Annotated in this window: 43 protein-coding genes and 1 tRNA gene (1 of these 44 running past the window's edge); 27 read left to right on the top strand and 17 right to left on the bottom strand. The window is 64.3% G+C overall.

All coding sequences use genetic code 11. The features are described from left to right. The 6 genes from DOM45_RS19645 to DOM45_RS19670 form a co-directional block, all read right to left on the bottom strand. Positions 1–226, bottom strand: the start of a protein-coding gene (locus tag DOM45_RS19645; protein ID WP_110603360.1) for a DUF1365 domain-containing protein. Its footprint begins 545 nt before the window's first position; 226 of the gene's 771 nt are visible here — the first part of the coding sequence; it begins with the start codon at positions 224–226; its stop codon lies beyond the left edge, outside the window. Continuing rightward, positions 217–1,545: an NAD(P)/FAD-dependent oxidoreductase gene (locus tag DOM45_RS19650; protein WP_110603362.1), complete on the bottom strand. Its 1,329-nt coding sequence runs from the start codon at positions 1,543–1,545 to the stop codon at positions 217–219. The genes DOM45_RS19645 and DOM45_RS19650 overlap by 10 nt, the downstream gene beginning before the upstream one ends. Beyond that, complete coding sequence (locus tag DOM45_RS19655) at positions 1,542–2,330, bottom strand: SDR family NAD(P)-dependent oxidoreductase (protein ID WP_110603363.1); 789 nt, start codon at positions 2,328–2,330, stop codon at positions 1,542–1,544. Before DOM45_RS19655 ends, DOM45_RS19650 begins: the two co-directional genes overlap by 4 nt. Positions 2,331–2,384: 54 nt before the next feature. After that, positions 2,385–2,825 (bottom strand): nuclear transport factor 2 family protein, encoded by a 441-nt coding sequence (locus tag DOM45_RS19660; protein WP_110603365.1) that lies wholly within the window; start codon positions 2,823–2,825, stop codon positions 2,385–2,387. A gap of 38 nt (positions 2,826–2,863) precedes the next feature. Further along, positions 2,864–4,300: a deoxyribodipyrimidine photo-lyase gene (phrB, locus tag DOM45_RS19665; RefSeq protein ID WP_110603367.1), complete on the bottom strand. Its 1,437-nt coding sequence runs from the start codon at positions 4,298–4,300 to the stop codon at positions 2,864–2,866. A gap of 126 nt (positions 4,301–4,426) precedes the next feature. Then, positions 4,427–5,344 carry a MerR family transcriptional regulator gene (locus tag DOM45_RS19670; RefSeq protein WP_110603368.1) on the bottom strand — a complete coding sequence of 306 codons (918 nt, stop codon included), beginning with the start codon at positions 5,342–5,344 and terminating at the stop codon, positions 4,427–4,429. 811 nt (positions 5,345–6,155) lie between these two features. On the opposite strand from DOM45_RS19670, the gene DOM45_RS19675 reads away from it, so the two are divergent. After that, positions 6,156–7,061 carry a TIGR01777 family oxidoreductase gene (locus DOM45_RS19675; RefSeq protein WP_110603370.1) on the top strand — a complete coding sequence of 302 codons (906 nt, stop codon included), beginning with the start codon at positions 6,156–6,158 and terminating at the stop codon, positions 7,059–7,061. Positions 7,062–7,110: 49 nt separating this feature from the next. Here DOM45_RS19675 and rapA read toward each other — a convergent pair whose 3' ends face one another. Then, complete coding sequence (gene rapA / locus DOM45_RS19680) at positions 7,111–10,062, bottom strand: RNA polymerase-associated protein RapA (RefSeq protein ID WP_110603372.1); 2,952 nt, start codon at positions 10,060–10,062, stop codon at positions 7,111–7,113. Positions 10,063–10,216: 154 nt separating this feature from the next. Here rapA and DOM45_RS19685 point away from each other — a divergent pair, with 154 nt between their 5' ends. After that, complete coding sequence (locus DOM45_RS19685) at positions 10,217–10,444, top strand: hypothetical protein (RefSeq protein WP_110603374.1); 228 nt, start codon at positions 10,217–10,219, stop codon at positions 10,442–10,444. Between the two features lie 52 nt (positions 10,445–10,496). On the opposite strand, the gene DOM45_RS19690 is transcribed toward DOM45_RS19685, so the two are convergent. The 6 genes from DOM45_RS19690 to ispB all read right to left on the bottom strand — a co-directional run bounded on the left by DOM45_RS19690 (position 10,497) and on the right by ispB (position 15,094). After that, on the bottom strand, positions 10,497–11,315 hold the full coding sequence (locus DOM45_RS19690) for a metal ABC transporter permease (RefSeq protein WP_110603376.1): 819 nt from the start codon (positions 11,313–11,315) through the stop codon (positions 10,497–10,499). Between the two features lie 133 nt (positions 11,316–11,448). Next, positions 11,449–12,231 carry a molybdopterin-binding protein gene (locus DOM45_RS19695; protein WP_110603378.1) on the bottom strand — a complete coding sequence of 261 codons (783 nt, stop codon included), beginning with the start codon at positions 12,229–12,231 and terminating at the stop codon, positions 11,449–11,451. Then, positions 12,218–13,066 (bottom strand): cytochrome b/b6 domain-containing protein, encoded by an 849-nt coding sequence (locus DOM45_RS19700; protein ID WP_110603380.1) that lies wholly within the window; start codon positions 13,064–13,066, stop codon positions 12,218–12,220. The genes DOM45_RS19695 and DOM45_RS19700 overlap by 14 nt, the downstream gene beginning before the upstream one ends. A 168-nt stretch (positions 13,067–13,234) precedes the next feature. After that, positions 13,235–13,576: a hypothetical protein gene (locus DOM45_RS19705; RefSeq protein ID WP_110603381.1), complete on the bottom strand. Its 342-nt coding sequence runs from the start codon at positions 13,574–13,576 to the stop codon at positions 13,235–13,237. A 374-nt stretch (positions 13,577–13,950) separates the two neighbouring features. Beyond that, positions 13,951–14,027, bottom strand: a tRNA-Pro gene (locus DOM45_RS19710). Positions 14,028–14,119: 92 nt separating this feature from the next. Continuing rightward, positions 14,120–15,094, bottom strand: coding sequence for an octaprenyl diphosphate synthase (gene ispB, locus DOM45_RS19715; protein ID WP_110603383.1), 975 nt, complete (start codon positions 15,092–15,094; stop codon positions 14,120–14,122). A 333-nt stretch (positions 15,095–15,427) separates the two neighbouring features. Here ispB and rplU point away from each other — a divergent pair, with 333 nt between their 5' ends. The 16 genes from rplU (at position 15,428) to DOM45_RS19795 (ending at position 33,913) form a co-directional block, all read left to right on the top strand. After that, positions 15,428–15,739: a 50S ribosomal protein L21 gene (gene rplU, locus DOM45_RS19720; RefSeq protein WP_110603385.1), complete on the top strand. Its 312-nt coding sequence runs from the start codon at positions 15,428–15,430 to the stop codon at positions 15,737–15,739. Positions 15,740–15,771: 32 nt separating this feature from the next. Further along, positions 15,772–16,029 (top strand): 50S ribosomal protein L27, encoded by a 258-nt coding sequence (gene rpmA, locus DOM45_RS19725; RefSeq protein ID WP_110603387.1) that lies wholly within the window; start codon positions 15,772–15,774, stop codon positions 16,027–16,029. Between the two features lie 108 nt (positions 16,030–16,137). Then, a complete protein-coding gene (obgE, locus tag DOM45_RS19730; RefSeq protein WP_110603389.1) occupies positions 16,138–17,331 on the top strand; it encodes a GTPase ObgE in 1,194 nt (397 codons plus the stop codon). A gap of 33 nt (positions 17,332–17,364) precedes the next feature. Continuing rightward, the gene (gene proB / locus DOM45_RS19735) at positions 17,365–18,501 is read left to right on the top strand and encodes a glutamate 5-kinase (protein ID WP_110603391.1); all 1,137 of its coding nucleotides are present in this window, start codon (positions 17,365–17,367) and stop codon (positions 18,499–18,501) included. A gap of 238 nt (positions 18,502–18,739) precedes the next feature. Then, positions 18,740–19,006: a 30S ribosomal protein S20 gene (rpsT, locus tag DOM45_RS19740; RefSeq protein ID WP_110603393.1), complete on the top strand. Its 267-nt coding sequence runs from the start codon at positions 18,740–18,742 to the stop codon at positions 19,004–19,006. 365 nt (positions 19,007–19,371) lie between these two features. After that, positions 19,372–20,883, top strand: coding sequence for a murein biosynthesis integral membrane protein MurJ (murJ, locus tag DOM45_RS19745; RefSeq protein WP_240612479.1), 1,512 nt, complete (start codon positions 19,372–19,374; stop codon positions 20,881–20,883). A gap of 76 nt (positions 20,884–20,959) precedes the next feature. After that, positions 20,960–22,096: a bifunctional riboflavin kinase/FAD synthetase gene (gene ribF, locus DOM45_RS19750; protein ID WP_110603397.1), complete on the top strand. Its 1,137-nt coding sequence runs from the start codon at positions 20,960–20,962 to the stop codon at positions 22,094–22,096. 129 nt (positions 22,097–22,225) lie between these two features. Further along, complete coding sequence (gene ileS, locus DOM45_RS19755) at positions 22,226–25,075, top strand: isoleucine--tRNA ligase (protein WP_110603398.1); 2,850 nt, start codon at positions 22,226–22,228, stop codon at positions 25,073–25,075. Then, complete coding sequence (gene lspA / locus DOM45_RS19760; RefSeq protein ID WP_425353342.1) at positions 25,044–25,664, top strand: signal peptidase II; 621 nt, start codon at positions 25,044–25,046, stop codon at positions 25,662–25,664. The genes ileS and lspA overlap by 32 nt, the downstream gene beginning before the upstream one ends. Further along, the gene (fkpB, locus tag DOM45_RS19765; RefSeq protein ID WP_110603402.1) at positions 25,661–26,128 is read left to right on the top strand and encodes an FKBP-type peptidyl-prolyl cis-trans isomerase; all 468 of its coding nucleotides are present in this window, start codon (positions 25,661–25,663) and stop codon (positions 26,126–26,128) included. Before lspA ends, fkpB begins: the two co-directional genes overlap by 4 nt. A 50-nt stretch (positions 26,129–26,178) precedes the next feature. Next, the gene (gene ispH / locus DOM45_RS19770; RefSeq protein WP_110603404.1) at positions 26,179–27,135 is read left to right on the top strand and encodes a 4-hydroxy-3-methylbut-2-enyl diphosphate reductase; all 957 of its coding nucleotides are present in this window, start codon (positions 26,179–26,181) and stop codon (positions 27,133–27,135) included. 131 nt (positions 27,136–27,266) lie between these two features. Continuing rightward, complete coding sequence (locus DOM45_RS19775; protein WP_110603406.1) at positions 27,267–27,815, top strand: type IV pilus modification PilV family protein; 549 nt, start codon at positions 27,267–27,269, stop codon at positions 27,813–27,815. After that, positions 27,812–28,591 (top strand): PilW family protein, encoded by a 780-nt coding sequence (locus DOM45_RS19780; protein ID WP_157958480.1) that lies wholly within the window; start codon positions 27,812–27,814, stop codon positions 28,589–28,591. Before DOM45_RS19775 ends, DOM45_RS19780 begins: the two co-directional genes overlap by 4 nt. After that, positions 28,591–29,127, top strand: a complete 537-nt coding sequence (locus tag DOM45_RS19785) for a pilus assembly PilX family protein (protein ID WP_110603409.1) — start codon at positions 28,591–28,593, stop codon at positions 29,125–29,127. Before DOM45_RS19780 ends, DOM45_RS19785 begins: the two co-directional genes overlap by 1 nt. Positions 29,128–29,137: 10 nt before the next feature. After that, entirely contained in the window at positions 29,138–33,484 is a 4,347-nt protein-coding gene (locus tag DOM45_RS19790) for a pilus assembly protein (protein WP_157958481.1), read from the top strand. 3 nt (positions 33,485–33,487) lie between these two features. Continuing rightward, positions 33,488–33,913, top strand: a complete 426-nt coding sequence (locus DOM45_RS19795; protein WP_110603435.1) for a type IV pilin protein — start codon at positions 33,488–33,490, stop codon at positions 33,911–33,913. Positions 33,914–33,929: 16 nt separating this feature from the next. Here DOM45_RS19795 and DOM45_RS19800 read toward each other — a convergent pair whose 3' ends face one another. After that, the gene (locus DOM45_RS19800; RefSeq protein WP_110603413.1) at positions 33,930–34,511 is read right to left on the bottom strand and encodes a GspH/FimT family pseudopilin; all 582 of its coding nucleotides are present in this window, start codon (positions 34,509–34,511) and stop codon (positions 33,930–33,932) included. Positions 34,512–34,570: 59 nt separating this feature from the next. On the opposite strand from DOM45_RS19800, the gene thiO reads away from it, so the two are divergent. Both thiO and DOM45_RS19810 read left to right on the top strand, forming a co-directional pair. Next, the gene (thiO, locus tag DOM45_RS19805) at positions 34,571–35,653 is read left to right on the top strand and encodes a glycine oxidase ThiO (protein WP_110603415.1); all 1,083 of its coding nucleotides are present in this window, start codon (positions 34,571–34,573) and stop codon (positions 35,651–35,653) included. A 94-nt stretch (positions 35,654–35,747) separates the two neighbouring features. After that, entirely contained in the window at positions 35,748–37,388 is a 1,641-nt protein-coding gene (locus DOM45_RS19810; protein WP_110603417.1) for an NAD+ synthase, read from the top strand. A 160-nt stretch (positions 37,389–37,548) separates the two neighbouring features. On the opposite strand, the gene DOM45_RS19815 is transcribed toward DOM45_RS19810, so the two are convergent. After that, complete coding sequence (locus DOM45_RS19815; protein ID WP_110603437.1) at positions 37,549–38,361, bottom strand: outer membrane protein assembly factor BamD; 813 nt, start codon at positions 38,359–38,361, stop codon at positions 37,549–37,551. 146 nt (positions 38,362–38,507) lie between these two features. Between DOM45_RS19815 and rluD the strand changes: the two genes are divergently transcribed. From rluD to clpB, 3 genes are all read left to right on the top strand, one after another. Next, positions 38,508–39,464, top strand: a complete 957-nt coding sequence (gene rluD / locus DOM45_RS19820; RefSeq protein ID WP_110603418.1) for a 23S rRNA pseudouridine(1911/1915/1917) synthase RluD — start codon at positions 38,508–38,510, stop codon at positions 39,462–39,464. 50 nt (positions 39,465–39,514) lie between these two features. After that, positions 39,515–40,270 (top strand): peptidoglycan editing factor PgeF, encoded by a 756-nt coding sequence (pgeF, locus tag DOM45_RS19825; protein WP_110603438.1) that lies wholly within the window; start codon positions 39,515–39,517, stop codon positions 40,268–40,270. A gap of 183 nt (positions 40,271–40,453) precedes the next feature. Continuing rightward, positions 40,454–43,039 (top strand): ATP-dependent chaperone ClpB, encoded by a 2,586-nt coding sequence (clpB, locus tag DOM45_RS19830; RefSeq protein ID WP_110603421.1) that lies wholly within the window; start codon positions 40,454–40,456, stop codon positions 43,037–43,039. 106 nt (positions 43,040–43,145) lie between these two features. On the opposite strand, the gene DOM45_RS19835 is transcribed toward clpB, so the two are convergent. Beyond that, complete coding sequence (locus tag DOM45_RS19835) at positions 43,146–44,489, bottom strand: sugar porter family MFS transporter (RefSeq protein WP_110603423.1); 1,344 nt, start codon at positions 44,487–44,489, stop codon at positions 43,146–43,148. A gap of 609 nt (positions 44,490–45,098) precedes the next feature. On the opposite strand from DOM45_RS19835, the gene DOM45_RS19840 reads away from it, so the two are divergent. Together DOM45_RS19840 and ilvN are read left to right on the top strand one after the other, a co-directional pair. Then, the gene (locus DOM45_RS19840) at positions 45,099–46,823 is read left to right on the top strand and encodes an acetolactate synthase 3 large subunit (protein ID WP_110603424.1); all 1,725 of its coding nucleotides are present in this window, start codon (positions 45,099–45,101) and stop codon (positions 46,821–46,823) included. After that, positions 46,823–47,314 carry an acetolactate synthase small subunit gene (gene ilvN, locus DOM45_RS19845; protein WP_110603426.1) on the top strand — a complete coding sequence of 164 codons (492 nt, stop codon included), beginning with the start codon at positions 46,823–46,825 and terminating at the stop codon, positions 47,312–47,314. The genes DOM45_RS19840 and ilvN overlap by 1 nt, the downstream gene beginning before the upstream one ends. Before the next feature lie 79 nt (positions 47,315–47,393). Here ilvN and ilvY read toward each other — a convergent pair whose 3' ends face one another. After that, positions 47,394–48,278 carry an HTH-type transcriptional activator IlvY gene (ilvY, locus tag DOM45_RS19850; RefSeq protein WP_110603428.1) on the bottom strand — a complete coding sequence of 295 codons (885 nt, stop codon included), beginning with the start codon at positions 48,276–48,278 and terminating at the stop codon, positions 47,394–47,396. Between the two features lie 192 nt (positions 48,279–48,470). Here ilvY and ilvC point away from each other — a divergent pair, with 192 nt between their 5' ends. After that, the gene (gene ilvC / locus DOM45_RS19855; protein WP_110603430.1) at positions 48,471–49,487 is read left to right on the top strand and encodes a ketol-acid reductoisomerase; all 1,017 of its coding nucleotides are present in this window, start codon (positions 48,471–48,473) and stop codon (positions 49,485–49,487) included. A 163-nt stretch (positions 49,488–49,650) separates the two neighbouring features. Continuing rightward, positions 49,651–50,523, top strand: a complete 873-nt coding sequence (pssA, locus tag DOM45_RS19860; RefSeq protein ID WP_110603431.1) for a CDP-diacylglycerol--serine O-phosphatidyltransferase — start codon at positions 49,651–49,653, stop codon at positions 50,521–50,523. Positions 50,524–50,601 lie beyond the last annotated feature (78 nt).

The following is a 50,601-nucleotide window of genomic DNA, read 5'->3' on the forward strand; positions in this document are numbered from 1 at the left end:
GCGGCAGGTCATGCGGCGCCAGATAGTCCTCGCGACGAAAGCGGGCCAGCGCGCCACGCCGAGTGCCGAAACCTGGCGTTCGCGCCAGCAGCGCCGGCAGCTCATCGAGATCCAGCCACAGCATCCACACGCGATAATCGAAGGCGTGCCAGCGCGGCAGGAAGCGCCGGTGGCGCAGATGGCCCACGGCGAGACGACTGCGGGGACAGGCATCGTTCAATGGCATGGTGTCCCTTCCTGGTGATCTGCCGCGGGCGCTGTCGCTGCGGGTGACGGTCGGCTGCCGTCGATCGTTTCGACCACGCGCAGCGCGCTCCACACGCCATCTTCGTGGAAACCGTTGCGCCAGTAGGCGCCGCAGAAATGGGTGCGTCGGGAAGCGCCGGATATCTCGCCGTGGCGAGCCTGGGCCTGCTGCGCGGCGAGCGTGAACTGAGGATGGGCGTACTCGTAGCGGCCCAGCACGCGGGCCGGGTCGATGTTCTGCTCATCGTTGAGCGTCACGCAGAAGGTGGTGTCGCTTTTCAACCGCTGGAGAATGTTCATGTTGTAGGTGACGGGCACGCACGCCTCTGCATCGCGGCCGTCGAGGCGATAGTTCCAGCTCGCCCAGGCCCGGCGGCGGCGCGGCAACATGCCGGTGTCAGTGTGCAGCACGACACTGTTGCGACGGTAACCGATGGCTCCCAGCACCTCCCGCTCGGCGCGACTCGCCTGAGGGCCCAGGATGGATAGCGCCTGGTCGCTGTGGCAGGCGAGCACGACCTGGTCGAAATGCCGTTCACCGGCCGTCGTGTGGAGGCTGATGCCGTCATCGTCCCGGACCAGGCCGAGGATGGGGGTCGAGAGATGGATGCGTTCGCGATAGGGCTCGGTAAGCGGGGCGATGTAGGCCCGCGAGCCTCCCATGATGGTGTGCCACTGGGGGCGGTCGGTCAGCGACAGCAGACCGTGATGATGGAAGAAACGCACGAAGAAGCGGGCCGGGAAGTCGCGCATGCCGGCTTCGCTGGCGGACCAGATGGCGCCACCCATGGGCAAAAGGTAGCGACGCTGGAAATCTTCACCGTAATCCTCGCCGGCCAGATAGTCACCCAGGATCAGTGACGGCGACAGGCGGTCGGCCAGGAAATCGCCGGTCGCCCGGCGGTTGAAACGGACGATGTCGTTGAGCAGGCGGTAGAAGCGCGGGCGCAACAGGTTGCGGCGCTGGGCGAACAGGCTGGTCAGGGTGTGGCCGTTGTACTCGAAGTCGCGATCGCTCTCGTGGACCGAGAAGCTCATCTCCGTCGCCTGGCCCGGGACGCCCAGCGAGGCCATTAGCGCCTCGAAAAGCGGATAGGTGCGATCGTTGTAGACGATGAAGCCGGTATCGATCGCGTGGCGTTCGGTACCGGTATCGATATCGAAGGTCGCGGTATGGCCACCCAGTCGTGAGTCGGCCTCGAACAGAGAGACCTGATGGCGACGGGAGAGATAGTGGGCGGCGGTCATGCCGGCGATGCCGCTGCCGACCACGGCGATCCGCTGCGGGGGCTGGGTCATGCCGACTCTCCCCGGCGGCGGTTGGCGATGCGCAGGCCGAAGCGGCGCCGCAGTGCCGGCGGGAGGATGCCCAGCGCCTTGACCAGAAACGTGAAGCGACGTGGAAAGTGGATATCCAGCCGACCTCGCTCGAGACCGTCGATGATGTAGTCGGCGGCCTGTTCCACCTCGATCTGCATCGGCATCGAGAAGTCGTTGCGCTCGGTCAGCGGTGTCTTGACGAAACCCGGATGGATCACGCTGACGTCGATCGACTCGGCGTCGAGGTCGAGGCGCAGGGATTCGAGGAAATGGGATATCGCGGCCTTGGAGGCGCCGTAGGCTTCCGCTCGCGGCAGCGGCAGATAGGCGGCCGCGCTGGAAACGCCCGCCAGCAGCGGTCGTCGTTCGCCGCCCCTGGCTTGCCGCAGCAAGGGTAGCGCAGCATCGATGGCATGGAGTGTGCCGTGGAAGTTGGTCGCGAACACTCTACCGACCAGCTCGACATCGAAGCGGGCGACATCCAGGTATTCACAGGTGCCGGCATTGAGCAGGGCGATATCGAGACCCCCGAAAGCATCGTCGATGGCGTTGCCGGCGCGACGCGTGGCGTCACGGTCGGTGAGATCGGCCGGTACCACCAGCGCATTGTCATAGCCCTCCGCCAACTGTTGCAGCGCCTCTTTCCGGCGCGCGGTCAATGCGACGCGATGACCGTCGGCGAGCAGCCGCTTGGCCAGGGCTTCGCCGATGCCCGAAGTCGCCCCCGTCAGCCAGATCCGTCGGGTTCCCGAGAGACTCGCCATGCCCCTTCCTCTTTGGTTTGAAAAAACCGATCGCCTGTCGTGGTGGCCGATGCTTCAGAGCCGCTTCTTGACGCCCTTGACCATCCATCCCACCACGGGCAGGTGTTCGTAGAGCATGGCCCCGACGTCGAAGTAATCGCGATGACGGCAGACCCGTTGACCCTGCCACTGCAGGTGGGAGCAGCCAGCCACGCTGATGTTACGTCCGCCACGCAACCTTGGATGCGCCAACTCCATGGTCCAGGTCAAAAAACTGGTGGCACCGAGAAGCTGGCGGTCATGGAATTCGAAATGGCAGTGACGGACGCCTTCCATCAGATCGGCGTAATAGGCCATCAGGTTGTCGCGGCCGACGTGGCGATGCAGGGGGTCGGCGAAATCGACATCGTCGCTGTAGCACTCTTCGAGGGCGGGCAAGCCGCTGGACGTCAGGGGCTGGAAGAGGGTGCAGAAATGTGTCAACGATTCGATGGTGGGCGCGTCGGATGCTGTCATTGGAGGCTTCCTGAATCGTGATTGGCGTCGTGTCGGTATCAGCCTAGATTCTTGAACGCTTCGAGCGCCCGCTCTCTGGCGAACTTGTGGTCGACGATGGCCGGGGGATAGCCTGTCTTGTGGCGCTGTTCCGCGCTGGGTTCGTGGCGATTCTTGGCCGGCAGATCGGCCAGCTCCGGAAGCCATTGGGCGATGAATGTCGCCTCCGGATCGAAGCGCCGCGACTGCGTCGTCGGGTTGAAGATCCGGAAGTAGGGCGAAGCATCGGTACCGGTCGATGCGGCCCACTGCCAGCCGCCGTTGTTGGAAGCGAAGTCGCCATCCACCAGATGCTCCATGAAGAAGGCCTCGCCCCGCCGCCAGTCGAGCAGCAGGTGCTTGCTCAGGAACATCGCCGTCACCATGCGCAGCCGGTTGTGCATCCAGCCGGTGGCGACCAGTTGGCGCATCGCGGCATCGACCAGCGGAAAGCCGGTACGGCCTTCGCACCACGCTGCGAAATCCTTGTCGCTGTGGCGCCAGTTCAACTTGTCGGTCTCGAGCTTGAAGGGCCGGTGGCGACAGACGCGGGGAAAACCGACCGCGATATGCTGATAGAACTCGCGCCAGACCAGTTCATTGGTCCAGCTCGCCAGGCCGGCGTCCCCATCGGCCAGGTGGCCACCGTTGTTGGCCATCACCGCTTGCAGGCACTGGCGGTGAGAGATCATGCCGGTAGCGAGATAGGCGGAGAGCTCACTGGTACCGGCAATGGCGGGAAAATCGCGATCGTCGTTGTAGCGGCGCGCCCGCTGCCGCAAAAAATCGGCCAGACGATCGGCGGCCGCTTCCTGGCCAGCCGGCCAGGGCGCCTCCTGGATCTTCGACGGTTGAGGGGGGACGATGTCGGAGCGGTCCCGCTCGGCGAGCGCCGGAATCCGGTCACTGGCGATGTCCAGCCTGGCCTGACGCCGGGGCGTGTCGCGCAGCGCCAGTTGATCGGCACCGACGCGCTGATGCCAGGCCCTGGAGAACGGCGTGAAGACCTTGTAGTACTCATTTTGTCCGGTCAGCAGTTCGCCTGGCTCGAAGGCGATGTGATCGGTGTAGTCGAAGAGGGCCAGACCCGCCTGGGTGAACTCGTCGGTCACCCTTTCGTCACGGCGCTGCTCGTCGAGGGGGTACTCACGATTGAAATGAAGCGCCTGGGCGTCGATTCGACGAGCCGCCTCCAGCAGTGTCCCGGGGGCGGCATCGAAATCATCGATATCGCGATACAGCAGCGGAATGTTGAGCGCTTTCAACTTCTCCGCCAGCGCGATGACGCCACGATGCAGAAACGATATCTTGTTGGCGCCATGGCCATGGCTTCGCCACTGTTGCCTGCAGGCAAGATAGATGCCGACCACGGGTCCTTTCATGGCCGCCGCGCTCAACGCCGTGTGATCGAGAGTCCTGAGGTCATTGCGGAACCAGACCAGTTGCGTCGCTGACATGGGCACTTCCCTGTTACCGGTAAATGAACGGCGCATCCATGCGCCGTGTGCTGCCTGCCCGCGTGGCAATGGCACTGCCACCCCCGGTACCGGTCATGTCGGCGAGCTCTCGGCCGGCGCTACCAGTCAGGTGCGGGAGTCGATCATCGCTCGCATCCGACTCAACGCCTGGCTCATGTCTTCGCCGAGCACGGCGACGGCGGTGTTCTCGAGGTCGCTGGCGCGAATGCGGGCAACCGGGCCCACCAGGCACACCGGTGCCTCGCACTGTTCCGCCAGACGCGGCAGCTGGCGGCGGATGACGTCGCTGCGCTCGGCGTGGCCGCTGGCAAGCAGGAGCGCTTCGGTGTCGAGGCGTTCGACGGCGAGCGGGAACTCGCTCAACGGCATCTCCCCATCGATCAACTGAACGCGATAGCCCGAGGCCGACGCCGCCAGACCCATCAACAGTGACCAGAATCCGCTATCGTCATCCGGCAGCCGCGCTACCAATACCGTGCCTGCGTTGCTCAACTGGTTGGCATGGTAGATTCGCGTCCCGATGCGGGTACGCAGGAAGGACTCCAGCAGGCGGCGCTGCAGTGTGGCGCCGTACTGCTCTCCCCAGCGCTCCTCGAGCTGGGAAACGACGGGCTGCCACAGCTCGGCGATGCACAGGCCGACCGGGTAGAGCGACAGACTCTGATTGAACAGCACTTCCAGTCGGCCGGTGTCCAGCGCTTCGACGGCCTGAATCACATGCTGGCGCTGACTGGCCCAATCTCCCATCTGGGGAGCGGGCGTCTCCACGGTCTCCGGCTGGTCGAGCAGCTCGCGCACCTGACTGACCGGGACGCCCCGGTTGAGCCACTGCAGAATGCGCTCGACGCGCTCGATGTCGTTGCGTCCGTAGAGGCGGTGGCCCTTCGGCGTGCGCTGGGGACGGATCAAGCCGTAGCGCCGTTCCCAGGCGCGCAACGTGACGGAGTTGACTCCAGTGAGTCGCGATACTTCACGAATCGGGTAGAGCGGCGCGGCACTGGAATCCATTGCCTGATAAGTCATGCAAGTCCTCCCATGAGGTCTCTGCGTGCGCCGTCTCGTCGAATTGGTTGGTCCATATCAATATAGCGAGTCATCATCGCGGGCTAGAGCGGTCCAGAACATCGGCGCGGTCATCTATCGGGGCCGCACCTCATCAATCTGCAGTCGTTTCAACGTGCCATGATGCCCTGATGCCTTGTCACCGTCACCCTGGTTGGGCGCCGGGCGCCACGCAGCCGATGACTTCGACGAGTCGTGACGAGACGATGGATGTCGTCTCGATGCTCCAAGGATGGGTGAAGATGTTGTACGGTTCAAGTGTTTTGTACAACATCGATGCAATGCACAGCGGCTGACCGAAGCGATGCTCGCGATTCGGCGGTGGCGATGAACGCAGGTGGCTGGGCGACCGAGTCGGGTCATCCCAGACAAACCGGGTGTCGTCTCGCGACCTCCTCGATCTGACCCGGGGCCTAGCCCGCGGGTGCCCGCCAGCCGCGGTGAACGGTGGCAGGGATCAGGTCCGGGTGACGCCCTGGCCGGCCAGGGCGGCGGCTCTCGCTTCGGGGGCGTTTCGAGGCAGGACTCGCTCGTCTCCCTGGAGGCGAGCGCGATGAGGGGCGACCCATGCCTGGAGCTCCTGCCCTGGCGACTCGAAGGGCGCTCGTCAGTGGGTGTCGCTGGTACGGCGTGGCGGAAGCGTCGTGGCGGATGAGGTAGGGCCGCTTCCAGTCCGGTAGGGGAGCAGATCGGCGTCGACGAGCGCGTGTAGGCGTCCCGGCTGCTAACCTGTGAATATTGTACAACTTTGATATGACCGGGAGTAACGACCATGCGCTTGTTGATCACGGGTGGCACGGGGTTCGTCGGACGACGGTTGATCGAGCGGGCCCTGGTGGCCGGCCATGAGGTGATGGTGGTCTCCCGAGACCCCGAGCGGGCCCGCCAGCGGCTTCCCCATGACGTTTGCATAGGCGACGATGCCACGGATTTCGCATCTTCCTCGCCGGAGGCCATCGTCAATCTGGCCGGCGAACCGATCGCAGACCGGCGCTGGAGCGATCCTCAGAAGACGCGCCTGGTCGAATCGCGGCGACACGCCACGCGGGATGTCGTTGCGCTGTGCGAGCATCTGGCGCAGCAAGGACAGGCGCCGCGGGTGCTCGTTTCCGGTTCGGCCATGGGGTTCTACGGCGATCAGGGCGACCGCGAGGTGACCGAGGAAACCCCGCCCCACGACGAGTTCGCCCATCGCCTGTGTCGGGCCTGGGAAGCGGAAGCCGTCAAGGCCGAAGCGTTCGGGGTGAGAGTCGCCTGCCTGCGCACCGGGCTGGTGCTGGATGCCGGCGGCGGCACGCTGGCCAAGATGATGCCGGCGTTCAAGGCAGGGTTGGGCGGACGTCTCGGCAGCGGGCGGCAGTACATGCCGTGGATCCATCGGGAGGATCTGGTCGGCGCGATCGAATTCCTGCTCGAGGAATCCGCGTTGAGCGGGGCTTTCAACGGCTCGGCGCCCAACCCGGTGACCAATGCCGAATTCACCCGTGCCATGGGGCGCCATCTGCATCGCCCCGCAGCGCTATGCGTTCCCGCGCCGCTCCTGAAGCTCGGGCTGGGAGAGATGTCCCGACTGCTGCTGACCGGCGCCTGCATGCTGCCGCGACGGTTGCAGGAAGCCGGTTTCACCTTCCGCTATCCCACCCTGGACGAGGCGCTGGCGGCCATCGTTTCCCGCTGACCGGCGGGTGGCGATTGCCGCTTTCCTGGCAGGGCGTCGCGGGCGCCGACTAGCGCGCATCCTTGTCGACGGTGACGATCACGCGCACCGCATCGAGACGCAGCGTTGCGCTCTCGATGACGGTGTCGAGTGCGTGCCGCTCGTCGCTCATCGCCCGTAGCTCATCGTCGCGGATGGCGCCGTTGTGTCGCGCCAGTGCCTTGAGCCGCGAGAGTTCCAGGTCCAGCGTTTCCCGCATCTCCCGCTGGGCGCGCTCGACCAGCGTCGGCAACTCGCGTCGTGCTTCCCGCTCCCCCTCTGCCAGCAGTTCCCGGAGCTGATCGTGGCGCGACTTCAGCAGCTCCCTGGCAACGCCTTTCTTGACCCGCTGGAGGTTGCGGGAGAGTCCGCTGAACGTGACCTTGTCCGACAGGTTGGTACCGCTCTCGTCGAGCAGAACGCGGATCCCGGTATCCGGCAGGAAGCGTCCCAGCTGCAGTCTGCGCGGCGCCGGGCAGTGGGTGCGATAGATCAGCTCGAGCATCAGTCTGCCGCCGGGGATGCTGGGGTGCTTGAGCAGGGCGAGCGCGGTGTTGCCGAGGCTGGAGTCGAGCACGCGCTCCATCACGGTCATGACCAGCGGGTGTTCCCAGGAAAGACGCTGGATATCGTCGCGTGCCAGCGCTCTGGTCCGCGAGTAGGTGACGGTAAATCCCTCGTCGCCCTGGGCCAGACCGGGAAGGCTGTCGATCATGTGTGACCCCGGGGCGAGATGCATCAGCCCATTGCCGAGATCCCGCCCATCGACGCCGAATACATCCAGCGCCTGGTCGACGTAGCGCGGCAGGGCACTGTCGTTGTCCTGCTCCACGACCGTGCTGATCACCGCGTCGGCCCGCTCGGGGCGGCAGGCATTCCACTCCAGCAGGCGGTTGCGACCGGCTTCGCGCTCGGCGAGGCGGGCGTCGTTGAAGGCGCGAGTCTCCTCGATCAGGGAGTCCAGGCCGTTACTCTCTTCATGACCGTCGTCGAGGCTTTCGCGCAGGGCGTCGCCGAAGGCCTCGAGCACGTCACCGCCCGCGGCGTGCGGGGCCTCGAATGCAGCGAGTCCATCCCGGTACCAGCGCAGCAACACCTCGGAGGGGCTGCCGTCGATCACCGGAACATGGATATCGATGGGGTGCAGCTGGCCGATACGGTCGAGCCGTCCGATGCGCTGCTCGAGGAGATCGGGATGCCACGGCAGATCGAACATCACCAAGTGGTGGCAGAACTGGAAGTTACGCCCCTCCGAGCCGATCTCCGAGCAGATCAGCAGTTGGCAGCCGCTATCGTCGTCGGCGAAAGCGGCTGCCGCGCGGTCGCGCTCGACCAGACTCATCTCTTCATGGAAGACCGGCGCCTGGATGCCTGCTCGCACTCGCATCGCCTCGGCCAGATTCACCGCGGTCTGACGTCGATGGGCGATCACCAGGACTTTCTGCTGGCTGCCCAGTGTTTCGACCTGGTCGATCAGCCATTCGACCCTGGGGTCGAACTGCCACCATGGCGTGTCGGCGTGGATCGCGTCATCGTGCAGGGCGCGGTATGCCGCTTCGGGATAGAGGCGAGCGTCGTGGGTGTCCAGATCGGCAGCGGTCAGGCGGGCGGCAAAATGGTCATTGCCCTCGCGCAGCTCCTGAAACTGTTCACGGTAGGCCGCGGGCATCGGCAGCGACGCGACATGGAGGTGACGCTCGGGGAACCCTCCCACATGACGCCGACTGTTGCGGAACATGACGCGACCGGTGCCATGGCGATCCAGTAGCTGTTCGCGTAGCTGGCGTCGGGCGCTCTGCTGCTGATCGATATCGCTTTCGGGATTCAGCAACGTTTCGAGCAGCGCGCGGCTGTCGCCGTCGTCGATGATGGCACCGATGCGATCGCGTGCGGCGGCGTCTCCCGGTAGCTGCTCGAGGGCCTCGATCGCCGCCGCCACGGCCGTGTAACCAGCCTCCTCTTCACGGAAACGCTCCAGATCGTGATAGCGGTCCGGGTCGAGCAGACGCAGTCGGGCGAAATGGCTCTCCAGCCCCATCTGTTCCGGCGTCGCGGTCAGCAGCAGAAGGCCCGCGATACGCGCCGAGAGCCTCTCGATGCAGGCATACCCTGGCCCTTCCGCCTGCGGCGACCAGTCGAGGTGATGCGCCTCGTCGACGATCAGCAGGTCCCACTGGCACTCCTCGACCTGGCGTTGCCGGTGGGGGTTGGCGAACAGCCACTCCTGGCTGGCCAGGATGCACTGGCCGCTCTCGAACGGGTTCTCTTCGTCGAACGCCTCGCTCTGGGCTTCGTCGAGCAGGGTGACCGACAGCGAGAAGCGGCGCAGCAATTCGATCAACCACTGATGCGTCAGGCTGGAGGGCACCAGGATCAGGGCGCGATCGACGCGACCGGTCAACAACAGACGATGCAGGATCAAGCCCGCTTCGATGGTCTTGCCCAACCCGACCTCGTCGGCGAGCAACACCCGCGGCGCGTGACGCCGTGACACCTCGTCGGCGATATACAGCTGGTGGGGGATCAGATCGATACGGGGGCCCGCGAGCCCCAGCGCCGGACTGCGAGCGATGCGCTGGTGGTGATGCAGCGAGCGGTAGCGCAATTCGAACCAGTCGTTGCGATCGACCTGCCCGGTCAGCAGGCGGTCCTGGGCCTGGTGGAAACGCATGCTGTCGGAGAGCTTGGCTTCGCTGAGCGACACGGTCTCGCCGTCGTCGGTCTGGCCATGATAGATCACGCACCCATCGCGCTCCTCGACGTGCTCGACGGCCAGTTGTCCGCCGTCGGCGGTATCGATGCGATCGCCAGGCCCGAATACGACCCGGGTCAGGGGGGCTTGGCGGGCGCTGTAGGTGCGGGTTTCCTGACTGGCGGTGAATAGCACGGTAACGCTGCGTGCATCGACGGTGAGGATGGTGCCGAGTCCGAGCTCGGTTTCGCCGTCGCTGATCCAACGCTGGCCGGGAGAGAAGTCGCTCATGGTGCCTCGGTCGTGTGTACGCTGCGGGAACGGATCGAATGGGCGACGCATTCTAGCCTAAACCGGGGGCGGCCTTAAGCACTGAAGGATTCGGCATGCCAGGTCAACGGCGTTACACTGCGCCGGCGTCCATTCCGGGGCTTGAGGAGAAGGCATGGCGGGGACAAGTCAACGGGACGGCCTGCGGCGAATGGCCATCGCCAGCCAGGCGACGGGCTTCATCCTGATCATCACGCTGGAAACCGTGCTGGGGGATGAGGCGAGACCGTGGCAGGGCGTGACGCTTGCCGCCATGCTGGTGGCTGCCGGGTGGCTGGCGCTGGTGAGGCGCTATCGGCGCAACAGGGAACGTCGCCGGCAGGAGAGGCGCGACGACGTCTGAGCGAGTCTCGTCAGCGGCCAGGCGGGAAGGCGTGGCCGGCTGCGGCAGCGGTTTACATCGGAGGCACGGTACCATCGAGCCCGACGATGACCACTTTGGCCTCGATCGGATCCTGGGTGATGTCTCCGGCGACGAAGACCGCCGCATCCTGCTTGAGATCGTCCCTGGAGCCCTTGCTGACCTTCACGGTGGGAACATCGCTCGGCACGCGGATCTGCTTGCTGCCATCACCATAGTCGACGGTCAGCGTCATCATGCCGTCTTCGTCGGCGGCACGGTTCACGGTGCCATTGGTCATGGTCGAACTACTAGAGGCCCCGCCCATCTTGCCACCGCCGTCGGTGGCGCTGACGGTGCCGTTGGTCATGGTCGAGCCGCTGGAGGTTCCACCCATCTTGTCACCACCGTCGGTGGAACTGACGGTGCCATTGGTCATGGTCGAGCCACTGCCGCTGCCGCCCAGTTTTTCACCGCCGGATCCGCCCTCGGTGGCGCCACGTGGCATGTCCCAGGGGTAGTCGCCCTCGCCGGTGCCTTTCATCGATTCCGGGAAGATCACCATCTCCAGCGCTTTCGCCGGCTGCCCGTCCTCGCCGGGCATATTGGCGGTGCCGATGAACGTTCCCTCTTCTATTTCGTCGAGGCTACTCTTGCTGACGGCGGCGAGTCGGGTGTCGTCGCCGATTGTCACCCGATGGCTGCTGCCATCGGTGAGGGACTCGACGGTGATGCCGTCGTCGTCGACGGCCGTGATGGTGCCGCGCAGATGGTTGGGGGTGTCCTGCGCTGCGAGGGCACTGGCGGCGAAACAGCCGACGGTCAGGCCGAACAGCGCCAGGCGAAGCGCGCGAGTGGCGTGGATAGCTGGCATGAGAATCCTTCTCCTTGCGAATCGTGGGGCGGCCATCGGGCTAAGTTTTCTGAAAAAGCCGCTATCTCGAGTTCAGTCGATCGCGCGGGATTGTCAAGCATCGCCCCGGCGGGGCACGACGGTATCGCCGCCCTCAGATGCCGGCATACCAGGTATAGCCTCGGTCCTCCCAGTAGCCGCCCGCGCCTCCCGCGATGGACTCGAAGCTCTCGACCAACGTGATCGAGGAGAGATACTTCGCCATCTTGTACCCTAGCTGGCGCTCCGCGCGCAGTCGCAGCGGTGCGCCGTTGGCGATGGGTAGCGGCTCGTCGTTGAGCGAGTAGGCAAGTATCGTCTGCGGATGACGCGCCTCGCTCAGATCCAGGCTCTCGTAGTAATAGTCCTCGCCGCCCAACTGATCCATGCAGTGGAAGACCACGTAGCGGGCCCGAGGCCCGACGCCGGCGCGGTCGAGCAGGTCGGCCAGCACCGGGCCGCGCCACTGGCCGATGGCGCTCCAGCCCTCGACGCAGTCGTGGCGCGTGATCTGGGTCCTGGCCGGTAGCGCCTGCAGCGCATCCAGCGATAGCGACAGCGGGTTGTCTACCATGCCGCCGATCTCCAGGCGCCAGTCGCGAAACCGGTTGGCGGCAAGTTCCCGATAGCGTGGTGCCTGCGGGTCGGTGGAGCCGTTGGGGCGAAAGGTCTCGTCGATCATCGAGGCCGGGTACTCCGGCGCCAGGCCGCGCTCCCCGGCCAGGAAGCGTTGCACGCGCAGGTTCAGCCGCTCGGCCAGACCCAGGGTTTCCACCACGCGGTCGTTACCTGACAGTCGATCGCAGCCGGCCAGCCCCAGCGTGGCGGCGCCCAACGTCATCCGCTGCAGGAAGCGCCTTCGCGGCAGCCCGCGGGAGCCGGTATCACGGTGTTTCATGACGATCTCCTCGAACCGTGTCGGTGGCGCCGGATTGACGCCTGCCACCGGTGACCATGTCGCGGACCTGGCGAATCGGGCCGCTGAGTATCACCATCAGCAGGTGGATCGCCACGAACGCCACCAGCGAGCCGGCGACGATGAAGTGGATCGAGCGTGCGCTCTGGCGGCCACCGAAGAGATCGAGCAGCCAGGGAGCGGCAGCGTTGAGAGTGGGCGACATGCACAGGCCGGTCAGGATCATCAGCGGCAGGGCGACGAACAGCACGCCGAGATAGCTGAGTTTCTGCAGCCCGTTGTAGTGCCCGTGAGCCGTGTGGAAGCGCAGGCGGAGATGATCGAGGATATCGCGGCCCAGGCCGCGCCACTGCGCCGCCGGCAGCCAGAGATCCCGTTTCAGGTGGCCACTGAACAGGGCGTAGAGAGCGAAGATCGCGCCAGCGCCGGCGAACAGCCAGGCAAAGAAGAAATGCCAGAGTCGTCCCATGGTCAGGTACTGATAGCTCGGCAGGGTCAGCCAGGCGGGGAATCCACGCACGCTGGCCTGATCGCCGTGGCCGGAGTAGCCGAGCACGCCGGTGGTATCGAAGACCCAGGGACCGAGTGCGGTCTGGCCCTGGATCTCGCCGCCGGCGCCGCGGATGGCGTACATCTCCAGCCAGGGATCGGAGAAATCCGAAGCGCTGCCCCAGTAGAGGGCAGGGTGAGCGTTGAATATCTGCAAGCCGCTCATCAGCAGTACGATCAGGCACCAAAGGTTGAACCAGTGCCAGAGCCGGACGGGAAGCCGATGGCGCCGATCCCGGTGCGGCCGGCCTGCGGTATCGTGCGTCATGACATCGTGTCCTCGAGGTCGACGGTCGCTGGCGCCTGCCATGGCGTACCGACAGGCGGGGCGTTCCAAGATGGCCGCTGCGGTGGCGCGGCTCGCTGTGCTTACCTACTCACCCTCTCATCTTCAGGACAATCGCGTCGCGGCTGCGAGGCTTGGGCAGCCCGGCGGCTATTGGGATTCGAGAACCGGCGAGCACTGGTCGAGCGTCTTGTCCAGCTCGGGGGGGCGGCTGTCTTCGCCATCGCCTGGGTCGTAGTTGCGTTGCATCTTGCGGACCTCCGCCGCGGAAAAACGCGCCTGCAGCGCCTTGGTGGCGCATTCGCAGTAGCGCTCGACCTTGGGCCCCTCGATGCCACTGGCGGTGATGTTGGCGCGGCACTGCGCCTGGGACGCCTCGATGGCTTTCGCCGGCCAGGGGGGCGGTGCCTCGCTGTCCTGTGCGCTGACCTGCGCGGCGCCGGCCAAGGCCAGACAGAGCGCGATGGTGGTGGTGCGAAGCCATGTGAACATGAGGATTCTCCTGGCGGGTAGGCCGGTGGCGGACGGGCCCCTTGGCAAGCGCTGGTGGCGAGAGGTGAAGATTCTGCCCGATGCGCGGCGCCTCAAGGCGCCGGCTCTGTCGACTCTGCCCGTGCTACCCGAGCTGGAGTGCCTTGATTTGCTCCAGCCAGTTTCCGGCATCACTCTCCTGTATCACTTTAGGGAGTGTAGACGCGCTTGCCCATGCTTCTTAGGTGGGGCCGGCAGGCTTCGGTGAGCCCCTGGCGCGATCCAAGCCGCAAGGCACTAACGGTTCACTTGGAACCTATTTGGAACCTAGACGAGCGCGCAAAGAAAAACCGCCACGAAGGGATTTCCTAAGTGGCGGTTTTTACGGTGTTTTGTGGTCGGAATAGCAGGATTCGAACCTACGACCTCTGCCTCCCGAAGGCAGCGCTCTACCAAGCTGAGCTATATTCCGATCAAATCGTCGATTCGTGCCGGTTGGGGCTGTTCGACGGAGGTGAATTATACTCATCAAAGGGCGCGGTGCAACCCTGATCGTGCTGCCTTTTAGACGTCCCGCTCGACGGCCACCCGCGTCAGTGTTTCCATGCTGTCGCGATAAGGGCTCGGCGGCAGGATTTTCAGCTGTTCCCGGGCCTTCTCGGCCATCTCCTCGGCGCGACGCTGGGTATAGTCGAGAGCGCCGGTTTCGCGCACGATCGCCAGCACGTCCGCCAGTTGCTCCAGGCCGCCGTCGGTGATCGCCTGACGGATCAGTGCCGACTGCTCCGGCGTTCCTTCGCGCATGGCGTGAATCAGCGGTAGTGTCGGTTTGCCCTCGGCGAGATCGTCGCCCACATTCTTGCCCATGGTGTCGGCGTCGCCCTGATAGTCGAGCAGGTCGTCGATCAACTGGAACGCGAGCCCCAGGTAACGGCCGTAGAGCTTGAGCGCTTGCTCCTGCTCGGCGCTGGCGTCGGCGAGGATGGCGCCGCTGTGGGAAGCCGCCTCGAACAGCATCGCGGTCTTGCCCTGGATGGTATCGAAGTAATCCGACTCTTCGATGTCGGCATTGCCGATGTTGGTCAGTTGCTGGACTTCGCCCTCGGCGATCACGCAGGTGGCGCCGGAGAGTATCTGCATGATCCGCATCGACCCGACCTCGACCATCATCTGGAACGAGCGCGAATAGAGAAAGTCGCCGACCAGCACCGAGGGCGCATTGCCCCAGGTGTCGTTGGCGGTGGCCTTGCCACGCCGCCGGCTGGACTCGTCGACGACGTCGTCGTGCAGCAGTGTGGAGGTGTGCATGAACTCGATCAGGGTCGCCAGGGTGACGTGCTTGTCGCCGGGGTAGTCGAGTGCGCGCGCCGCCAGGAGCACCAGCAACGGACGCAGCCGCTTGCCACCACTTTCGATGATGTACTGGCCGATGGTCTCGACCAGCGGTATTCGCGACGCCAATTGAGCGAGGATCGTGCGATTGACGGCGGCGAAGTCCTCAGCCACCGATGCATGGATGGATGCAGCGTTGGATTGCATGGTCGGCTTGTCAATGAATCGGGTGGGGCCGCTCTGAGTCGGGCCGAGAGAGGCGATGTGAGGGGGTATGCTAGGTGGCGCCTACAGGTGCGTCAACCGACGGAGGCACGGCGACGGGCCCGTTTCGCGCCTTCGCCGACATCGACGGATATTGGCGGCGCAAGGGCTTGCCTGGTTTCGCTGCAATCGTTATAATCCGCCGCCCAACTCATCATGCTCCCTGTCAGATGGTTGCCGGAAGGGGCACCACTCGACGCAGGTCGATGAAAGAGCGATTCGTACCGATGAGCTTGGCCGACGAGCTTCGGCTCCAAAAGCCCTGGAGAAAGAGTTATGTACGCTGTTATCAAGAGCGGCGGTAAGCAATACCGCGTGCAGGAAGGTCAGACACTGAAGCTCGAGAAGCTGGAAGTGCCGACCGGCGAGACCCTGGAGTTCGATCAGGTTCTGCTGGTCGCCGACGGTGACGACATCAAGGTCGGCGCACCGTTGGTCGGCGGCGCCAAGGTGGCCGCTGAAATCGTTTCTCACGGCCGCGGCGACAAGGTTCAAATCATCAAGTTCCGCCGTCGTAAGCATCACATGAAGCGTCAGGGCCACCGTCAGTGGTTCACTGAAGTCAAGATCACCGGAATCTCCGCTTAAGCGGGACATTCCCCCAGAGAGAGGTATTCGCCATGGCTCATAAGAAGGCCGCCGGTAGTACGCGCAACGGTCGCGATTCCGAATCCAAACGCCTGGGTGTCAAGCTGTACGGTGGACAGAAGGCTACGGCCGGTAACATTATCGTCCGTCAGCGCGGCACCAAGTTCCATCCGGGTAGCGGTGTGGGGATCGGCAAGGACCACACCCTGTTCGCACTGAATGACGGCGTCATCAAGTTCGAACAGAAAGGCCCGAGAAACCGCAAGTTCGTGAGTGTAGTCTCCGCCTGAGACATCACGGACCTTGTGTGAAAAGCCCCGCTCAGGCGGGGCTTTTTCGTTGTTGCGGCAATATCATGCGGTATCCACGCGCGCGGCGCTCGCCGCCGGGAGAGTGACATGCAGTTCGTCGATGAAACCTCGATCACCGTCGAAGCTGGCAGGGGCGGCAACGGCTGTCTCAGCTTCCGGCGCGAAAAGTACGTGCCCAAGGGCGGCCCCGATGGTGGCGACGGCGGCCATGGCGGCAATGTCTATCTGATCGGCGACGAGTCGCTGAACACCCTGATCGACTTCAAGTTCCAGCGCTTCTACAAGGCCCAGAGCGGCCAGCAGGGGCAGGGGCGCCAGATGAGCGGCAAGGCCGGCGACGACTTGCACGTCAAGGTGCCGGTGGGTACCACGGTGATCGACGAGGACACTCTCGAAGTGATTGCCGACGTGACCTCCGAGGGTCAGGTCGTGCTGGTGGCCCAGGGTGGGCGCCGAGGGCTTGGCAATATCCATTTCAAGTCCTCGACCAATCGCTCGCCGCGCCGGACCACGCCGGGCACCGACGGCGAGCGGCGCAAGCTGCGCCTGGAGATGAAGGTGATGGCCGACGTGGGGCTGCTGGGGCTGCCCAACGCCGGCAAGTCCACATTGATCCGGGCGGTCTCCGCGGCCAAGCCGAAGGTGGCCAACTACCCCTTCACCACGCTGGTGCCCAATCTGGGGGTCGTCAAGCTCGGCACGCATGAGCACTTCGTGATGGCGGATGTGCCAGGGCTGATCGAAGGGGCCTCGGATGGCGCCGGGCTCGGGCTGCGCTTTCTCAAGCACCTCACCCGCACGCGACTGCTGCTGCATGTGGTCGATGCCGCGCCGTTCGACGAGTCCGATCCGGTGGCGGCGGTCGAGGCGATCGCCCGGGAGCTGTCGCAGTTCTCGCCGACGCTGGCCGAGCTGCCGCGCTGGCTGGTGATCAACAAGCTCGACCTGCTGCCGGCGGAGGATCGTGAGGCGCGGGTGGCGGACATCGTCTCGCGACTCGACTGGCAGGGGCCGGTGTTCCGGATTTCGGCGATCTCCAGCGAAGGCACGGACGACCTGGTGCAGTCGGCGCACCGCTGGCTCACCGAACAGCGACAGCTGGAAAACGATGACGAAGAGGCCGCGGAGCGCGAGCGCGAGATGCGTCGGCGCATGGAGGCCGAGTCGGTGGAGCGGGTGGAAGCGCATCAGACCCGTCTGCGCGTCAAGCGTGGCGAAGTCGTCGAGGAGTTCGACGATGACGACGACGATCACGATGTCGAAGTGGAATATACCCGTTGAACCCTTCGTGGGTCATGTCGGACGGAGATTGAGATGGCGACGGATGGACGCATGGGGCGCGGTGTCCTCGAAGGCGCGCGGCGGGTCGTGGTCAAGATCGGCAGCGCCTTGCTGACCAACGATGGGCGCGGGCTCGACGACGCGGCCATTGGTGGCTGGGTCGACCAGATGGCAGAGCTGCATCGGCGCGGTGTCGAGGTCGTGCTGGTCTCATCCGGCTCCATCGCCGAAGGCATGGTGCGGTTGGGGTGGCACGCGCGGCCGACGGCCGTGCACGAGCTGCAGGCGGCCGCCGCCGTCGGCCAGAGCGGCTTGTCCCAGTGCTACGAAACGCATTTCGCCCGCCACGACCTGCGCAGTGCCCAGGTATTGCTGACCCACGACGATCTTTCTAACCGCAAGCGCTACCTCAATGCGCGCTCGGCGCTGCGCACCCTGGTGCAGCTCGGCGTGATCCCGGTGATCAACGAGAACGACACCGTGGTGACCGACGAGATCCGCTTCGGCGACAACGATACCCTGGGGGCACTGGTGGCCAATCTGCTCGAGGCCGATGCGCTGCTGATCCTGACCGACCAGGAGGGCCTGTTCGATGCCGATCCGCGCCACAACGCCGATGCCAGACTGATCGACGAAGCCCGGGCGGACGATCCCGGCCTCGATGCGGTCGCCGGTGGTGGAGGTGTGCTGGGCCGAGGCGGCATGGCGACCAAGTTGCGGGCGGCCCGGCTGGCGGCCCGTTCCGGCGCGGTCACCGCGATCGCCAGCGGGCGCCAGGCGGCGGTGCTGAACCGGCTGCTCGAGGGCGAGTCGCTGGGGACGCTGCTGTATCCGGATCACGCGCCGCTGGCGGCTCGCAAGCGTTGGCTTGCGGGACAGCTGCAGGTGCGCGGCACGCTGACCCTGGATGCCGGCGCGGTCAAGGTGCTGCGTGGCCAGGGGTCGAGCCTGTTGCCGGTGGGTGTCAAGCAGGTCGAGGGCACCTTTCGACGTGGCGACATGGTGGTGTGTGTCGACGAGCGGGGCGCGCGAGTGGCCAAAGGCTTGGTCAACTACTCGAGCGCCGACGCTGCTCGGCTCGTTGGACAGCCCAGTCAGCGCATCGCCGAAATCCTGGGCTACATGGAGGCGCCGGAGCTGATCCATCGAGACAATCTGGTGGTGATCTGAAACGATCCGGATGCACCAGTTTCTGCTGGATACCCCGTGGGTCCTGTGATAGAATCCCGCATCCTCTCAGACATGGCCCGTTAAGACTGCCTAAACGCAGTCGAAAATGGCCCCAAGCGTTGCTCGGGAGCCATTGAACATTCGGCCGAATCATTCAGGGTTGCCTGAAGCGGTTTCGAGGCTGTCCTGGGTGATTTAACTTACAGAATTAACTGTCAACATCTCCAAGGAGTCGACGGTGGCGAATACCAAGCAGGCGCGTAAGCGCGCACGTCAGGCGGAAGACCGCCGCAAGCTCAACGCAAGTCAGCGTTCCATGGTTCGTACCTATATCAAGCGTGTGATCAAGGCTATCCAGTCTGGCGATCAGGCGCAGGCGAACACCGAGTTCAAGGCCGCTCAGCCGGTCATCGATCGCATCGCCGACAAGGACGCCATGTCCAAGAAGAAGGCCGCGCGTATCAAGAGTCGCCTGAACAAGCGAATTAAGGCGCTGGCTGCCTGAGCCGGACGCGCTTGACGAAAAACCGGCTTCGGCCGGTTTTTTTGTGGCCTGCCATCCATGGCTGCCACCCTGCGGGCTGTCGCTGCGCGACGCCAAGAGCCGCTCCCGGCGATTTTTTGTGGCTGCCTTTCGTGGCACGGGCATCGAGGTCACGATATCGAAGCCAGGGTCTCGGTAGCACCGGCTCGAGATCGCCACGGGAGCAGCGCAGCGGGCGATGAGGGATTTCCTGAAGTGAGCGACGGCGCGGCATGAGCGAACAGCACGGACCTGCGGACGGTACGACGGACAAGGAGACGGTGGCCGACGCGGTGGCGGCGGGAACTGCGACCCCGGTCTCTCGCCGCGGGCTGCTGCGCTCCGGCATGGTCGTCAGCACGATGACGCTGCTGTCGCGCGTGCTCGGCCTGGCGAGAGATGTGGTGATCGCCGCGTTGCTGGGTGCCGGTAGCGGGGCGGACGCGTTTTTCGTGGCGTTCAAGATTCCCAACTTCATGCGTCGCCTGTTCGCCGAAGGGGCATTCAACCAGGCTTTCGTGCCGGTGCTCTCGGAGTACGCCACCCAGCGCACCCGGGCCGAGGTTCGCGAACTGCTCGATGCAGTCTCCGGCAGCCTCAGCGTCGTGCTGGCGCTGATCACGGCGCTGGCCATCGCTGCCGCGCCATGGCTGGTATGGCTCTTCGCGCCCGGCTTCAAGGCGGACCCCGGCAAGCTGGCACTGACCGCCGACATGCTGCGGCTGACCTTTCCCTATCTGCTGCTGATCTCGTTGACGGCCTTTGCCGGCAGCGTGCTCAACACCTGGGAGCGCTTCGCGATACCCGCCTTCACGCCGGTGCTGCTCAATGTCTGCATGATCGGCGCGGCGGTCTGGCTGACGCCCTGGATGGACGACCCGGCCATGGGCCTGGCCTGGGGAGTATTGATCGCCGGCGCGGCTCAGTTGCTGTTCCAGCTTCCGTTCCTGGCCCGGCTGGGACTGATGCCACGGCCGCGGGCGCGGTTCCGGCACCCCGGCGTCCGGCGCATTCTGCGATTGATGACCCCGGCACTGTTCGGCGTGTCCGTCTCGCAGATCAATCTGCTGCTGGATACGGTGCTGGCATCGTTTCTGGTCTCCGGCAGTGTCTCCTGGCTCTACTACTCCGATCGGCTGGTGGAGCTGCCGCTGGGCGTATTCGGGATCGCCATCGCCACGGTGATTTTGCCGGCGCTCTCCAAGCGGCATGCCGACGAGTCCCGGGAACATTTCGCGCGCATGCTGGACTGGGCGTTGCGGATGGTGCTGCTGATCGGGCTGCCGGCCGCGCTGGCGCTGATACTGCTGGCCGAACCGCTGCTGGTCAGCCTGTTCCACTACGGCGCGATGACCGATCACGATGTGGTCATGGCCGCGCGCAGCCTGCGGGCCTATGCACTGGGGCTGCTGGCGTTCATGCTGATCAAGGTGCTGGCGCCGGGCTATTTTGCGCGCCAGGACACCAAGACGCCGGTCAAGATCGGCATCGTGGCGATGTTCGCCAACATGGTCATGAACCTGGCGCTCATCGTGCCGTTGGCGCACGCCGGGTTGGCGCTCGCCACGGCACTGTCGGCGTTTCTCAATGCCGGGCTGCTGGGATTGGGACTGCGCCGTCAGGGTGTGTTGAAGTTCCAGCCCGGCTGGGGGCGCTACGCCATCCAGGTCGTCGGCGGCTGCCTGCTGATGGGCGCCGCGCTATGGTGGCTGTCGCCGGAGTGGCACACCTGGGTGACCTGGGGTGCGCTGCATCGCGCCGTCATGCTGACGGCATTGGTGATCGGCGGTTCGGTGATCTATTTTGGCTGGCTGGCGCTCAGCGGCGTCCGTCTGAGAGACTTCCGCCTGCACGGCTGATAGGGGAAGGGGCCTTGTTTATACTGACGCTTTTCGAGGCAGCGACGCGGTTCGCGTCGAAACGGGAACAGACTCCATGGAACTGATCCGAGGCCTGCACAATTTGCCCCCCGGAAGCCCTGATCCGCAGGGCCAGGCGGCGCGTGGCTGCGTGGCGACCATCGGCAACTTCGATGGCGTGCATCTTGGACATCAGGCCATTCTCGAGCAGTTGCAGACGCTGTCCCGGTCGCAGAAGCTGCCGGTCACGGTGGTGATCTTCGAGCCGCAGCCGCGCGAGTACTTCGCCGGCGACCAGGCGCCGCCGCGACTGACCCGGCTGCGCGACAAGGTGGCGTTGCTCAAGGCTCATGGCGCCGACCGGATCCTGTGCCTGCCGTTCAACGATGCCTTGCGCAGCCTCACTGCCCGGCAGTTCATCGAGCGGGTGTTGATCGACGGTCTGCAGGTGAAGCATCTGGTGGTGGGCGACGATTTCCGTTTCGGTTGCGACCGGGCCGGCGACTTCACGCTACTGCAGGCCGTCGGACGCGAGCGTGGCTTTGCCGTCGAGCATACCCGAACCTTCACCCTCGACGACGAGCGCGTCTCGAGCACCCGCGTGCGCACGCTGCTGGCCAGCGGCAATTTCTTCCAGGCCGCGCGGATGCTGGGCCGACCTTACGGCTACCAGGGGCGGGTCGTCCGCGACCGCCAGTTGGGCCGCACCATCGGCGTGCCCACCGCCAACATCCCGCTGACCCGGCGGCCCATGGCGCTGCGCGGCGTGTTCGCCTGCGCGACCCGACTGGCGGATGGGGAGTGGGTCGCGGGCGCGGCCAACATCGGCTGGCGTCCCACCGTGGGCGCCGATCAGCCGATGCTGGAGGTACATCTGCTGGATCGCGAGCTCGACCTTTATGGCGAGACGCTCACCGTCGTTCCCTGCGCCCGGTTGCGCGGCGAAGCCAAGTTCGACCAATTCGACGCCCTGGTCGCGCAGATCCATCGCGATCTCGACAACACTCGCCGCTATTTTGCGCGGCCGGAACAGCAGTCGGGCTCGTTGGCTCCCGAGCCGGGGCCGGCGGAGATCGAGGCCGCGGCCGGCGGACTCTGCGCCGCCTCGTTGCCTCAGGCACGGTTTCCGCTCGCCTCGGCACCGTTGCCACCCGAACCGTCGAATCCCGGCGGGGCCGCGCACGCGGCGCCCGACGACGCCGGCGGCGACTGAACAGCTTGAACGTCACGAATACCGCTCGGGCCTCGCGGATAGCGTCCTGAGCGGCACGAATATAGCCTCGAGCGCCACGATACCAACCTCGAGTGCCACGACATCAGCCCTGAGCGGACCGAAAAAGCCATGAGCGACTACAAGCACACGCTGAATCTGCCCTCGACCGACTTCCCCATGCGCGGCAATCTGCCGGCGCGGGAGCCGGGCCGAATCGCGCAGTGGAACGACATGAACCTCTACGCCAAACTGCGTGAGGCACGTCGGGGGCGCGAGCGCTTCGTGCTCCACGATGGTCCTCCCTATGCCAACGGCAGCATTCATATCGGTCATGCGGTCAACAAGCTGCTCAAGGACTTCATCGTCAGGTCGAAGAGCCTGGCCGGCTTCGATGCCCCCTACGTACCCGGCTGGGACTGCCACGGCCTGCCCATCGAGCACAAGGTCGAGACCACCCACGGCAAGCACCTGCCGGCGGACGAGGCCCGGGCGCTCTGCCGCGAGTACGCGGCCGCCCAGGTCGAGGTGCAGAAGGAAGGCTTCGTGCGCCTCGGGGTTCAGGGCGACTGGGACCACCCCTACCTGACCATGAACTTCGCCAACGAGGCGGGCGAGATTCGTGCTCTGGCCGAGATGGTCAAGGGTGGCTACGTGTTCAAGGGACTCAAGCCGGTCAACTGGTGCTTCGACTGCGGCTCGGCACTGGCCGAAGCCGAGGTCGAGTACCAGGACAAGCAGTCCGATGCGATCGATGTCGCCTTCCCGGCGGTCGACGATGCCGGACTGGCGGCGGCGTTCGGGCTCGATTCGCTGGCCAAGCCGGCGGCGGCAGTGATCTGGACCACCACGCCATGGACGATTCCCGCCAACCAGGCGATGAACGTGCACCCGGAGTTCACCTACGCCCTGGTCGATACCGGCGAGCGTCTGCTGCTGCTGGCCGAGGAACTGGTCGAATCGAGCCTGGAACGTTTCGGCCTGATCGGCGAGATCATCGCCACCGCCCCGGGCGAACGTCTCGAGCGCATCGCTTTCCGGCATCCGCTGGCGGCACTGGAGAGCGGCTACGACCGGCTCTCGCCGATCTATCTGGCCGACTACGTCGAGCTGGGCGCCGGTACTGGTATCGTTCACTCGGCGCCGGCCTACGGCGAGGATGACTTCCACTCCTGCCGCCGTTACGGCATGAGCTTCGACGAGATCCTCAACCCGGTGCAGAGCAACGGCGTCTACGTCGAGACACTGCCACTGTTCGGCGGCCAGATGATCTGGAAGGCGAATCCGCAGATCGTCGCCAAGCTGGAAGAGGCCGGCGCGCTGATGGCCCACGACAGGATCACCCACAGCTACATGCACTGCTGGCGTCACAAGACGCCGGTCATCTACCGCGCCACGGCCCAGTGGTTCGTGGGCATGGATCTCGAGGGTGCCGATGGTCGCACGCTGCGCGACAAGGCGCTGGCGGGTGTCGACGCCACCGGTTTCATTCCCGGGTGGGGGCAGGCGCGGCTGCACGCGATGATCGCCAACCGCCCCGACTGGTGCATCTCGCGGCAGCGCAACTGGGGCGTGCCGATCCCGTTCTTTATCGACAAGGCGAGCGGCGAGCTGCATCCGCGCACCGTCGAGCTGATGGAAACCGTCGCCGAACATGTCGAGCGCGATGGTATCGAAGCCTGGTTCAAGCTCGACCCGCGCGAGCTGCTGGGCGACGAGGCCGACCAGTACGAAAAAGTGACCGATACCCTCGACGTATGGTTCGATTCCGGCACTACCCACTGGCACGTGCTGCGCGGCTCCCACGCGCTCGGCCACGAGCAAGGGCCCCGGGCCGATCTCTACCTCGAAGGCTCGGACCAGCATCGCGGCTGGTTCCATTCGTCGCTGCTGACCGGTTGCGCCATCGATGGCCATCCGCCCTACAAGGCGCTGCTGACTCACGGTTTCACCGTGGACGAGAAGGGCCGCAAGATGTCCAAGTCGCTGGGCAACGTGGTCGCGCCGCAGCAGGTGATGGACAAGCTGGGGGCCGACATCCTGCGCCTATGGGTCGCCTCTACCGACTACTCCGGCGAGATGGCGGTCTCCGACGAGATCCTCAAGCGCACCGCCGATGTCTATCGCCGAATCCGCAATACCTCGCGCTTTCTGCTCGGCAACCTGACCGGATTCGACCCGGCCACCGACGCCGTCGCATTCGACGACATGCTGGCGCTGGATCGCTGGGCGGTGGGTCGCGCGGCCGAACTGCAGGCACGCATTCAGCAGGCCTATGGCGACTACCGGTTCCGTGACGTCTATCAGCAGGTTCACGACTTCTGCGCCCGCGACATGGGCGGGTTCTATCTGGACATCATCAAGGATCGCCAGTACACCACCCAGCCCGATTCGCTGGCGCGGCGCAGCTGCCAGACGGCGCTCTATCATATCGTCGAGGCGCTGGCGCGCTGGATCGCGCCGATCCTCTCGTTCACCGCCGAGGAGATCTACGAGAACATCCCCGGGGCGCGTGGCGAGAGCGTGCATCTCGAGACCTATTACGACGGGCTGAGCCAGCTGCCTGAAAATGCCGAGATGGGGCGGCAGTTCTGGGAACAGGTGATCGCGGTCAAGCAGGCGGTCAACAAACAGCTCGAGGATGCGCGCAACGAGGGCGTGATCAAGGGCGCCCTGGACAGCGAGGTGACGCTCTACGTCGACGACGCACTGCACGCGCTGCTGTCCCGTTTCGAGGACGAACTGCGTTTCGTGCTGATCACTTCCGAAGCCACGCTGAAGCCGTTGACGGCAGCGGGCGATGCCAAGTCCACCGAGCTGGAGGGGCTCAAGGTCGCGGTACGCATGAGTCCGTACGAGAAGGACGAGCGCAGCTGGGAGCGGCGGCCGGATGTCGGCGCCAATCCCGAGCACCCGACGCTGTCGGCGCGCTCCATCGCCAACTTGCCGGATGGCCCGGGAGAGGTACGCCGCTTTGCCTGATTCCGCTTCCCACCCCGCCACCGATCGAATGCATCGCCCGCTGCGCTGGCTGTGGCTATCGCTGGTGGTCATCGTGCTCGATCTCGGCATCAAGGCGCTGGCTTCGGCGCATCTCGATTACGGTCGGCCACTGGAAGTGCTGCCGATCTTCAACCTGACGCTGCTGCACAACACCGGCGCCGCCTTCAGCTTTCTGGCCGAGCACGCCGGCTGGCAGCGCTGGCTGTTCGCGCTGATCGCGATCGGCGCCAGCGTGGGGCTGACGGTGTGGCTCTCGCGACTCAAGCGCGGCGAGACGCTGACCGCGATCTCGCTGACCCTGGTGATCGGCGGCGCCATCGGCAATCTCTACGATCGACTGGTGCACGGCTATGTGGTCGACTATCTGTCGTTTCACTGGGGCGGCTGGTACTACCCGGCGTTCAACCTGGCCGACACGGCGATCACGCTGGGAGCGGTCGGCCTGATCCTGCAGTCGCTGCTCGATTCGCGTCGACCGAAGGCCTCTCACGCCGCCGACAATGACAAGAGTGCTTCGACGGATAAATCTTCGGCTGACAAATCTTCCTCGACAGGAGGTGACTCATGAGCGAGAACGGCCACCCGCACGATCACGACTACCGCGTCGGCGAAGGCATGGAAGTCACGCTCCACTTCACGGTGAAACTCGAGGACGGCGAAGTGGTGGACTCGACCCGGGACAAGCAGCCGGCGACGTTTCAGCTCGGCGACGGCAACCTGCCGCCGGGCTTCGAAGCGCCGCTCAAGGGCATGGCGGCGAACGACACCGGTGCCTTCGAGATCTCCCCCGAACACGCCTTTGGCCAGCACAACCCGCAGAACGTGCAGCGCCTCTCCCGTGACGCTTTCGAGGAGGCCGTGGAACCCGGTACGGTGATGTCGTTCGCCGATGCCGCCGGTGGCGAACTGCCCGGCGTGATCGCCCGCGTCGACGACCGCCATGTCGAAGTCGACTTCAATCATCCGCTGGCAGGGCGTACCCTGACCTTCGAGGTGGAAATCCTGGACGTGAAACCCGCCACGACTCATTGAGCCCGGGTCGGTTTTCACCACGACATCCGAGCGTATCAAGCGAGGTCATTATGCAAATCAAGCTGGCCAATCCCCGCGGCTTCTGCGCCGGCGTCGATCGTGCCATCGACATCGTCAATCGCGCGCTCGATGTCTTCGGACCGCCCATTTACGTGCGTCACGAGGTGGTCCACAACCGCTTCGTGGTGGACTCGCTGCGTGAGCGGGGAGCGATCTTCGTCGAGGAGCTCGATGAAATCCCCGACGACGTCATCGTGATCTTCTCGGCCCACGGCGTGTCGCGGGCGGTGCAGCAGGAGGCCGAGCGTCGCGGGCTCAAGATCTTCGATGCCACCTGCCCGCTGGTGACCAAGGTGCACATGGAAGTGCTGCGCTACGCCAAGCGCGGCCAGGAGTGCATCCTGATCGGCCACGCCGGCCATCCGGAGGTCGAAGGTACCATGGGGCGCTACGACGAGAGTCATGGCGGCGCGATCTATCTCGTCGAGGACGAGGAAGACGTCGCCAGGCTACCGGTACGCGACCCCTCGCGGCTGGCGTTCGTCACCCAGACCACGTTGTCGATGGACGACACCGCCAGGGTGATCGATGCTCTGCGCGAGCACTTCCCCGAGATCCAGGGGCCGCGCAAGGACGATATCTGCTACGCCACCCAGAATCGCCAGGACGCGGTCCGCGAGCTGGCCGCCGACTCGGACCTGGTGCTGGTGGTGGGCAGCGTCAACAGCTCCAACTCCAACCGGTTGCGCGAACTGTCCGAGCGCGTCGGTACGCCGGCCTATCTGATCGATGATGCCGAACAGATCGATCCCGCCTGGCTTGCGGGAGTCGGCACCATCGGCATCACCGCCGGTGCCAGCGCGCCGGAGGTTCTGGTTGCTGGAGTCATCGACAAGCTCAGGGCACATGGCGCCAGCGTGCCGGAGGAACTCTCCGGTCGCGCCGAGACGATCACCTTTTCCATGCCGCGGGAACTCCGCGAGCGGGTGATCGCCAGCGAGGCGTGATCCGCGCTAAATCTTCTTAGCTTCGAGCCGATATAGGGTAAACAAATGTAACCAGTCGCGTAGTGGCGCTGGTTGCCGAACCCTTGTCGGCCATCCTTTCCGGTGGCCGCGCAATCGCCGCGGAGTCTCGCGTGTCCGCCAATCCGCCCCACCGTCTCACTGTCGAGCCGCGTTCGGTCTCGATGCGATCAAGCGTTCGCCTCGGTGGACGCGAGCGTGGGGTCACGCTGATCGAATCCTTGATTGCGCTGCTCGTGCTGAGCATTGCGCTGCTTGGCGTGGGCGCGTTGCAACTCATGACCCAGCGGGACGAGATCGAGGCGCGCTGGCGTTCGGCAGCCGTCGCCATGAGCGGCAATCTGATCGAGCAGTTGCGAACGGACCGGGTGGCATCGGAGGGAATAGGAATCCGCGATGGCGCCCCCGTTGGCTGCTCGGGGCCCAATCAGTGGCTATGTGACCTGATCACCGTCTGGTTATCTTCATTGGGCGATCAACTTCCCCATGCTGCAGCGCAGTTGAAAATCCTGAAGCTGGACGGTGACCTCTTGAAGGCCGATCTCTCCATCGCCTGGCGCCGTCTGCCCGACGACGACGCTCAGGTGACGTGCCGCCCGCAGGATGCCGACTTCTCGGTGGCGGCCGACGGCGGCTGCCTGCGCCTGGAGACGATACTGTGAGCCGCGTCCTGGCATCTCTCCCGGCCCGCCAGCGTGGTGTCAGTCTGGTCGAGTTGATGGTCGCGATGCTGATTGGCCTGATGTTGGTACTCATGGTGACCAGCTACACCATGTCCAGTCGCAGAAGCTATCAGACTTCCGTGGCCAACCAGGATGTTCAGGATGCTCGGCGGTTCGCGCTGAGCGTGATTCAGCAGCAGATCTGGCTGTCCGGCTACAGCGATCGCTGGGAGGATCTGAGCCTGCTGTTCCCCAGCTACACGCCGGCGGAAGACAAGCAGATACCCGCCTTTGCCGCCGGCCAGCTGGCCGCTGCCGACTCGGATGACGAAATATGGGTTCGTTATCGGGCCGCCGAGCTGAGCGGCCAGCCGCTGACCCACTGCGACGGTACCTCTTTTCCGTCTTCCGACGGCAGCGACGCCGATTCGATTGCCGTCACGGGCCTTTATCTCGATGGCCACACGTTGCGCTGCCTGGTCTCGCTCTCCGGTGGCGAAATGCATCGTTCGCTGCCTCTGCTCAACGATGTGGAGGCGATGCGCTGGGAATATCTCGATGACTCCAATGCGTTCCGGTCGCGGGAGCACGTCAACTGGACCACGGTCAGGGCGGTCAGGCTGGCGCTGATCCTTGCGTCGGCGGAGTCGACCGGCGAGCGCTACGTTCAGAGTTTCCCGTGGGGAGAAGGGACCGTCAGTTTCGAAGATGGCCGCGCGCGCACACGCCTGGAGACGACCATTGCACTTCGCAATCTTCCGGAGACCGCTCAGTGATGCCTGGCAATCAACGTGGCGCCGCCCTGCTGGTGACGCTCGTGATGGTGGCGTTGGTGTCGATGCTCGCACTGGCAGTCAGCGATTCGACGCGTGTCCAGCAACAGCTCTCGGCGAACGAGGCGGCACGCCAGATGGCGTTCCAGGCCGCGGAGGCAGGACTGCGCTCCGCCGAGGTCGCAATCGAGAATAGCGGGGACCTGGGACTGTTCTGCAATGCGGGAGGGGAGCGCTACAGCATCACGACGCTGGACGGCCTCTATGATGACACTCACTGGCAATCGTTGGAGCGTACGGGAGCCGTCGCCAACTTTACGCTCTACAGCAGCGATAGCGGCGGTTTCATGCCCGCACCCCGCTACATGATCGGCTGCGTCGCGCCAGCGTTGGTGGACGGCTATCAGGAGGTCGATCCGGCGGTCAAAGGGCAGGCGGAAGAGGATCCAGAGCAGCGTTACTTCTTCCGGGTGTTCAGCATCGGGTTCGGCCCGGGCGGTCGAGCGATCCAGCGCCTGGAGGCTCGCTATGTCTATTAAGGGCTGGGTGTTGGGCGGCCTGCTGATGACAGCCGCGACCCAGGGGTGGGCGGCGGACGATGTGCCCCATTATCCGCCATTGAGCGCCCAGGCCGATACGTCGCCACGCAGCATGCTGGTGCTCTCCAATGACCACAACTGGTATTCGAAAGCCTACACCGATTGGTCCGACCTCGATGGCGACGGGGCGATCGATTCCACCTACCGCCCCGACATCGAATACTACGGCTATTTCGATAGCCGTGGCTGCTACGACTACGACACTCACCTTGACGGTGGGGCATTCAGACGCATCGGTAATGCTGGAAACGGAAACGGAAACGGAAACGGAAACGGAAACGGAAACGGAAACGGAAACGGAAACGGAAACGGAAAGCCAGGCGATGACGAATTCAGTTGCAGCGGGAATAAATCCTGGAGTGGAAATCTGCTCAACTGGGCGACAATGACGCGGATCGATATCATTCGAAAGGCGCTGTATGGCGGCAAGAGACACCGAGACAGTGCGACAGAAACGACGGTGCTGGAGCGCGCGTTTCTGCCGATGGATTCCCATAGCTTCAGTAAAATCATTTCCGACCCGAATATCATCAACAAGAACACGCCCTTCAATGGCGCCAGCGCCGTCACATTCTGCAATACGACGTATCATCCACGACAAAATATATACTCTGGCAGCGTGAACGATCCCCCGCTGATTCGCGTTGCCACCGGCAACGAGAGCGGCAGCAAGGTAGGCTGGCCCAAATGGGCGAGTACCGAACAGTGGCAGTGCCCATGGCGAGGTGAGCGCCAGAATTGGGGGGATTTCCCTTACAGGATATCCCGAGGATCTGAGGAGTATCGCGCCAGGGTCGAAGTCTGTGCCGCCGCTGATGAGAGTGAAAACTGTACCGCCTATCCAGACTCTGCCTACCCGAAGCCCACGGGTTTGCTGCATGACTATGCCAGCGATATCGAGTTCGGTCTGTTTACGGGCTCTTACGAGAACAACAAGCAAGGCGGCGTGTTAAGAGCCAATTTCAGCGGTTTCGGGAGCGAGTTCAGCGCTGCCACCGGCGTGTTCGCAGATGACTATAGCGGTATCGTCAGCAACCTCGATGCGCTGAAGATAGCGAAATACAGCTATCAGGACAGCAACTACAACGCAAGTTCGGGCGATAATTGCCCCTGGGGGCGAGGCTCTTTCAATAATGGCAGTTGCTCCAACTGGGGGAACCCATTTGGCGAGATTGCCCTTGAGGCGCTGCGCTATATAGGTGGAGAGACATCGGCAACGGAGAGGTTCTCTGTCGGAACCGGTCGTGTCGAGACCAGCTATATTCCGGGGCTGACATCACCTGCCTGGGACAACGATCTCTCCGGCAAGTGGTGTGCCGCACACTCGTTGCTGCTGGTCAATGCCAGCGAAATCTCCTTCGATAACGACGATCTGGGGGCTCCCGGTTCGTCACCGGTTTCGGCCGGCCAGATCCGGACCCAGACCAATGCCGTCGGCGCGGCCGAGGGCATTTCCGGGGACTACTTCATTGGCCAGACCCCCGCCAGCGCCGGCACGGACAGTGACAAGTTCTGCACGGCCAAGACGCTCTCCGGGCTCAGCGATGCGAAGGGGCTCTGCCCTAATGCCCCGGGCCTGGAGGGCGGCTACAGCGTGGCCGGGCTGGCGCGTTTCGCCCACCACGATACCGTCATTCGCGGCCCCGAGGGGAACGATGGCCAGCCGATCGATACCTATGCCGTGCAACTCGCGTCCAACGTCCCGCTTGTATCGATACCTATCGGTGCCGGCAAGTCCGTTTCCCTGATTCCCGCCTGTTCCAACACCACGGCGGGAGGCAAGTGCGCGATCGTCAACTTCCTCGTCGAATCGCAGGCGGCCGACGGCTCGAGCGGTAGCTTCCTGATTGACTGGGAAGATTCGGAGTTCGGTGGAGATTACGATTTCGATGCGGAAGTACGCCTGAGCTACGTGCTCTCGAACGAGCGTCTCTCGATCACCACCAGCGTTACCCGCGCCGCGGCGTCTCACAAGCTCGGCCTCGGCTATATTCTCAGCGGCACCAGTGGGCGCTACGGTACCGGGGAGAGCGCCGACCGGATCGTGGTTCAGCAGAGCGACGGCTTCAACGTCCACACCGGAATCAATAACTACACCAACAGCTATCCCGGATCGCTCTGTCCGCCGAGCGACCCATGTAACGGTAGCCCGGCGACGACGGCCACCTACCGGGTCGCGGGCAACACGGGACAGGAGCTCGAGACACCACTGTATTACGCCGCCAAGTACGGCAACGACAGCCGCCGCGAAGACGGATCTCCCGGCGCCTACTTCGAGGTCAACCGTATCGGTGAGCTGGCGGACACGTTGCGCGAACTGCTGGATCAGGTGCTGGAGAACACCAATCGCACAGGAGCGGGCGTCACCATCGGCCATGACGGCGACGTCGAGGACTATGTCTTCCAGACGCTCTACAACAATCAATACAGCTGGTCCGGCGATCTCCAGGCAGTGAAGCTCGGGAAGGATGGCGTCATCAGCAGTGTGTGGAGCGCCCGCAACCAGCTACCCCTGCCAGGCAATCGCCAGATCATTACCCATGATTCCGACACGGGGGCGGGGATCCCCTTCACGACGACTGCATTCGAGGGCGCCGGCGTCGACATGACCCAGCGGCTGCAGAATGTGGTCGGGTACATCCGCGGCGACACCGAAAACGAGCAGCGCAACGGGGGCGATCTGCGTGACCGGCTCTGGTTGAACGGCCGCGAAAGCGCCAGGCTGGGCGACTTCATTGGCTCGCGGCCGTATCTCGTCGGCGTGCCCAATACCTACTACGTGCCGGATGAGGGCGACACGAGCTATGCCGAATTCCGGACTGCTCAACGCACGCGGGCCCAGATGCTCTACGTGGGTGGCAATGATGGCATGCTCCACGGCTTCGATGCGGCCACCGGGGTTGAGCGCGTTGCGTATGTGCCCGGGCTCGTGCTCGAGCAGTTGCCCGAGCTCGCCGATCCCGATTACCGGCATCGCTATTATGTCGACGGCAGTCCGACGGTGCTGGATGCCCGCCATGGCGAGGCGGGCACCGGTGCCTGGTTTTCGCTGCTGACGAGCGGCCTGGGGTCGGGCGGCAAGGGCCTGTTCGCCCTCGACGTGACCGATCCGGCTCGCTTCAGTGAGTCGAATGCCAGCGCGCTCGCACTCTGGGAATATGACCCCGCCGATGACGCTGCCGTGTTCGGGGAGGATGACCAGCAACTGGGTTACATCTACAACCAACCCAGTGTTGTGCGGATGGAGAATGGGCGATTCGCCGTGGTGGTCGGCAATGGCTATGCCAGTGAGGCTGGCAAGGCCAGTCTCTACATTCTTTTCGTCGATGGTGGCGCTGGGGGCGACTGGTCGAGTTCGGATGTCGTGCGGTTGACACCGAGCGTGGCCGACAACAGCGGTGATAACGGCATGATGACCGTCTCCCTGTTGGACCGCGATGAAGATGGTCGCGTCGATCTGGCCTACGGCGCGGACCTGCAAGGGAATATCTGGCGCTTCGACCTCTCCTCTTCTGATCCGGCTGGCTGGGAAGATAGCGTCCATCGGCTTTTCAGCGGCGTCAGAGCGGGCGAGCGCCAGGTCATCACTTCGACACTGGAGGTCGGTAGACATCCGGATGGCGGGCTGATGGTGCTGTTCGGCACTGGCGGCGGGGAGAACTACGGTTTGCCTACCACTCAGGACCGCGGGGCCTCCGACAGCTTCTACGCGGTGAGGGACTTCGTGGGCGGCGTCGCCAGAAGTGACACGCTGACACGTGCCGATCTGGCCGGGCGCGCTTTCCACCAGACGACGCTCGACGATCAGGACGCCTCTTCCCCCATGGTGCGATATCTCGATGACGTCGACACCAGCCGCTATCCGGAAAACGGTTGGTATCTCGATCTAGCGGACACCGAGAGGGTCGTCGATGGCCCCTCGCTACGCGGCAACCGGATTCTGTTCTCATCGTTGATCCCGGGCTATGGCGTCTGCGGTGCGGAGGATGCCGGCTACCTCTATGAGTTGAATGCCTGGTACGGCTCGGCCTTTCCGACGCCGGTGCTGGATGTCAACGGTGACGGCAAGGTCGACGACCAGGACAGCTACTATCCATCGTCGAATGACGCCACCCGCTATGTGCCGATCGCTATCGCGACCAATGGCGCGATCTTTACCCCGCGAGTGATGCTCGACGATGACGGTGGCCAGGAAACCAAAGTGAGCGCCGGCACCAATGGCGCGTTGACGAAGATTGCCGAGACCCCGCTCAACAGCATGCAGCTCGGCCGAGTGACCTGGCGCAGACTGGAGTGACGGATGAATAAACTATTGCGTGCCCGCGGCTTTACCCTGATCGAGCTGATGATCGCGGTCGCGATCGTCGGGATTCTGGCGGCCATCGCCATCCCGAACTATCTCCGCTATGTCGAGCGGGCGCAGGCGCGGGATGCCCAGGCGGCGATGCAGGCTCTGGCGCTGAACCTGGAGCGGCGCTACTCGCAGACCTACCGCTATGGGGAGGAGTCCGGCGATGCCGTCTCTCCCTCGACATTGGGCCTCTCTCCCAGCCAGTCCCCGGAAAGTGGCACCGCCCGATATGGCCTGGTCGTGGAGATCGACGACGGCGGCCAGCGCTATTTGATCACTGCCAGTCGCGCGGATGGCCGCACCAGTGGAACGTGCGACATCATGAGTCTGGACAGCCAGGGGAGTCGCGCGCCGGCGCCCGGCAGTTGCGATTGAGCCTGGCCCGTCAGGTCTAGTTCTCGTCTTTCACTGCCTTGGCAGCGATCGTGTCGAGCCGAATACGGGCAAAGTGCACGACGATCCTGTGGCCTCCCCCGGCCGCAGCCGGGTTGGTGAGGGTGAAGGTCCCGAACTGTCGCCCCCGGGTGAATCCCAGCGGCGTGTAGCCCATGCCCTTGGCAAAGCTGTTGGCGGTAATGCTGACCTGATTCCCGTTGGGGCGACTCACCGCGAGCATGCGCTCGTCATCGTCAGGCTGGCCGTTGCCATTGCCATCGATGAACAGCAGTAAGGTATCGTCCCACTGGCCATTATTGCTGCAGGTCACCTCGTCCTCGGTCGGGCAGAGCCAGGTCGGCTGCCCGCTGGTGGCGGCTTCCTGTCTTGCCCTTCTTATCAACTGCCATACCCGTTCCACTTCCTTGTCCAGCGTCATGCGGGCGCTCAGGTTCGCCAGGCCGGGCGCGGCCCAGCTCGCCAGAATGCCGAGAATGACCACGCAGATCATCAGCTCGATGAGTGTGAAGCCTCGCTGCAGCCGCCTCGTCAACGGATGATCGGTGCCGGGTTGCAGGGATGAAGCTCGAGAGACCATTGCGGCGTCCGGGTTCTGGACGAATGATAGAATCGTCCTTTTATCAGGATATCGACACCATGCAGGATTTCTTGATCGTGGGCGGCGGTGTCATCGGCATGATGACGGCGCTGCAGCTGGCCGATGCCGGCCATTCGGTGGCGTTGGTCGAGCGTGGCCAGTGTGGCCGTGAGGCTTCCTGGGCGGGCGGCGGTATCGTTTCGCCGCTCTACCCGTGGCGTTACTCGAAAGCGATATCGGCCCTTTCCAGCTGGTCCGAGGGGCGCTACCCCGAGCTGGCCGGGCGGCTGTTCGAGGAGACGGGCATCGACCCGGAGTATCGCCAGAAGGGGTTGCTCTACCTGCGCGTCGACGACGCCGACCGAGCCCTGCGCTGGGCGCGGGAGGTGGCCAAGCCGCTGGCCACGATCGGCGCCGAGGAGCTCTACGCCAGAGAGCCCAATGCGGCGCCAGGCTTCGATGACGCGTTGTGGATGCCGACGCTTGGCAGCATCCGCAATCCGCGCCTGGTCAAGGCGCTGCGGGCGCGGCTCGAGCGCATGACGCAGGTCGAGATCCATGAGCGGTGCGAGGTAGCCGGCCTTGTCCGGCGCGGATCGGTGATCGAGGGGGTGGAGACGTCCGCCGGGGCGATTCGTGCCGGGCAGACGATCATCTGCGGGGGGGCCTGGTCGCGGGGGCTGCTGGCGGATATCGGGGTCGAGTTGGCCGTGCGTCCGGTCAAGGGGCAGATGATCCTTTTCAAGGCGCCGGCGGGGCTGGTCGAGCGGGTCGTGCTCAAGGATGGCCGCTACGTGATCCCGCGGGGAGACGGCCGCGTGCTGGCCGGCTCCACGCTGGAAGAGGTCGGCTTCGACAAGCAGACCACGTCGGCAGCCCTCGAGTCGCTGCATGCAAGCGCCCTGTCGATCATCCCGCAGTTGGCCCGGTGTCCGGTCGAGCAGCAGTGGGCGGGGCTGCGCCCCGGCTCGCCGGATGGCGTGCCGACGATCGGCGCGGTGCCTGGCTTCGACGGTCTGCACGTCAATGCGGGCCATTATCGCAACGGATTGGTGCTGGCGCCGGCAGCCACGCGGTTGCTGGTCGACCAGCTGATCGGCTGCGAGCCGATCGTCGATCCGTCCCCGTACCGGCTGATCTGAGGCGCTGTTTTGCCTCTGTACCCGGCATGCGCGAAAATGGATGACGGCCACCGAGGCGCTTGAGCGCCGCATCTGTCTGGAGACGAGTTTACCCATGCAAGACCTGACCCTGGTGATGGCGCAACTGGACCCGATGGTGGGCGATATCGCCGGTAATACCGCGGCGGCCATCGAGGCGGTGCGTGAGGCACGCATCGAGCATGGCGCGGATGTGGTTGTCTTCAGCGAGCTGTTCCTGACCGGTTATCCGCCGGAGGATCTGCTGCTGCGCGAGGCGATGGAGTCGCGACTGCAGGACGCCCTGGCAGAGATGGCGCAGAAGATCGACAGGATCGCGCCGCAGACCCTCGTCATCGTCGGCTATCCGGGCGTTCGCGACGGCCGACGCCACAACCTGGCCGGGGTGCTGCTGGGCGGTGAGTGGCGCGGCGAATATGCCAAGCAGGCGCTGCCCAATTACCAGGTGTTCGACGAGGATCGTTACTTCGAGCCGGGACACGAACCCCTGATCGTCGAGCACAAGGGGGCGAAGCTCGGGATTCTGATCTGCGAGGACCTGTGGGATGGCGCGCCGGTGCGTCAATCCGCAGAGGCTGGTGCCGATATCCTGGTGACCCTCAACGCCTCCCCGTTTCATCTCGACAAGCCCGCCGAGCGGGAGCGGCTGTTCGCCGAGCGCGCACGCGAAGTGGAGAAGCCGCTGGTCTACGTCAACGCCATCGGCGGCCAGGACGAACTGGTGTTCGACGGCGGCTCGCTGGTGCTGGACGCCACCGGGGAGGTCGCCGTGCGGGCGCCGTTCTGGCAGGTCGGGCTGATGCCGGTGCGCTTCACCCGGGATGCCATGGGCTGGGAGCCGCAAGAGGGCGAGCGTGAACCACTGCTGGGCGCCGAGGAGAATCTCTACTGCGCGCTGGTCACCGGCCTTCGCGACTACGTCAACAAGAGCGGTTTCAAGGGCGTGGTGATGGGGCTCTCCGGTGGTATCGACTCGTCGTTGTCGCTGGCCATTGCCGTCGATGCGCTGGGCCCGGATCGGGTCCACGCGGTGATGATGCCGTATCACTATACTGCCGAGATCTCCCAGGCCGATGCCGCCGAACAGGCCAGGATGCTCGGTGTCGGCTACGAGGTGATGCCGATCGCGCCGATGGTGGAGGCCTTCACCGCGACGCTGGCCGAGAGCTTCAGCGGGCTGGCGGCGGATACCACCGAAGAGAACCTGCAGTCCCGCGTGCGCGGCGTGCTGCTGATGGCGATCTCCAACAAGAAGGGGCTGATGGTCCAGACCACCGGCAACAAGAGCGAGATGGCGGTGGGCTATGCCACGCTCTACGGCGATATGGTCGGCGGCTACAATGCGCTCAAGGATGTCTACAAGACCTGGGTCTATCGGCTGGCCAACTGGCGCAACGCCCAGGAGCCGGCGATTCCCGAGCGGGTCATCAGCCGCCCGCCCTCGGCCGAGCTGGCGCCGGATCAGCAGGACAGCGACTCGCTGCCGGGCTACGACGTGCTGGATGCGATTCTCGAACGCTATATCGAAGGCGACATGAGCGCGGAAGCGATCATCGAGGCGGGATTCGAGCGCGACGACGTCTATCAGGTGGTCAAGCTGGTCGACCGCAACGAATACAAGCGCCGCCAGGCGCCGGTCGGCGTGCGTGTCACGCTCAGAGGGTTCGGGCGCGACCGCCGCTATCCCATCGTCAACGGCTGGAAGCCGGGGAGCTGATCCCCGCCCGACTTCGTCGGGAGCTGTAAGTCATCAGCGGTAAGCTGTAAGAAAAACCAAAAGCCCAAGACACCGCTCTTGGCAGGTAGTGGCTACTTCTTTCAGCTTCCAGGCGCGTAGCGCCGCTCTTATGGCTTATGGCTCCCGAGCGAAGCCGGGGTTAGCCTTTGGCCGTCAGCGGCGGGTCGACATTGACGTGCTTGGGCACGAAGGTATCGCCGTCGAGCTGGCTATTGTCCGGATCGTTCTCGATCAGCGTCTGCAGCACGGTTTCGGCGCGGTCACGCATCTTCAATCCCAGATAGCCCTCCACCATCACCGCCAGGGCGTCGCGGGTGGCGGTGGACTTGGGATAGTGCTCGATCACCCAGCGGCCGCGCTCGACGGCCGCGACATAGGCCCCTTTGCGCAGATAGAAGTCGGCCACCTGCAGCTCGTGGCGCGCCATCACGTTGCGCAGGTAGATGATGCGCTGACGGGCATCCGGGGCATAGGCGCTGTCGGGAAAGCGGCGCACCAGTTCGCCGAAGTCGACGTAGGCGTCACGTGAGGCACCCAGGTCACGCTTGGAGATGTCGATCAACTCCATGCTCTCGAGGCTGAAGCGACCTGCCTGATAGGCGCCGAGACCGCGCATGTAGTAGGCGTAGTCGACCTGCGGATGATCCGGATGGAGGCGAATGAAGCGACTGGCGGCGGCGCGAGTCTTTTCCCAGTCCTCGACTCGATAGTAGGCGTAGATCAGTTCGAGTTGCGCCTGTTCGGCATAGCGGCCGAAGGGGAATCGGGTATCCAGCGCTTCCAGCTGCGTTACCGCGGTACTGTAACGGCCGGCATCGAGGGAGCTCTGGGCTTGCTGGTAAAGATCCTGCTCCTGCAGGTCGGGGGCAGGCTCATTGCTGGCACAGCCAGCGAGCAGTGCGCCTGCCAGCAACAGGGCGGCCAGAGCGGAACATCGCGCAGAAAATCGCATCATCATCCTCGTATCAACCATTCCTTGGCGGCCGTGCTAGAATCCGCCGAATTCGACTCACTATAAAGCAAACCCTTGTACCGACGAAACGCGCCGACGAAACGCAGCGGCGACACGTACCGGCGAAACGGAACCGATCCTCACGTATGGCTGACATCCTCAAGCGCGATGAGCGTGTACCCGAGCATCTGGCAGGGCGACGTCTCGACCAGACCGCAGCCGAAATGTTCCCCGAATTCTCGCGAGAGCGCCTCAAGAGCTGGATTCAGCAGGGCGAGTTGACGGTCGACGGAGAGAAGGCCCGGCCCAAGGATAAGGTGATCGGCGGCGAGCGGCTAGCACTCGACACCCGGCTCGAGGAAGAGACCCGCTGGGAGCCTCAGGCGATTCCGCTGTCGATCGTGTTCGAGGACGACGACGTCATGGTGATCGACAAGCCTGCCGGGCTGGTCGTGCATCCCGCCGCCGGCAATCCCGATGGCACGCTGCTCAATGCACTGCTGCATCACCATGCCCCATTGGCGGCGATCCCACGGGCGGGTATCGTTCATCGTCTCGACAAGGACACGACCGGGCTGATGATGGTGGCGAAGACGCTGACGGCGCAGACCGCGCTGGTGGCTCAGTTGCAGGCGCGGACGGTGTCGCGGGAGTACGATGCCATCGTGGTGGGCGCGATGACCGCCGGCGGCAAGGTAGATGCGCCGATCGGGCGTCACCCCAAGGATCGTCAGCGTCAGGCGGTGATCGCCTCGGGCAAGCCGGCGGTCACGCACTATCGCGTCAACGAGCGCTTTCGCGCGCACACTCACGTTCGCTGCCGGCTCGAGACCGGTCGGACGCATCAGATCCGAGTGCACATGGCGCACGTTCGCTACCCGCTGATCGGCGACCCGGTCTACGGGGGAAGGCTCAAGTTGCCGGCCGGGGCGGGCGACTCGCTGAAGACGCTGCTCAGGACGTTTCCGCGCCAGGCCCTGCATGCGCATAAATTGCGCTTCGACCACCCCGTCAACGGGGCGCCGATCGAGTGCAAGGCACCGCTACCCGACGACATGTTTCTGCTGCTGGATGGACTGCGTGAGGATCAGGAGGCCGATTGATGCATTCATCCTCGTGTTCGTCGCCACTGACGAATGACTCCGAGCCATCGATGAGCGACGCGCCGACCCTGCTGCTACCTGACTGGCTCGCGCCGAGCACCGTGGGTGCCCTCGTCACCACGCGCGAGACCGGGCCCAGCCGTGGCGATTTTGCGGCTTTCAATCCGGCGGCTCACGTCGGGGACGATCCCCAGTCCGTGATTAGCTGCCGTGACCGGCTGGCGGCGGAGGTCGGCGACGAGCGGCCGCTGTTGTGGCTCGACCAGGTGCATGGCGCACGCGTCATGCAGAACTTCCAGGACGGGTACCGGCAGCATCCGCCCCAGGCCGACGCCTCGGTGGCGTTCGATCGCGGCCACGCCTGCGTCATCCTCACCGCGGATTGCCTGCCGGTCTTCTTCTGCGATCGCCAGGGAACGCGGGTCGGGTTGGCCCATGCCGGCTGGCGCGGGCTGGCGGGGGGCGTGCTGGAGGCGAGCGTGGCGGCACTGGGTGTCGACCCGGAGGAGTTGATGGCGTGGATGGGGCCGGCCATCTCCAATGCCCAGTTCGAGGTCGGCCCGGAAGTCTTCGAAGCCTTCGTGGCACTGCAGCCGGAAGCCGAGATGGCTTTCGATCGCAGCCCTTATCGCCTGGGGCATTACATGGCGGATCTCTACCGGCTCGCCCGACTCCGGCTGGAGCGTGTCGGCGTGCATTCGATCAGCGGCGGTCATTTCTGCACCGCCTGTGAATCCCGTTTCTACTCCCATCGCCGCGATGACGGCCGTACCGGGCGCATGGCCAGCATGATCTGGCTGCGCTGATTCGCCTTCACGGTCGCCGGAATCTCCTCACTCCATGAATTTCATTCGTCTGTGGCGTTCTGTCGCAGCGAATTTTTCATTCGCTTCGCTTGAAAAGATCCAACATACCTCCATTTAAGTGTCAACTAATGAATAACCGAGCCGCCGGGCCATGACCTGCAACGGCTCCTTGGAGGCGAAGATATGCGTATGGATCGCATGACGACCAAGCTACAGAACGCCCTGGCCGAAGCGCAGTCGCTGGCGGTAGGGCGAGGACACAACCAGCTCGACCCGGGGCACCTGCTGATGGCACTGCTCGAGATGCGCGATAGCGGCATCAAGGGTCTGGTACAGAAGGCGGGCGGCGACGTCAGCCGGTTGCGGGAAGGGCTGGCCGGCTATCTCGACAAGCTGCCCGAAGTCGGCCAGTTCGATGGCAACGTCAGCATGAGCCAGGACCTGGCGCGGCTGTTCAACCTGGCCGATCGCGAGGCCCAGACCCGCGGCGACCAGTACATCGCGATCGAGCTGGTGCTGCTCGCGGCGCTGGACATGAAGAATGGGCTCACCAAGGTGTTGACCCAATCGGGTCTGGACCGCAAGCGACTGGCCACGGCGATCGGCGAGCTGCGCGGCGGCGCCAATGTCGATGATGCCAATGCCGAAGAGAAGCGGGAGGCGCTGGAAAAATACACCCTCGACCTGACCGCCCGGGCAACCGAGGGCAAGCTCGATCCGGTGATCGGTCGCGACGACGAGATTCGGCGCACGATCCAGGTCCTGCAGCGTCGCACCAAGAACAATCCGGTGTTGATCGGTGAGCCAGGCGTGGGCAAGACCGCGATCGTCGAAGGGCTGGCACAGCGTATCGTCAATGGCGAGGTGCCCGAGGGGCTGAAAGAGAAGCGAGTGCTCTCTCTCGACATGGGCTCGCTGCTGGCGGGCGCCAAGTTCCGTGGCGAGTTCGAGGAGCGGCTGAAGTCCGTACTCAACGAGCTGTCGAAGGAAGAGGGGCGCGTCATTCTGTTCATCGACGAGCTGCACACCATGGTCGGTGCCGGCAAGGGCGAGGGCGCGATGGATGCCGGCAACATGCTCAAGCCGGCGCTGGCCCGCGGCGAACTGCACTGCGTCGGCGCGACCACGCTCGACGAGTATCGCCAGTACATCGAGAAGGACGCGGCCCTGGAGCGGCGCTTCCAGAAGGTGCTGGTGGACGAGCCTAGCGAAGAGGACACCATCGCTATCCTGCGCGGGCTCAAGGAGCGCTACGAGGTTCATCACGGGGTCGACATCACCGACGGGGCGATCATCGCCGCGGCCAAGCTCTCGACCCGCTACATCACCGACCGGCAGCTTCCCGACAAGGCGATCGACCTGATCGACGAAGCCGCATCGCGCATTCGCATGGAGCTCGACTCCAAGCCGGAAGAGATGGACCGGCTCGACCGGCGCCTGATCCAGCTCAAGATGGAGCGCGAGGCGCTGAAGAAGGAGACCGACGAGGCTTCGCGCAAGCGCCTCGAGAATCTCGAGACTCTGATCACCGAACTCGAGCGCGAATACGCCGATCTCGAGGAAGTCTGGAAATCCGAGAAGGCCAGCATCCAGGGCGCGGCCCAGTACAAGGCCGACCTCGAGCAGGCGCGTATCGACCTGGAGGCCGCCCGGCGCCAGGGCGACCTGGGGAAAATGTCGGAACTGCAGTACGGCGTAATCCCGAGGCTCGAGCAGCAGATCGCGGAGAGCAGCGACAGCGACGGTGCGGACACCTCGACACATCAGCTGCTGCGCTCCAACGTGACCGAGGAGGAGATCGCCGAAGTCGTGTCGAGATGGACCGGGATCCCGGTCTCCAAGATGCTCGAGGGCGAGCGCGACAAGTTGCTGCGCATGGAAGAGGCCCTGCACGAGCGGGTCATTGGCCAGGACGAGGCGGTCAAGGCGGTTGCCAATGCGGTGCGCCGCTCGCGTGCCGGGCTGTCCGATCCGAACCGGCCCAACGGTTCGTTTCTGTTCCTCGGCCCCACGGGGGTGGGCAAGACCGAACTGTGCAAGTCGCTGGCCAACTTCCTGTTCGATACCGAAGAGTCGATGGTGCGCATCGACATGTCGGAGTTCATGGAGAAGCACTCCGTGGCCCGCCTGATCGGCGCGCCGCCGGGCTATGTCGGCTATGAAGAGGGCGGCTATCTGACCGAAGCCGTGCGTCGCAAACCCTACTCGGTGCTGCTGCTCGACGAGGTGGAGAAGGCGCATCCGGATGTCTTCAATATCCTGCTCCAGGTGCTGGAGGATGGGCGTCTGACCGATGGCCAGGGGCGCACCGTCGATTTCCGCAACACGGTGATCGTGATGACCTCGAACCTGGGCTCCGACGTGATCCAGCGCATGGGCGGCGAGGAGAGCGACTATTCCGCCATGCGCGATGCGGTGATGACGGTGGTGGGCAATCACTTCCGGCCGGAGTTGATCAACCGTATCGACGAGGTGGTGGTGTTCCACGCCCTCGGCCAGGAGCAGATCCAGGCGATCGCCTCGATCCAGCTCGACCGCTTGCGTAGCCGCCTGGCCGAACGCGATCTCAAGCTCGAGGTCAGCAGTGATGCGATGGCGCAACTGGCCGTGGTCGGCTTCGACCCGGTGTTCGGGGCGCGTCCGCTCAAGCGGGCGATCCAGAGTCGGATCGAGAACCCGCTGGCGCAGGACCTGCTTTCCGGCCGGTTCCTGCCGGGCGATACGATTCGCGTCCGCGCCGATGGCGACCATCTGGTGTTCGACAAGTAATGACCAGGCCCGGCGGTGCACCGGGCCTGGCGTCACTCTCCATTTCTGAAGCTACGGTCGCGTCCTGACCGTTTCCTGCCCGTGACGCCTGGCGTCACGGGCATTTTTAATGCCCCGATTCACCCTTCGGCGACAGCTTCTGCTGCAGTTTCTCCAGTGATATCCCCTTGGTCTCCGGCATCAAGAAGGCGACGAAGACGATCTGCAGCACCATCATGAAGGCGAAGAAGGCGAAGACCGGCCCGCCGTTGAAGATCCCCAGCACCCATGGCGTCACCAGGGTGATGACGGCGGCGAAGAACCAGTGGGTGAAGCTGCCGAGCGACTGGCCGCGTGCCCGCTCGCGGTTGGGGAAGATTTCGGAGATGAAGACCCAGATCACCGTGCCCTGACTGATGCCGTGGGCCGCGACGAACAGGCACAGCTGCAACGGGATCAGCGCGCCGCCCAGGTTATCGGTGAAGAAGGCGTGGGAGATGATCGACAACGAGACGATGTAGCCCACCGAGCCGATATACATCAGTGTCCGCCGACCGAAGCGGTCTATCAGGGCCATGCCGATCATGGTGAAGATCACCATGATCAGGCCGATGCCGGCAGTCGACAGCAGGGCTGCGTTATCGCCGAGCTGGGCGGCCTCGAGAATGCGCGGCGCGTAATAGAGCACGAAGTTGATGCCGGTGAACTGGTTGAAGAAGGCGATCAGGAAGGCCAGGACGATGGGGAGTCGATAGCGGCGCGAGAAGAAGCGCGAGTGGACCTTGTTGTCCTCGCGGTCGGCCGCCTGGATCTCCTCGATCTGTGCTTGGGTATCTCGCTGCGGATCGATCTGGTTCAGCACGTCGGCGGCGGTGCGCGTGTCCCCCTTGTTGAGGATCAGCCAGCGCGGGCTCTCCGGTACCTTGAGCAGCGCCAGCGTGTAGACGAGGGCCGGGACGGCCTCGACACCGACCATCCAGCGCCAGGCGTCATCGCCCAGCAGGCTGCCGAGGATGGCGTTGGAGACGTAGGCCATGAAGATCCCGAACACCACGTTGAACTGATAGAGCGCCACCAGGTTGCCGCGCCTTTCGGCCGGCGCGATCTCGGAGATGTAGGCCGGCGCGGCGACCGAAGACATCCCCACCCCGAAGCCGCCGATCAGGCGGAAGAACGAGAACCAGAACGGATCGGTGGCCAGTGCCGAACCCACCGCGGAGACGAAATAGAGCACGCCGATGATGAAGAGTGTCGCGCGCCGGCCCAGCCGGTCGGTCGGCCAGTTGCCGAAGATCGCGCCGAGCACCGTTCCCCATAGCGCCATCGACATGATGAACAGGCCGTGCTGAAGATCGCTCAGCCCCCACAGTTCCTGAATGGGCTTGTCCGCGCCGGATATCACGGCGGTGTCGAAACCGAAGAGAAAGCCTGCCATGGCCACGAACGCGGACCATTTCACGATGGGGGACATGCGCGTTACTCCATAGATGGGATTGTCCACGAGCTCATCGATCGGCGCCTCGAACTCGTTGCCAGCTGAAATTCAGTACAGCAGTGATGGCGGCGAGGCGCTGCGCGAAGCCCCTCAACTTTAGTCGATGCCGCTAGCGCGAAGCGGGCGCTCGAATCGTTCGCGTCCCGGCCGCGGGCGCCGGAGGTTGACAGTCCCGTGGCGCTGGTGGAATCTAGGCGGTTCCTGATTGCGGGCGCAGCCAATAACGGGCGATCCCCGGCCGCTGCGTGAAGGGTAGGTTCCGAGCGACCTCTACCCGCCTGTCGAAGGATATCTTTCTGAGGAAAGAAGGGCGCGGGCCACACGCCTGTTCCCGCCAACCCCGATACGGCGATCTGCCGTGTCAGGAGCCGTCGGTGCCAAGGTGCCAACGGTTCCTAAGAGTGCGGGTCCCCACCCCGGGCCCAGGACGCCAGGAAATGGCATCAGGCGCCGACGTTCAACCGTCGGCAGCGGCGTATCGCCGTGATTGAGCTTCGTGTTCGTGAATCGCGCCAACCATTCACGACCCGGGTTCTGTCATCAGAACCGCGAAGCGGCACTCGAACTTCCAGGGGAGACTCACCAGTGGAATTACTTTCCGGCGCCGATATGATCGCCCGCTTTCTGAAAGACGAAGGCGTCGAGCGCATCTATGGCTACCCGGGCGGAGCGGCGTTGCATATCTACGATGCCCTGTTCCGCCAGGATAGCGTTCAACACATTCTCGTTCGTCATGAACAGGCCGCGACCCACGCCGCCGATGGCTATGCTCGCGCCTCCGGCAAGCCCGGCGTGGTGCTGGTCACCTCCGGCCCGGGCGCGACCAACGCCGTTACCGGCATCGCCACGGCCTACATGGACTCGATCCCGATGGTGGTGCTGTGCGGCCAGGTCGCCAGCCACCTGATCGGGGAAGATGCCTTCCAGGAAACCGATATCGTCGGCGTGACGCGTCCGGTGGTGAAGCACAGCTTCTCGATCCGCCACCCGAGCGAGATCCCCGAAGTCCTGAAAAAGGCGTTCTACCTGGCGGCCACCGGCCGACCCGGCCCGGTGGTGGTCGACATCCCCAAGGACATGACCGCGCCCACCGAGCGTTACGAATACGTCTACCCGAAAAAGGTCAAGATCCGTTCCTACAACCCGGTGACCCGCGGGCATAGCGGCCAGATCAAGAAGGCCGTCGACATGATGCTCAAGGCGCGTCGGCCGGTGTTCTATACCGGTGGCGGTATCGTCACCGGGCGGGCCAGCGAAGCGTTGACCGATCTGGTCCAGCGGCTTGGCTTCCCGATCACCACCACGTTGATGGGAATCGGCGGCTATCCCCAGGGCGATCACCAGTCGCTGGGCTGGCTCGGCATGCACGGCAGCTATGAAGCCAACATGGCGATGCATCATGCCGACCTGATCGTCGCCATCGGCGCGCGCTTCGACGACCGCGTCACCAACAACACCTCGAAGTTCTGCCCCACCGCGAAGATCGTGCATGTCGATATCGACCCCAGCTCGATCTCCAAGACCGTACGCGCGGACGTGCCCATCGTCGGCGCGGCGGGCAGTGTGATCGACGAGATGATCAGCCTGGTCCAGGATCGCGAAGCGTCCAACGCCGAAGCGCTGGGCGAGTGGTGGAAGAGCATCGAGGGCTGGCGGGCCGAGCGCGAAGGCAAGCTCTACGAACCTTCGAAGGCGGGCGAAGCGCTCAAGCCCCAGGAGGTGATCGAAGCGGTCTATCGCGCCACCCGCGGCGAAGCCTTCGTCACCACCGACGTGGGTCAGCACCAGATGTTCGCGGCCCAGTACTACAAGTTCGCCAAGCCCAACCGCTTCATCACCTCGGGTGGCCTCGGCACCATGGGCTTCGGCTTTCCGGCGGCGATGGGCATCAAGCTCAGCTATCCGCAGGACGATGTGGTCTGCTTCACCGGTGAAGGCAGCTTCCAGATGATGATGCAGGAGCTGTCGACCTGTAAGCAGTTCGATGTCGGCGTCAAGATCGTCAACCTCAACAACCAGTCGTTGGGGATGGTGCGCCAGTGGCAGGATCTCAACTACAAGTCCCGCCACGCCCACTCCTACATGGAGTCTCTGCCGGACTTCGCCAAGCTGATCGAGGCCTACGGCTTCACCGCGATCAAGGTGACGACCTTGGATGAGCTGGCACCGGCGCTGGAGCGTGCCTTCGCCGATACCAACGAGCTCGTGTTCCTCGATATCTACGTCGACCCCTTCGAACACGTCTATCCGATGCAGGTGCCGCTGGGCTCCATGCGTGACATGCTGCTTTCGAAGACGGAGCGGACCTGATGCGCCATATCATCTCGATTCTGCTGGAAAACGAACCCGGCGCCCTGTCCCGCGTGGTGGGGCTGTTCTCCCAGCGCAACTTCAACATCGAAACCCTCAACGTGGCGCCGACGGAGGATCCGTCGCTGTCGCGGCTGACCGTCACCACGGTGGGCGACGACCGGGTGATCGAGCAGATCACCAAGCATCTCAACAAGCTGATCGACGTGGTCAAGCTGGTCGACCTGACCGAGGGCAACCATATCGAGCGTGAGCTGATGCTGGTCAAGGTCAAGGCGCTGGGCGCCGCGCGCGATGAAGTGAAGCGTACGGCGGATATCTTCCGCGCCCAGATCGTCGACGTCACGCCGAGCGTCTATACCGTGCAGATCACCGGCGATGCCGGCAAGCTCGACGCCTTCGTCCAGGCGATGGCGCCGATCGGTATCCTCGAGGTCGCGCGGACCGGCGTATCCGGCATCGCGCGTGGGGACAAGCTGCTCACGTTGTAGGTGACCGGTGGTGGAGCGACGCCCGGCGGAAGCGATTCCGTCGGGCGTTTTGCGTTTGTCGTCGCTGCGGCGGGCCGGGTCAGTTCGGCAACTGAGCCCAGAGCGCGTCGATCAGCGCGCTCTTCAAGCGGCGTTTGAGCACGCACAGGCCGACGTCGTAATGAGGCAGCTCCGGCTTGACCGGAAGGATCATGATGCGGTCCAGCAGCGGGCTGTTGTCGAGCACGATACGTGGCACGATGCCGACGCCGAATCCCAGCCCCACCATGCTGACGATCGCTTCGTTGCCGGCGACCTGGGCATAGATGCGCGGACTGATCCCCATGGCACGGAACCAGGTATCGGCGTGATCTCGTGACAGGCCCGATTCCGACAGGATCATCGGCACCCCTTTCCACTGCGACGGGGTCGGTATATCCGGCGTCTTCGGCAGCCAGTCAGCACCATCACGCGGGGCGATGAAGACCAGCGGCGATGTCGCCAGCGGCTTGAATGCCAGCGCATCCGGCAGGCTGCGCGGGCGCGCCGTGATGGCGATGTCCTCCTGTTCCGCCTGGACGCGGGCGATGGCATCCGCCGGGTCTCCGGTGTGGAGCTTGATCTCGATGCGCGGGTGGCGCAGCCGGAACTCGCTGAGCAGTCGATACAGGAAGCTGTAGCTGGCGGTGACCGAGCAGTAGATGCTGATTTCGCCGGCCAGCTCACGGGTCTCTGCCATCAAGGTGGCCTGCATCGCCTGCCACTGCTCCAGCGTCTCCCGGGCGTAGGCGTGGAACAGCAGGCCTTCCCGCGTCAGCGTGACGTGACGGTTGTCGCGCTCGAACAGCGTGACGCCGAGCGTCTCCTCGAGCTGGCGAATCGAACGGCTCAGCGTCGATGGACTGATATGGCAGGCATCGCTGGCCCGACCGAAGTGGAGGTGGTCGGCCAGTGCCAGGAAGTGGGTGAGCGGGCGGTAGTCCATGGTCGTTTCACATTTCGAAATGTCGCATTGCAAATATAGCGTTTTACGCAACATATTGCCTGGCTTATCGTGGCGTCAGGCTGAAGAAATGGGCACCGCGACAGACGGCGCCAATGGCCATTAACGCCAAGGGTTGTTCAGTACGACAGTTTCGAGCAGAACGCTCGCCAGAACCGACTTCCGGAGTTCGATATGCACGTTTATTACGACAAGGATTGTGACCTCTCCCTGATCCAGGCCAAACAGGTCACGATCGTCGGCTATGGCTCCCAGGGCCACGCTCACGCCAATAACCTGAAGGAGTCCGGTGTCGACGTGACCGTCGGCCTGCGCAAGGGTTCTTCCTCGGCAGCCAAGGCCGAGAGCGCCGGCCTCAAGGTCGCCAGCGTCGCGGAAGCGTGCAAGACCGCCGACGTCGTCATGATCCTGGCGCCGGATGAAAACCAGAAGACGATCTACGAGCAGGAGATCGAACCGAATCTGAAAGAGGGCGCCACCATCGCCTTCGCCCACGGCTTCAACATCCATTACAGCCAGGTCGAGCCGCGCGCCGATCTCGACGTGATCATGGTCGCGCCCAAGGCGCCGGGCCACACCGTGCGCTCCGAGTTCGTGCGCGGCGGCGGTATCCCCGACCTGATCGCGATCCACCAGAACGCCTCCGGCCAGGCCAAGGAGATCGCCCTCTCCTACGCGGCAGCCATCGGTGGCGGTCGCAGCGGGATCATCGAGACCACCTTCAAGGACGAGACCGAGACCGATCTGTTCGGCGAGCAGGCAGTCCTCTGTGGTGGCGCCGTGGAACTGGTCAAGGCGGGTTTCGAAACCCTGACCGAAGCGGGCTACGCTCCGGAGATGGCCTACTTCGAGTGTCTTCACGAGCTCAAGCTGATCGTCGACCTGATGTACGAAGGCGGCATCGCCAACATGAACTACTCGATCTCCAACAATGCCGAGTACGGTGAGTACGTGACCGGCCGCGAGATCATCAACGAGAGCTCGAAAGAGGCGATGCGCAAGGCGCTCAAGCGCATCCAGGATGGCGAGTATGCCAAGATGTTCATCGCCGAGGGCGCCTGCAACTACGCCTCGCTGAATGCACGCCGCCGTCAGACGGCCGAGCATCCGGTCGAGCAGGTCGGTGCCAAGCTGCGTGCCATGATGCCGTGGATCACGGCCAACCAGCTGGTCGACAAGAGCAAGAACTGATCACCGATCGGTCGACGGCTCATGCGGGGGCGCGACGACAGTCGCGCCCCCGTTTTGTTTGACGGGTTCTGCTTTCTCGCAGGCATCTGTCGCGATTCCCGCTAGGCTGTAGAATGAGTCGGCTACAATGCCTTGGCGCACTCGACACTAAAGGACTCGCTTCATGACGCAGGATGACCGCCACCACGAGCAAGAGCCCGAGACGATCACGATCGGGGCCACGTCTCCGCTCTTCGATGATGAAGACGAAGTCATCGAGGAAACCGTCGAGAACGGTAAGCGCATCCGCCGCCGCGGTATCTACTTGTTGCCCAACCTGTTCACACTTTCGGCGCTGTTCGCTGGCTTCTACTCCATCGTTGCTGCGATGAACGGGGATTACGCCAAGGCAGCCATCGCCATCTTCATCGCCATGGTGCTCGATGGGCTGGACGGTCGTGTCGCTCGACTGACCAATACCCAGAGTGCGTTTGGCGCCGAGTTCGACAGCCTGGCCGACATGGTCTCGTTCGGGATGGCACCGGCGCTGGTCGCGTTCACCTGGATATTGCAGGACATCGGCAAGATCGGCTGGATCGCGGCATTCATCTTCGTCGCGGGCGCCGCACTGCGCCTGGCACGCTTCAACGTTCAGATCGGCAGCACCGACAAGAAGTGGTTCGTCGGCTTGCCCAGCCCGTCGGCAGCGGCCATCGTGGCTGCCTGCGTATGGGTGTTTCACACCTTCGATGCCGAGTCGTTGGGCTTCAAGGTGCTGATGACCGTCGTGGTGGCCGCCGCCGGCGTACTGATGGTCAGCAACGTGCGCTACCACAGCTTCAAGGAGATCGATTTCAAGGGGCCAGTACCGTTCGTGTTCCTGCTGGCGATCGTACTGCTGTTCGTTTTGATCTCCATCGAACCCTCCGTGATGCTGCTGACACTGTTCGGTTGCTATGTCGTGTCGGGGCCGATACTGGCACTGGGACGCCTGAACAAGGCGCGTCGAGAGAAGCGTCGTAGTGAAGCGGGCGGGCAGAACGCCCAGGATGACTAGCGTCGGACAAGATTCGAATCGCTGAAACGCCCGCCCCGCGCGGGCGTTTCGGTCTTTGGGGGGTGGCGGCGGGAGGGT

The sequence above is a fragment of the Salinicola lusitanus genome (genome assembly GCF_003206045.1).
GTDB classification, from domain to species: domain Bacteria; phylum Pseudomonadota; class Gammaproteobacteria; order Pseudomonadales; family Halomonadaceae; genus Salinicola; species Salinicola lusitanus.

Coding starts and splice junctions, on each gene's coding strand:
- DOM45_RS19650 (WP_110603362.1), bottom strand. CDS start 1,545: ATGACCCAGCCCCCGCAGCGGATCGCCGTGGTCGGCAGCGGCATCGCC.
- DOM45_RS19655 (WP_110603363.1), bottom strand. CDS start 2,330: ATGGCGAGTCTCTCGGGAACCCGACGGATCTGGCTGACGGGGGCGACT.
- DOM45_RS19660 (WP_110603365.1), bottom strand. CDS start 2,825: ATGACAGCATCCGACGCGCCCACCATCGAATCGTTGACACATTTCTGC.
- phrB (WP_110603367.1), bottom strand. CDS start 4,300: ATGTCAGCGACGCAACTGGTCTGGTTCCGCAATGACCTCAGGACTCTC.
- DOM45_RS19670 (WP_110603368.1), bottom strand. CDS start 5,344: ATGACTTATCAGGCAATGGATTCCAGTGCCGCGCCGCTCTACCCGATT.
- DOM45_RS19675 (WP_110603370.1), top strand. CDS start 6,156: ATGCGCTTGTTGATCACGGGTGGCACGGGGTTCGTCGGACGACGGTTG.
- rapA (WP_110603372.1), bottom strand. CDS start 10,062: ATGAGCGACTTCTCTCCCGGCCAGCGTTGGATCAGCGACGGCGAAACC.
- DOM45_RS19685 (WP_110603374.1), top strand. CDS start 10,217: ATGGCGGGGACAAGTCAACGGGACGGCCTGCGGCGAATGGCCATCGCC.
- DOM45_RS19690 (WP_110603376.1), bottom strand. CDS start 11,315: ATGCCAGCTATCCACGCCACTCGCGCGCTTCGCCTGGCGCTGTTCGGC.
- DOM45_RS19695 (WP_110603378.1), bottom strand. CDS start 12,231: ATGAAACACCGTGATACCGGCTCCCGCGGGCTGCCGCGAAGGCGCTTC.
- DOM45_RS19700 (WP_110603380.1), bottom strand. CDS start 13,066: ATGACGCACGATACCGCAGGCCGGCCGCACCGGGATCGGCGCCATCGG.
- DOM45_RS19705 (WP_110603381.1), bottom strand. CDS start 13,576: ATGTTCACATGGCTTCGCACCACCACCATCGCGCTCTGTCTGGCCTTG.
- ispB (WP_110603383.1), bottom strand. CDS start 15,094: ATGCAATCCAACGCTGCATCCATCCATGCATCGGTGGCTGAGGACTTC.
- rplU (WP_110603385.1), top strand. CDS start 15,428: ATGTACGCTGTTATCAAGAGCGGCGGTAAGCAATACCGCGTGCAGGAA.
- rpmA (WP_110603387.1), top strand. CDS start 15,772: ATGGCTCATAAGAAGGCCGCCGGTAGTACGCGCAACGGTCGCGATTCC.
- obgE (WP_110603389.1), top strand. CDS start 16,138: ATGCAGTTCGTCGATGAAACCTCGATCACCGTCGAAGCTGGCAGGGGC.
- proB (WP_110603391.1), top strand. CDS start 17,365: ATGGCGACGGATGGACGCATGGGGCGCGGTGTCCTCGAAGGCGCGCGG.
- murJ (WP_240612479.1), top strand. CDS start 19,372: ATGGTCGTCAGCACGATGACGCTGCTGTCGCGCGTGCTCGGCCTGGCG.
- ribF (WP_110603397.1), top strand. CDS start 20,960: ATGGAACTGATCCGAGGCCTGCACAATTTGCCCCCCGGAAGCCCTGAT.
- ileS (WP_110603398.1), top strand. CDS start 22,226: ATGAGCGACTACAAGCACACGCTGAATCTGCCCTCGACCGACTTCCCC.
- lspA (WP_425353342.1), top strand. CDS start 25,044: ATGGCCCGGGAGAGGTACGCCGCTTTGCCTGATTCCGCTTCCCACCCC.
- fkpB (WP_110603402.1), top strand. CDS start 25,661: ATGAGCGAGAACGGCCACCCGCACGATCACGACTACCGCGTCGGCGAA.
- ispH (WP_110603404.1), top strand. CDS start 26,179: ATGCAAATCAAGCTGGCCAATCCCCGCGGCTTCTGCGCCGGCGTCGAT.
- DOM45_RS19785 (WP_110603409.1), top strand. CDS start 28,591: ATGCCTGGCAATCAACGTGGCGCCGCCCTGCTGGTGACGCTCGTGATG.
- DOM45_RS19795 (WP_110603435.1), top strand. CDS start 33,488: ATGAATAAACTATTGCGTGCCCGCGGCTTTACCCTGATCGAGCTGATG.
- DOM45_RS19800 (WP_110603413.1), bottom strand. CDS start 34,511: ATGGTCTCTCGAGCTTCATCCCTGCAACCCGGCACCGATCATCCGTTG.
- thiO (WP_110603415.1), top strand. CDS start 34,571: ATGCAGGATTTCTTGATCGTGGGCGGCGGTGTCATCGGCATGATGACG.
- DOM45_RS19810 (WP_110603417.1), top strand. CDS start 35,748: ATGCAAGACCTGACCCTGGTGATGGCGCAACTGGACCCGATGGTGGGC.
- DOM45_RS19815 (WP_110603437.1), bottom strand. CDS start 38,361: ATGCGATTTTCTGCGCGATGTTCCGCTCTGGCCGCCCTGTTGCTGGCA.
- rluD (WP_110603418.1), top strand. CDS start 38,508: ATGGCTGACATCCTCAAGCGCGATGAGCGTGTACCCGAGCATCTGGCA.
- pgeF (WP_110603438.1), top strand. CDS start 39,515: ATGAGCGACGCGCCGACCCTGCTGCTACCTGACTGGCTCGCGCCGAGC.
- clpB (WP_110603421.1), top strand. CDS start 40,454: ATGCGTATGGATCGCATGACGACCAAGCTACAGAACGCCCTGGCCGAA.
- DOM45_RS19835 (WP_110603423.1), bottom strand. CDS start 44,489: ATGTCCCCCATCGTGAAATGGTCCGCGTTCGTGGCCATGGCAGGCTTT.
- ilvN (WP_110603426.1), top strand. CDS start 46,823: ATGCGCCATATCATCTCGATTCTGCTGGAAAACGAACCCGGCGCCCTG.
- ilvY (WP_110603428.1), bottom strand. CDS start 48,278: ATGGACTACCGCCCGCTCACCCACTTCCTGGCACTGGCCGACCACCTC.
- ilvC (WP_110603430.1), top strand. CDS start 48,471: ATGCACGTTTATTACGACAAGGATTGTGACCTCTCCCTGATCCAGGCC.
- pssA (WP_110603431.1), top strand. CDS start 49,651: ATGACGCAGGATGACCGCCACCACGAGCAAGAGCCCGAGACGATCACG.